The organism is Fodinicola feengrottensis (assembly GCF_010993775.1).
Lineage (GTDB): Bacteria > Actinomycetota > Actinomycetes > Mycobacteriales > HKI-0501 > Fodinicola > Fodinicola feengrottensis.
Map to the genome: position 1 here is coordinate 1 of NZ_WOTO01000004.1, position 54,121 is coordinate 54,121.

The 54,121-nt window shown below is 66.9% G+C and carries 65 protein-coding genes and 6 pseudogenes (1 of these 71 cut by a window edge); 18 read left to right on the forward strand and 53 right to left on the reverse strand.

The window, feature by feature from the left end; genetic code table 11:
- Together GNX96_RS04200 and GNX96_RS04205 are read left to right on the forward strand one after the other, a co-directional pair.
- Nucleotides 1-686 (forward strand): annotated as a pseudogene (locus GNX96_RS04200) (GMC family oxidoreductase); the annotation flags it as partial.
- 128 nt (nucleotides 687-814) lie between these two features.
- On the forward strand, nucleotides 815-985 hold the full coding sequence (locus GNX96_RS04205) for a hypothetical protein (RefSeq protein WP_163567088.1): 171 nt from the start codon (nucleotides 815-817) through the stop codon (nucleotides 983-985).
- Between the two features lie 3 nt (nucleotides 986-988).
- On the opposite strand, the gene GNX96_RS48705 is transcribed toward GNX96_RS04205, so the two are convergent.
- Both GNX96_RS48705 and GNX96_RS48710 read right to left on the reverse strand, forming a co-directional pair.
- Nucleotides 989-1,255 (reverse strand): winged helix-turn-helix transcriptional regulator, encoded by a 267-nt coding sequence (locus tag GNX96_RS48705; protein WP_279579322.1) that lies wholly within the window; start codon nucleotides 1,253-1,255, stop codon nucleotides 989-991.
- 19 nt (nucleotides 1,256-1,274) lie between these two features.
- Nucleotides 1,275-1,448: a winged helix-turn-helix transcriptional regulator gene (locus tag GNX96_RS48710; RefSeq protein WP_279579323.1), complete on the reverse strand. Its 174-nt coding sequence runs from the start codon at nucleotides 1,446-1,448 to the stop codon at nucleotides 1,275-1,277.
- A gap of 58 nt (nucleotides 1,449-1,506) precedes the next feature.
- On the opposite strand from GNX96_RS48710, the gene GNX96_RS04215 reads away from it, so the two are divergent.
- On the forward strand, nucleotides 1,507-3,045 hold the full coding sequence (locus GNX96_RS04215) for an MFS transporter (RefSeq protein ID WP_163567089.1): 1,539 nt from the start codon (nucleotides 1,507-1,509) through the stop codon (nucleotides 3,043-3,045).
- Between the two features lie 16 nt (nucleotides 3,046-3,061).
- Here the strand turns inward: GNX96_RS04215 and GNX96_RS04220 are convergent.
- From GNX96_RS04220 to GNX96_RS67060, 10 genes and pseudogenes are all read right to left on the reverse strand, one after another.
- Nucleotides 3,062-4,699, reverse strand: a pseudogene (locus GNX96_RS04220) (molybdopterin-dependent oxidoreductase); the annotation flags it as partial.
- On the reverse strand, nucleotides 4,663-5,160 hold the full coding sequence (locus GNX96_RS60820; protein ID WP_313885577.1) for a molybdopterin-dependent oxidoreductase: 498 nt from the start codon (nucleotides 5,158-5,160) through the stop codon (nucleotides 4,663-4,665). The gene GNX96_RS60820 and the pseudogene GNX96_RS04220, both read right to left, overlap by 37 nt.
- 34 nt (nucleotides 5,161-5,194) lie before the next feature.
- The gene (locus GNX96_RS04225) at nucleotides 5,195-5,554 is read right to left on the reverse strand and encodes a metal-sulfur cluster assembly factor (RefSeq protein WP_163567090.1); all 360 of its coding nucleotides are present in this window, start codon (nucleotides 5,552-5,554) and stop codon (nucleotides 5,195-5,197) included.
- Nucleotides 5,551-6,027 carry a Fe-S cluster assembly sulfur transfer protein SufU gene (gene sufU, locus GNX96_RS04230; protein ID WP_163567091.1) on the reverse strand — a complete coding sequence of 159 codons (477 nt, stop codon included), beginning with the start codon at nucleotides 6,025-6,027 and terminating at the stop codon, nucleotides 5,551-5,553. The genes GNX96_RS04225 and sufU overlap by 4 nt, the downstream gene beginning before the upstream one ends.
- Complete coding sequence (locus GNX96_RS04235; RefSeq protein WP_279579324.1) at nucleotides 6,024-7,310, reverse strand: cysteine desulfurase; 1,287 nt, start codon at nucleotides 7,308-7,310, stop codon at nucleotides 6,024-6,026. The genes sufU and GNX96_RS04235 overlap by 4 nt, the downstream gene beginning before the upstream one ends.
- A complete protein-coding gene (gene sufC / locus GNX96_RS04240) occupies nucleotides 7,310-8,074 on the reverse strand; it encodes a Fe-S cluster assembly ATPase SufC (RefSeq protein ID WP_163567092.1) in 765 nt (254 codons plus the stop codon). The genes GNX96_RS04235 and sufC overlap by 1 nt, the downstream gene beginning before the upstream one ends.
- Complete coding sequence (locus GNX96_RS48715; RefSeq protein ID WP_390623926.1) at nucleotides 8,071-8,391, reverse strand: non-heme iron oxygenase ferredoxin subunit; 321 nt, start codon at nucleotides 8,389-8,391, stop codon at nucleotides 8,071-8,073. The genes sufC and GNX96_RS48715 overlap by 4 nt, the downstream gene beginning before the upstream one ends.
- A gap of 23 nt (nucleotides 8,392-8,414) precedes the next feature.
- Nucleotides 8,415-9,587: a Fe-S cluster assembly protein SufD gene (gene sufD, locus GNX96_RS04250; RefSeq protein WP_163567093.1), complete on the reverse strand. Its 1,173-nt coding sequence runs from the start codon at nucleotides 9,585-9,587 to the stop codon at nucleotides 8,415-8,417.
- Between the two features lie 46 nt (nucleotides 9,588-9,633).
- Nucleotides 9,634-10,953, reverse strand: a complete 1,320-nt coding sequence (gene sufB, locus GNX96_RS04255; protein WP_452124462.1) for a Fe-S cluster assembly protein SufB — start codon at nucleotides 10,951-10,953, stop codon at nucleotides 9,634-9,636.
- A complete protein-coding gene (locus GNX96_RS67060; protein WP_452124461.1) occupies nucleotides 10,950-11,813 on the reverse strand; it encodes a helix-turn-helix transcriptional regulator in 864 nt (287 codons plus the stop codon). Before GNX96_RS67060 ends, sufB begins: the two co-directional genes overlap by 4 nt.
- Nucleotides 11,814-11,988: 175 nt before the next feature.
- Here GNX96_RS67060 and GNX96_RS04265 point away from each other — a divergent pair.
- The 4 genes and pseudogenes from GNX96_RS04265 to GNX96_RS04280 all read left to right on the forward strand — a co-directional run bounded on the left by GNX96_RS04265 (nucleotide 11,989) and on the right by GNX96_RS04280 (nucleotide 14,964).
- A pseudogene (locus GNX96_RS04265) lies at nucleotides 11,989-12,917 on the forward strand (ABC transporter ATP-binding protein).
- Nucleotides 12,914-13,705, forward strand: a complete 792-nt coding sequence (locus tag GNX96_RS04270) for an ABC transporter permease (RefSeq protein ID WP_279579326.1) — start codon at nucleotides 12,914-12,916, stop codon at nucleotides 13,703-13,705. Before GNX96_RS04265 ends, GNX96_RS04270 begins: the two are co-directional and overlap by 4 nt.
- A gap of 98 nt (nucleotides 13,706-13,803) precedes the next feature.
- A complete protein-coding gene (locus tag GNX96_RS04275; protein WP_163567094.1) occupies nucleotides 13,804-14,373 on the forward strand; it encodes a hypothetical protein in 570 nt (189 codons plus the stop codon).
- Nucleotides 14,374-14,376: 3 nt separating this feature from the next.
- Nucleotides 14,377-14,964 (forward strand): hypothetical protein, encoded by a 588-nt coding sequence (locus GNX96_RS04280; protein WP_163567095.1) that lies wholly within the window; start codon nucleotides 14,377-14,379, stop codon nucleotides 14,962-14,964.
- On the opposite strand, the gene GNX96_RS04285 is transcribed toward GNX96_RS04280, so the two are convergent.
- Entirely contained in the window at nucleotides 14,961-15,545 is a 585-nt protein-coding gene (locus tag GNX96_RS04285) for a hypothetical protein (protein WP_163567096.1), read from the reverse strand. The two genes, GNX96_RS04280 and GNX96_RS04285, sit on opposite strands and share 4 nt — an antisense overlap.
- 310 nt (nucleotides 15,546-15,855) lie before the next feature.
- Complete coding sequence (locus GNX96_RS04290; RefSeq protein ID WP_163567097.1) at nucleotides 15,856-16,212, reverse strand: hypothetical protein; 357 nt, start codon at nucleotides 16,210-16,212, stop codon at nucleotides 15,856-15,858.
- 623 nt (nucleotides 16,213-16,835) lie between these two features.
- On the opposite strand from GNX96_RS04290, the gene GNX96_RS48725 reads away from it, so the two are divergent.
- The 4 genes from GNX96_RS48725 (at nucleotide 16,836) to GNX96_RS04310 (ending at nucleotide 19,140) form a co-directional block, all read left to right on the forward strand.
- Nucleotides 16,836-17,366, forward strand: a complete 531-nt coding sequence (locus GNX96_RS48725) for an HNH endonuclease family protein (protein ID WP_279579327.1) — start codon at nucleotides 16,836-16,838, stop codon at nucleotides 17,364-17,366.
- Nucleotides 17,367-17,631: 265 nt separating this feature from the next.
- A complete protein-coding gene (locus GNX96_RS04300) occupies nucleotides 17,632-17,982 on the forward strand; it encodes a hypothetical protein (RefSeq protein WP_163567099.1) in 351 nt (116 codons plus the stop codon).
- A 440-nt stretch (nucleotides 17,983-18,422) separates the two neighbouring features.
- Nucleotides 18,423-18,599, forward strand: coding sequence for a hypothetical protein (locus GNX96_RS04305; protein ID WP_163567100.1), 177 nt, complete (start codon nucleotides 18,423-18,425; stop codon nucleotides 18,597-18,599).
- Between the two features lie 247 nt (nucleotides 18,600-18,846).
- Nucleotides 18,847-19,140: a hypothetical protein gene (locus GNX96_RS04310; protein ID WP_163567101.1), complete on the forward strand. Its 294-nt coding sequence runs from the start codon at nucleotides 18,847-18,849 to the stop codon at nucleotides 19,138-19,140.
- Nucleotides 19,141-19,359: 219 nt separating this feature from the next.
- On the opposite strand, the gene GNX96_RS04315 is transcribed toward GNX96_RS04310, so the two are convergent.
- Nucleotides 19,360-20,583 (reverse strand): helix-turn-helix domain-containing protein, encoded by a 1,224-nt coding sequence (locus tag GNX96_RS04315; protein ID WP_279579328.1) that lies wholly within the window; start codon nucleotides 20,581-20,583, stop codon nucleotides 19,360-19,362.
- 193 nt (nucleotides 20,584-20,776) lie between these two features.
- Between GNX96_RS04315 and GNX96_RS04320 the strand changes: the two genes are divergently transcribed.
- Nucleotides 20,777-21,217 (forward strand): hypothetical protein, encoded by a 441-nt coding sequence (locus GNX96_RS04320; RefSeq protein ID WP_163567102.1) that lies wholly within the window; start codon nucleotides 20,777-20,779, stop codon nucleotides 21,215-21,217.
- 106 nt (nucleotides 21,218-21,323) lie between these two features.
- Here GNX96_RS04320 and GNX96_RS04325 read toward each other — a convergent pair whose 3' ends face one another.
- From GNX96_RS04325 to GNX96_RS04345, 6 genes are all read right to left on the reverse strand, one after another.
- Nucleotides 21,324-24,218, reverse strand: coding sequence for a hypothetical protein (locus GNX96_RS04325; RefSeq protein WP_163567103.1), 2,895 nt, complete (start codon nucleotides 24,216-24,218; stop codon nucleotides 21,324-21,326).
- Between the two features lie 4 nt (nucleotides 24,219-24,222).
- Nucleotides 24,223-25,350 carry a hypothetical protein gene (locus GNX96_RS04330; RefSeq protein ID WP_163567104.1) on the reverse strand — a complete coding sequence of 376 codons (1,128 nt, stop codon included), beginning with the start codon at nucleotides 25,348-25,350 and terminating at the stop codon, nucleotides 24,223-24,225.
- 1 nt (nucleotide 25,351) lies between these two features.
- On the reverse strand, nucleotides 25,352-25,486 hold the full coding sequence (locus tag GNX96_RS48730) for a hypothetical protein (RefSeq protein ID WP_279579329.1): 135 nt from the start codon (nucleotides 25,484-25,486) through the stop codon (nucleotides 25,352-25,354).
- Nucleotides 25,474-25,764, reverse strand: coding sequence for a hypothetical protein (locus GNX96_RS04335; protein ID WP_163567105.1), 291 nt, complete (start codon nucleotides 25,762-25,764; stop codon nucleotides 25,474-25,476). The genes GNX96_RS48730 and GNX96_RS04335 overlap by 13 nt, the downstream gene beginning before the upstream one ends.
- 1 nt (nucleotide 25,765) lies before the next feature.
- Nucleotides 25,766-26,464, reverse strand: coding sequence for a hypothetical protein (locus tag GNX96_RS04340; protein ID WP_163567106.1), 699 nt, complete (start codon nucleotides 26,462-26,464; stop codon nucleotides 25,766-25,768).
- 622 nt (nucleotides 26,465-27,086) lie between these two features.
- Nucleotides 27,087-27,869, reverse strand: coding sequence for a hypothetical protein (locus GNX96_RS04345; RefSeq protein WP_163567107.1), 783 nt, complete (start codon nucleotides 27,867-27,869; stop codon nucleotides 27,087-27,089).
- Nucleotides 27,870-27,907: 38 nt separating this feature from the next.
- Here GNX96_RS04345 and GNX96_RS04350 point away from each other — a divergent pair, with 38 nt between their 5' ends.
- Nucleotides 27,908-28,315, forward strand: coding sequence for a hypothetical protein (locus GNX96_RS04350; protein WP_279579330.1), 408 nt, complete (start codon nucleotides 27,908-27,910; stop codon nucleotides 28,313-28,315).
- Nucleotides 28,316-28,328: 13 nt separating this feature from the next.
- On the opposite strand, the gene GNX96_RS04355 is transcribed toward GNX96_RS04350, so the two are convergent.
- From GNX96_RS04355 to GNX96_RS04475, 27 genes and pseudogenes are all read right to left on the reverse strand, one after another.
- A complete protein-coding gene (locus tag GNX96_RS04355; RefSeq protein WP_163567109.1) occupies nucleotides 28,329-28,529 on the reverse strand; it encodes a hypothetical protein in 201 nt (66 codons plus the stop codon).
- Complete coding sequence (locus GNX96_RS04360) at nucleotides 28,496-28,963, reverse strand: hypothetical protein (protein ID WP_163567110.1); 468 nt, start codon at nucleotides 28,961-28,963, stop codon at nucleotides 28,496-28,498. The genes GNX96_RS04355 and GNX96_RS04360 overlap by 34 nt, the downstream gene beginning before the upstream one ends.
- Before the next feature lie 6 nt (nucleotides 28,964-28,969).
- Nucleotides 28,970-29,503, reverse strand: a complete 534-nt coding sequence (locus GNX96_RS04365) for a hypothetical protein (protein WP_163567111.1) — start codon at nucleotides 29,501-29,503, stop codon at nucleotides 28,970-28,972.
- A gap of 276 nt (nucleotides 29,504-29,779) precedes the next feature.
- On the reverse strand, nucleotides 29,780-29,965 hold the full coding sequence (locus tag GNX96_RS04370; RefSeq protein ID WP_163567112.1) for a hypothetical protein: 186 nt from the start codon (nucleotides 29,963-29,965) through the stop codon (nucleotides 29,780-29,782).
- A gap of 234 nt (nucleotides 29,966-30,199) precedes the next feature.
- Nucleotides 30,200-30,865, reverse strand: coding sequence for an HK97-gp10 family putative phage morphogenesis protein (locus GNX96_RS04375; RefSeq protein ID WP_163567113.1), 666 nt, complete (start codon nucleotides 30,863-30,865; stop codon nucleotides 30,200-30,202).
- 6 nt (nucleotides 30,866-30,871) lie between these two features.
- A complete protein-coding gene (locus tag GNX96_RS04380) occupies nucleotides 30,872-31,045 on the reverse strand; it encodes a hypothetical protein (RefSeq protein WP_163567114.1) in 174 nt (57 codons plus the stop codon).
- Nucleotides 31,035-31,583 (reverse strand): hypothetical protein, encoded by a 549-nt coding sequence (locus GNX96_RS04385; protein WP_163567115.1) that lies wholly within the window; start codon nucleotides 31,581-31,583, stop codon nucleotides 31,035-31,037. The genes GNX96_RS04380 and GNX96_RS04385 overlap by 11 nt, the downstream gene beginning before the upstream one ends.
- Complete coding sequence (locus GNX96_RS48735; protein WP_279579331.1) at nucleotides 31,580-31,894, reverse strand: hypothetical protein; 315 nt, start codon at nucleotides 31,892-31,894, stop codon at nucleotides 31,580-31,582. Before GNX96_RS48735 ends, GNX96_RS04385 begins: the two co-directional genes overlap by 4 nt.
- Nucleotides 31,895-32,068: 174 nt before the next feature.
- A pseudogene (locus GNX96_RS62480) lies at nucleotides 32,069-32,326 on the reverse strand (hypothetical protein); the annotation flags it as partial.
- 76 nt (nucleotides 32,327-32,402) lie between these two features.
- Nucleotides 32,403-33,203 (reverse strand): annotated as a pseudogene (locus GNX96_RS04395) (phage major capsid protein); the annotation flags it as partial.
- Nucleotides 33,204-33,595: 392 nt separating this feature from the next.
- Complete coding sequence (locus GNX96_RS04400; protein WP_163567118.1) at nucleotides 33,596-33,913, reverse strand: hypothetical protein; 318 nt, start codon at nucleotides 33,911-33,913, stop codon at nucleotides 33,596-33,598.
- Between the two features lies 1 nt (nucleotide 33,914).
- Nucleotides 33,915-35,519, reverse strand: coding sequence for a hypothetical protein (locus GNX96_RS04405; protein WP_163567119.1), 1,605 nt, complete (start codon nucleotides 35,517-35,519; stop codon nucleotides 33,915-33,917).
- An 8-nt stretch (nucleotides 35,520-35,527) separates the two neighbouring features.
- Nucleotides 35,528-36,310, reverse strand: coding sequence for a hypothetical protein (locus GNX96_RS04410; protein WP_163567120.1), 783 nt, complete (start codon nucleotides 36,308-36,310; stop codon nucleotides 35,528-35,530).
- Complete coding sequence (locus GNX96_RS04415) at nucleotides 36,234-38,129, reverse strand: HK97 family phage prohead protease (RefSeq protein ID WP_163567121.1); 1,896 nt, start codon at nucleotides 38,127-38,129, stop codon at nucleotides 36,234-36,236. The genes GNX96_RS04410 and GNX96_RS04415 overlap by 77 nt, the downstream gene beginning before the upstream one ends.
- Entirely contained in the window at nucleotides 38,129-39,418 is a 1,290-nt protein-coding gene (locus tag GNX96_RS04420; protein WP_163567122.1) for a phage portal protein, read from the reverse strand. The genes GNX96_RS04415 and GNX96_RS04420 overlap by 1 nt, the downstream gene beginning before the upstream one ends.
- Nucleotides 39,358-39,918: a phage portal protein gene (locus GNX96_RS04425; RefSeq protein ID WP_163567123.1), complete on the reverse strand. Its 561-nt coding sequence runs from the start codon at nucleotides 39,916-39,918 to the stop codon at nucleotides 39,358-39,360. The genes GNX96_RS04420 and GNX96_RS04425 overlap by 61 nt, the downstream gene beginning before the upstream one ends.
- Entirely contained in the window at nucleotides 39,885-40,262 is a 378-nt protein-coding gene (locus GNX96_RS04430) for a phage portal protein (RefSeq protein WP_163567124.1), read from the reverse strand. Before GNX96_RS04430 ends, GNX96_RS04425 begins: the two co-directional genes overlap by 34 nt.
- Before the next feature lie 13 nt (nucleotides 40,263-40,275).
- Nucleotides 40,276-40,686, reverse strand: coding sequence for a phage terminase large subunit family protein (locus tag GNX96_RS62485; RefSeq protein ID WP_390623927.1), 411 nt, complete (start codon nucleotides 40,684-40,686; stop codon nucleotides 40,276-40,278).
- Between the two features lie 151 nt (nucleotides 40,687-40,837).
- A pseudogene (locus GNX96_RS62490) lies at nucleotides 40,838-41,785 on the reverse strand (terminase large subunit domain-containing protein); the annotation flags it as partial.
- Between the two features lie 194 nt (nucleotides 41,786-41,979).
- Complete coding sequence (locus GNX96_RS48740) at nucleotides 41,980-42,684, reverse strand: Hint domain-containing protein (protein WP_279579332.1); 705 nt, start codon at nucleotides 42,682-42,684, stop codon at nucleotides 41,980-41,982.
- A 271-nt stretch (nucleotides 42,685-42,955) separates the two neighbouring features.
- Entirely contained in the window at nucleotides 42,956-43,093 is a 138-nt protein-coding gene (locus GNX96_RS04445; protein WP_163567127.1) for a hypothetical protein, read from the reverse strand.
- A complete protein-coding gene (locus GNX96_RS04450) occupies nucleotides 43,086-43,490 on the reverse strand; it encodes a helix-turn-helix domain-containing protein (protein WP_163567128.1) in 405 nt (134 codons plus the stop codon). The genes GNX96_RS04445 and GNX96_RS04450 overlap by 8 nt, the downstream gene beginning before the upstream one ends.
- 281 nt (nucleotides 43,491-43,771) lie before the next feature.
- Nucleotides 43,772-44,041: a hypothetical protein gene (locus GNX96_RS04455; RefSeq protein ID WP_163567129.1), complete on the reverse strand. Its 270-nt coding sequence runs from the start codon at nucleotides 44,039-44,041 to the stop codon at nucleotides 43,772-43,774.
- Complete coding sequence (locus GNX96_RS04460) at nucleotides 44,038-44,232, reverse strand: hypothetical protein (RefSeq protein WP_163567130.1); 195 nt, start codon at nucleotides 44,230-44,232, stop codon at nucleotides 44,038-44,040. The genes GNX96_RS04455 and GNX96_RS04460 overlap by 4 nt, the downstream gene beginning before the upstream one ends.
- Nucleotides 44,229-45,194 carry a tyrosine-type recombinase/integrase gene (locus tag GNX96_RS04465; RefSeq protein ID WP_163567131.1) on the reverse strand — a complete coding sequence of 322 codons (966 nt, stop codon included), beginning with the start codon at nucleotides 45,192-45,194 and terminating at the stop codon, nucleotides 44,229-44,231. The genes GNX96_RS04460 and GNX96_RS04465 overlap by 4 nt, the downstream gene beginning before the upstream one ends.
- A gap of 435 nt (nucleotides 45,195-45,629) precedes the next feature.
- Entirely contained in the window at nucleotides 45,630-46,031 is a 402-nt protein-coding gene (locus GNX96_RS04470) for a helix-turn-helix transcriptional regulator (RefSeq protein ID WP_163567132.1), read from the reverse strand.
- Complete coding sequence (locus GNX96_RS04475) at nucleotides 45,994-46,545, reverse strand: TrmB family transcriptional regulator (RefSeq protein ID WP_163567133.1); 552 nt, start codon at nucleotides 46,543-46,545, stop codon at nucleotides 45,994-45,996. Before GNX96_RS04475 ends, GNX96_RS04470 begins: the two co-directional genes overlap by 38 nt.
- 141 nt (nucleotides 46,546-46,686) lie before the next feature.
- On the opposite strand from GNX96_RS04475, the gene GNX96_RS04480 reads away from it, so the two are divergent.
- Both GNX96_RS04480 and GNX96_RS04485 read left to right on the forward strand, forming a co-directional pair.
- Entirely contained in the window at nucleotides 46,687-47,922 is a 1,236-nt protein-coding gene (locus GNX96_RS04480; RefSeq protein WP_279579333.1) for an MFS transporter, read from the forward strand.
- On the forward strand, nucleotides 47,919-48,926 hold the full coding sequence (locus GNX96_RS04485) for a TolB-like translocation protein (RefSeq protein ID WP_279579334.1): 1,008 nt from the start codon (nucleotides 47,919-47,921) through the stop codon (nucleotides 48,924-48,926). The genes GNX96_RS04480 and GNX96_RS04485 overlap by 4 nt, the downstream gene beginning before the upstream one ends.
- Here GNX96_RS04485 and GNX96_RS04490 read toward each other — a convergent pair.
- From GNX96_RS04490 to GNX96_RS04500, 3 genes are all read right to left on the reverse strand, one after another.
- Entirely contained in the window at nucleotides 48,916-49,617 is a 702-nt protein-coding gene (locus GNX96_RS04490) for an alkaline phosphatase family protein (protein WP_279579335.1), read from the reverse strand. The two genes, GNX96_RS04485 and GNX96_RS04490, sit on opposite strands and share 11 nt — an antisense overlap.
- Before the next feature lie 393 nt (nucleotides 49,618-50,010).
- Complete coding sequence (locus tag GNX96_RS04495; protein ID WP_163567135.1) at nucleotides 50,011-50,763, reverse strand: LolA-like protein; 753 nt, start codon at nucleotides 50,761-50,763, stop codon at nucleotides 50,011-50,013.
- A gap of 30 nt (nucleotides 50,764-50,793) precedes the next feature.
- Complete coding sequence (locus tag GNX96_RS04500; protein WP_163567136.1) at nucleotides 50,794-51,492, reverse strand: hypothetical protein; 699 nt, start codon at nucleotides 51,490-51,492, stop codon at nucleotides 50,794-50,796.
- Between the two features lie 285 nt (nucleotides 51,493-51,777).
- On the opposite strand from GNX96_RS04500, the gene GNX96_RS48745 reads away from it, so the two are divergent.
- Genes GNX96_RS48745 through GNX96_RS48755 form a run of 3 tightly spaced genes read left to right on the forward strand, consistent with a single transcriptional unit; the run spans nucleotide 51,778 to nucleotide 53,407 of the window.
- The gene (locus GNX96_RS48745; protein WP_279579336.1) at nucleotides 51,778-52,032 is read left to right on the forward strand and encodes a hypothetical protein; all 255 of its coding nucleotides are present in this window, start codon (nucleotides 51,778-51,780) and stop codon (nucleotides 52,030-52,032) included.
- A complete protein-coding gene (locus tag GNX96_RS48750; protein WP_279579337.1) occupies nucleotides 52,029-52,511 on the forward strand; it encodes a hypothetical protein in 483 nt (160 codons plus the stop codon). The genes GNX96_RS48745 and GNX96_RS48750 overlap by 4 nt, the downstream gene beginning before the upstream one ends.
- A gap of 47 nt (nucleotides 52,512-52,558) precedes the next feature.
- Complete coding sequence (locus GNX96_RS48755; protein ID WP_279579338.1) at nucleotides 52,559-53,407, forward strand: amidohydrolase family protein; 849 nt, start codon at nucleotides 52,559-52,561, stop codon at nucleotides 53,405-53,407.
- Nucleotides 53,408-53,486: 79 nt separating this feature from the next.
- Here GNX96_RS48755 and GNX96_RS04510 read toward each other — a convergent pair whose 3' ends face one another.
- Both GNX96_RS04510 and GNX96_RS04515 read right to left on the reverse strand, forming a co-directional pair.
- Nucleotides 53,487-53,795: a hypothetical protein gene (locus GNX96_RS04510; RefSeq protein WP_163567137.1), complete on the reverse strand. Its 309-nt coding sequence runs from the start codon at nucleotides 53,793-53,795 to the stop codon at nucleotides 53,487-53,489.
- 180 nt (nucleotides 53,796-53,975) lie between these two features.
- Nucleotides 53,976-54,121, reverse strand: the final stretch of a protein-coding gene (locus GNX96_RS04515) for a TIGR03086 family metal-binding protein (RefSeq protein ID WP_163567138.1). The gene runs 424 nt beyond the window's last position; 146 of the gene's 570 nt are visible here — the last part of the coding sequence; its start codon lies off the right edge, out of view; it ends in the stop codon at nucleotides 53,976-53,978.

Here is a 54,121-nt window from a genome sequence, read left to right on the forward strand (position 1 = left end):
GTCACTCCCCAGGCGCGGCTCCACCCCTGCAGTAGATCATCCCGGGGCGTGTGTGCAGTGGAACGCGAAGCGGCCGGGATGGTGACGCGAAATCCACCCAATGGTGGGAAATCGGCATCTTCACCACCACCGAGGAGGGGCTCGACCGGCCGGACCTGATGTTCCACTACGGCTCGGTGCCTTTCGACATGAACACGCTCCGGCACGGATATCCGACCACCGAGAACGGGTTCTGCCTGACCCCGAACGTCACCCGCAGTCGTTCGACCGGGACAGTACGCCTGCGTACGCGTGACTTCCGCGACAAGCCACGGGTGGATCCGCGCTATTTCAGCGATCCACACGACCTGCGGGTGATGACGTACGGGATCCGGCTCGCTCGTGAAATCGTCGCGCAACCGGCAATGGCCGGCTGGGCCGGCGACGAGCTCGCGCCCGGCGCGGACGCCCAGACCGACGACGAGATCGCCGACTACATCAGGAAAACCCACAACACCGTCTATCACCCCTCCGCGACCGTCCCGATGGGTGGCCCGCTGGACAGTCGGCTCCGGGTGAAAGGCGTGACCGGACTGCGGGTGGCGGACGGCTCGGCCATGCCGTTTCTGGTCGCGGTCAACCCGTGCATCACCACGATGATGATTGGCGAGAAATGCGCCGACATGATCAATGAGGACGCTCGCTAGCTGGCCAGGTCAAGACCAATTTTAAGTCGGGAGCATTTCCCGGTTTTTCCCGATGACCGCCCCTTCCGGCCAGGGCGTTCCGGTCTCACTCTGGACGAGATGCCAGCTCGCCCAGCCGGAAGGAAATCATGACAACCGACGAAACCCGCGGCGCTGACGAATTCGATCTCGACATTCGCATCGCGGACCGGATTCCGACGATGAAACTCATCGACGACCCGCGCTTCCCCCCCCCACCACCCACCCGACTCCAGTGCACCTTCTGGGCCAGCTGCGAGGCCTGCGTCTTCCCACACTGAGGGTCACCGGCGACTCGGTGACTTCGGTGAACCGTTCTCGGTGTTCGCCGGGGCGAGCCGCTCACCGCAGCGGTCGCAGCACAGATCGCTGTTCATCCGGCCGCCGCAGTCGACATGCGCGATGACCCTCGGCGGGCCGTCGGCCTGCGGATAGTGCCGGTCACCCCAGTCGAGCAAATGCATGAGGACAGGCCAAAGTTCAAGGCCTTTCGGAGTGGACACGTATTCGTACCGGTCCGGACGGCGTTGGTAGCGGTGGCGCGCGACCACGCCCTCCTCGACCAGGTGCTCAAGCCGGGTGGGACAGCACGCTCCGAGTGATGCCGAGGCTCTTTTGCAGGTCGTCGAATCGGCTGATTCCGAGCAACACGTCACGCAGGATCAACAGCGACCATCGCTCCCCGACCACCTCCAACGACCGTGAGATCGAGCAGCGCTGACCCTCGTACGTACGCCCCAACATAACGCCACCCTATCCCAGTCAGTTGCATCAAGCGACTCACGACCCGTACAGTCGTCGCATGACGCTACTCACTGGCCCACCTGCCACGTCCCGGCGCGGGTGGTTCTCCTTCGCGATCGTCTCCGTCGCCATCTACGCGTCCCTCCTGGACACGTTCATCGTCAATCTCGCGTTCTCGGCGATCCAAAAGGACTTTCCAGGCTCCGGACTTGCCGACTTGTCCTGGATCTTCACCGCGTACGCCATCGTCTTCGCCGCTCTGCTGGTCCCTTCCGGCCGGATTTCCGATGCCATCGGGCGGAAAAGGATGTTCCTGCTCGGCTTGGGACTTTTCGTGGCGGCCTCGGCGGCCTGCGCGATCGCGATCTCGCCCGCGATGCTGATTGCCGCCCGGATCCTCCAAGCCGCTGGCGCGGCCTTGTTCACCCCGGCAGCGCTCGCCGTGGTCCTGCCTGAGTTCCCGCCGCAGCGCCGGGCCGCGGTTTTCGGTGCGTGGGCGGCGGTGGGGGGCGCCGGGGCCGCCAGTGGGCCGCTGCTGGGTGCGGTGCTCGTCCAGTTCGACTGGCGCTGGATCTTCCTGGTCAACCTTCCGCTCGGAATGGCATCGCTGATCCTCGGATCGCTGCGGCTACGGGAAAGCCGCGACCGGCGCGAGTGGCAGCTGCCTGATCTCTGGGGCACCGCCGGGTTGATTGTCGGCGTCACCGCGCTGACCCTCACCATCGACAAGTTCGGTCAGTGGAGCCTTCCGACCACGCTGATCACCGCCGCGATCGCCGCCGCGATCCTGCTCGCGGTGGTCGGCAGGTCGTTACGGCATCGGTCCCCTGCCTTGGAAATCGGCCTGCTCCGCCGGCGCACCTTCCTGTTCGCGGTCAGTTCCGCGCTGCTCTTCTCGGTAAGTTTCGCAGCCGGCATCCTGGCCGGAGCGCAGTTCCTGCCCCTGCACTGGCATCAGTCCATCCTCGCCACCGGCCTCCAGTTGAGCCCCGGCCCGATCATGGCCGCCTGTGTCGCAATCCCGTCCTCTCGCCTGCTCGGACCACGGCTCGGCCCACACCGGGTCGGAGCCATTGGCGGTCTGTTGATGGCCGCCGGGGCCGTCTGGCTGACCGGGCGAATCGGGCCGACACCGGCCTACGTCAGCGAACTGCTGCCGGCTCAACTGCTGACCGGTATGGGCGTCGGGATGACCATCCCGTCGTTCGTCTCGGTGGCCCTCAGCGTCGTCGACCCAGCCAGGATCTCCACCGCGGTGGGCATTTCCTCGATGTTCCAACAGATGGGCAGCGCGTTCGGCGCGGCCGCATTCGTCAGCATCGTCGGCAACCCAGCGGCCGCCGAGCCCATCGCCGCGATCAATGCCTTCCATCGCGGTTGGCTTTTTTCGTCGCGGGCATGGCGATCCTGTCCGCCGTCGTCTTGTTGTCCTCTGGTTTTACGCCCTACGAACGTCGTTCCGCGACGCACCCGGCAAAGGACGGCGGATCGAAGGCGGCGACCGCTGGAAGTTCACCGGTGTAGCGGGAGATTTCGACAAGAGCGTGTTGGCCGGTGCAGCCCTGGGCGAGCGACGACGTGCCGCGGTCGGTGGTGAGAACGTTCGGGTTGCCATGGATGCAGGTGGCGATGTCCGGGCGGGACGGGTCGTACCAGGCTCCGGTGGAAAGCTGCACGACTCCGACGCGTACGTCCACAGTGGACTCGACGGCGGCCAGGCAGCTACCCCGGTCGTTGAAGATGCGTACGACGTCACCGTCGGAGAGTCCGCGAGACGCACAGTCCGTCGGATGCACGCGTACGCGCTCACGCCCGTGAGTCTTACCGGCCATGCTGTGAGCGCCCATGTCCAGCTGACTGTGCAGCTTCCGAGCGGGCTGATTCGCGATGAGATGCAACGGAAAGCGCTGGGCCAGTTCAGAACCGAGCCATTCCTCGGGCTCCAGCCAAGCGGCGTGTCCAGGGCAGTCGGCATAGCCAAACCCAGCGACCGTCTCGGAGAAGATCTCAATCCGGCCGCTCGGCGTGTTCAGCGGATGCTTGTCTGGATCGGCCACAAAATCAGCGAGTGGTGGATCGGGCTCGCGCAGACCCGGCAGCCGAATGTTGCCAGTCTCCCAAAAAACGTCGAAGTCCGGCACCTCGTGACCGCGTCTTCTCCAGGACTGCTGCCAGTTGCCATAAAGCTTTCGCAACCAGGCTGCTGAGTCTCGGCGCTCGGTGAACTCCTGATATACGCCCAAGCGCGAGGCCAGGTCACCAAAGATGTCGTAGTCGTCGCGGGCCTGGCCGACCGGAGGCACGACCTGCTTCATCGCGATCAGGTACGGGTCCCCCCTACCGGCGCCCATGTCGTCTCGTTCGATCGTCAGAGTCGCCGGCAGCACGATGTCCGCATGTTTCGCCATCCCAGTCCAGAACGGCTCATGCACAACGATCGTGTCGGGTTTGGCCAACGCGCGAGTCAGCCGCTGCAAGTCCTGGTGATGGTGAAAGGGATTACCACCAACCCAGTAAATCAACCGAGTGTCCGGATAGGACAGTCGATGCCCGTTGAAGTCGCCCGATTCGCCGGGCCGCTCCAACATGTCGACGATGCGCGCACACGGGATGAAATCGGAAACCTCGTTTCGACCTTGCCGCAGCGTCGGCAGCGGGCCGGACAAAGGCTTGCCGGCGTCACCGATCGAGCCGTACCCGTGCCCGAAACCACGGCCCGGCAGGCCGATCTGCCCCAGGTATGCGGCCAACGTCAGGCCCGCCCACAGGCTCTGCTCGCCGTACTGAATGCGCTGCAACGACCAGCTTGTCGTCACCAACGTCCGACAAGAAGCCATCCGCCGAGCCAAAGTCCGGATCTCATCGGCCGGTACGCCGGACAACTCAGCTGCCCATTCAGGCGTCTTGGCGACCCCGCCGGTGAGGTATTTTTCGACCATGTCAGCGCCAGCCACATACCTGTCCACAAAGGACCGATCGGCCAGCCCCTCAGTCACCAGGACCCAGGTCATCGCGAGCATGATCGCCACATCGGTGCCGGGAATGGTGGGCACCCACCGCGCATTCAGCTCCGAAGCCGCATCGTCAGCCAGCGGACTGATAGACACCACCTCCACGTTATGCAGCGCGGAAAGCTCGGAACCGATCCGGTGCTCGGAAAGTCCGCCGGGCGCGACCGCCAGATTGCTCCGCCGTACGCCACCGAAGGCCACTATCAAGTCGGTGTTGGCGGCGATCGTCTTCCACGACATGCCCTGCCGCCGAAAACCTGATGTCCACCAGCCGGGCCAAGAATCCGCGGCAAGGTGACCTCGGACGCGGCATTGCTGTAGTTGTTGACGGATCGGGTGTAGCCACCGATCGAATTCAGGAACCGGTGCACTTGCGACTGCGCGTGGTGAAACCGGCCGGCGCTCCCCCACCCGTACGAGCCGCCAAAAATCGCGCGATTTCCGTAAGACTCCTTTACCCGAGACAGCTCACCGGCGAGCAGATCCAGAGCTTTGGACCAACTGACGGGAACGTACGAGTCAGATCCTCGCCGAGAATCCGGACCAGGACCGGCGCTAAGCCAGCCGGCGCGAACGTACGGCTGCTTGATCCGCGACCGATGCCGATGCGCGTCGACGACATTGCCGATAAGCGGAGACGGCTCAGGATCGACCGGATGTGGCTCTACGCCAACGATCCGACCGTCCTGAGCCGTTGCCACAAAGGCTCCCCAATGGGAGCTGTGCGGGACTTCTCTAGACGTTGAAGCCAAGAGCGCGGAGCTGGTCGCGGCCGTCGTCGGTGATCTTGTCCGGGCCCCACGGCGGCATCCAGACCCAGTTGATCCGGAAGTCGTTCACCAGCCCGGTTGGCCCGGAAACCAGCGCCTCGCGGACCTGGTCCTCAATCACGTCGGTCAGCGGGCAGGCTGCCGAGGTCAGCGTCATGTCAACCGTGGCGATGTTCTCATCATCGACGTGGATCCCGTAGATCAGGCCAAGATCGACGACGTTGATGCCAAGTTCTGGGTCGACGACGTCTTTAAGCGCCTCTTCTACGTCGTCAAGTTCCGCCTTGGTCCGCTCGGCGGTCGGCGTTGTGGTCTCGTCGCTCATCGTGTTGCCTCCGTCGAAGTCGACGCGTCGGCGCCCGCCACAGCCCGCGCGGTCGCGTCCTTGAATGCCATCCACCCCAGCAGCGCGCATTTCACCCGAGCCGGATATTTCGCGACGCCGGCAAAAGCGACGCCGTCGCCAAGCACTTCCTCATCCGGCTCGACCGTGCCGCGGCCACCGATCATCCGCTGGAACTCGTCACCGACTGCCATCGCGTCCATCACCGGCTGGCCGGCGACCAGGTCGTGCAGCACCGATGCCGAGGCCTGGCTGATCGAACAACCCTGTCCCTCGTACGAAAGTTCCTCGACCACCGAGCCATCCGCGGACAGCTGCACCCGCACGGTCAGCTCGTCGCCGCAGGTCGGGTTGACGTGGTGCGCCTCGCCCGAATACGGGTCTTTGAGCCCCCGCCCGTGCGGGTGCTTGTAGTGGTCCAGGATGATTTCCTGGTAGAGCGATTCCATCTTCATGGCTTGAAGAACCTCTGGGCGCGTTCTATTCCCGCCACCAGCGCGTCGATGTCCTCTGTCGAGTTGTAGAGGTAGAACGTCGCGCGGGTGGTCGCTGGAATGTTGAAGCGGCGGACAATGGGCCAAGCGCAATGGTGCCCAACCCGGACCTCAACGCCCTGGTCGTCCAGCACCTGCCCAACATCGTGCGGGTGGATGCCGTCCACTACCACTACGAAGGAAACCGCGCCGCCGCGGGCCACATTCGTGGGAGGGCCGATGACACGTACGCCGGGCAGCGACTCCACCGCGTCCAGTGCGTACGCGGTGAGCTGCTTCTCGTGTTCGGCGACATTGGCCATGCCGACCTCGGTCAGGTAGTCGACCGCGGCACCGAGCCCGATCACCTGGGCGATGTTCGGCACACCGGCCTCAAAACGCTGCGGTGGCGCGGCAAAAGTCGTGCCCTCCATGCGTACGACCTCGATCATCGAGCCGCCGGTCAGGAACGGCGGCATCGCGGCGAGTAGGTCGTATCGGCCCCAGAGCACACCAACACCGGTCGGGCCGAGCATTTTGTGGCCGGAGAAGGCGACAAAGTCCGCGCCGGACTCGACCACATCAAACGGCATGTGCGGCACCGACTGGCAAGCGTCCAGCACTACCAGGGCGCCGACTTTGTGGGCCTTCGCAGCGATTTCGGCGACCGGATTGACCGTACCGAGCACATTGGACTGATGCACCAGCGCGACCAGCTTGGTCCGCTCGGTGATCACACTGTCCACATCGGACAGATCCAGCCGACCCTCGTCGGTCAGCCCAAACCAGCGCAGGGTGGCGCCGGTCCGCTGACAGAGTTGCTGCCAGGGCACCAGATTCGCGTGGTGCTCCATCTCGGTGACGACGATCTCGTCGCCGGGACCCACCACAAACCGAGCCGCCTCCGGCCCGGACGTGGCCGCGTTGCTCATCGAGTACGCGACCAGGTTCAGGCCCTCGGTCGCGTTCTTGGTGAACACCACCTCGTTGTCCCGCGCGCCGATGAAGGCGGCGATTTTCGCCCGCGCACCCTCGTAAAGATCGGTCGCTTCCTCGGCGAGCTGGTGGGCTCCGCGATGCACGGCCGCGTTGTGCCGCAGATAGTACGAGCGCTCAGCGTCCAGCACCTGCACGGGTTTCTGCGACGTGGCACCCGAATCCAGATAGACCAGCTGGTGGCCGTCCCGGACAGTGCGCTGCAGAATGGGAAAATCGGCTCGGATCCGCTCTACGTCCAGCGTCAGTTCCGGAGCCGGCGCGCCCATCAGACCGCCGCCTTGGTGTATCGCACGTACCCCTCGGACTCCAGCCGGTCGGCCAGCTCCGAGCCGCCTTCTTCGACGATTTTGCCACCGACGAAGACATGCACGAAGTCCGGCTTCACATACCGCAGAATGCGCGTGTAGTGGGTGATCAACAGCACGCCGACTTCGCCGGTCTCGGAGACCCGGTTGACGCCGTCGCTGACCACTCGCAGCGCGTCGATGTCCAGGCCCGAGTCGGTTTCGTCGAGGATCGCGATCTTCGGCTTGAGCAGCTCAAGCTGAAGGATCTCGTGGCGCTTCTTCTCGCCACCGGAGAAGCCCTCGTTCACGTTGCGCTCAGCGAAAGCGGAGTCGACCTCAAGCCGCTCCATCGCTTCCTTGACTTCCTTGATCCAGGTACGCAGCTTCGGCGCCTCGCCGCGAACGGCGGTCGCGGCCGTACGCAGGAAGTTCGAGACGCTGACCCCTGGAACCTCGACGGGATACTGCATCGCGAGGAACATGCCGGCGCGAGCGCGCTCGTCGACGGTCATCGACAGCAGGTCTTCGCCGTCGAGAGTGACCGAGCCGGACGTGATCCGGTATTTCGGGTGGCCAGCGATGGAATACGCCAGTGTCGACTTGCCGGAGCCGTTCGGCCCCATGATCGCGTGGGTTTCGCCCGCTTTCACCGTCAGGTCGACGCCGCCGCGCAGGATCTGTTTCTCCTCGCCGTCGGCGATGGCGACGCTGACGTGCAGATCACGGATTTCCAGAGTGCTCACTTCACGGGCTCCTGAGTTGCTGTCTGTACGGCAACGTAAACGTCGCCGTCCGAAATGCGGGTTTCATAGGTGGGTACGGCTTCGGTGGCCGGCGGGCCGGTCGGTTTTCCGGTCCGCAGGTCGAACTGCGAGCCATGCAGCCAGCACTCGATGGTGCAGCCTTCGACATCGCCTTCGGACAACGGAACTTCGGCGTGCGAACACACATCGCGGATCGCGAAAAAAACTGATCGTCCTCGGTGTGCACGACCGCCACCGGCTCGCCGTTGACCTGAACGCCGATGGCCTCGCCGGCCGGCACTTCGCCGACCGCGCAGGCACGTACGAAATCATTGGCCATTTAGGCGCCCGCCTCTGCGAGCCGCGCTTCCACCGTGGCGGTGATCCGATCGCGAAGCTCTTCCACCGGAATGCGGCCAATCAGCTCGGCGAAGAATCCCCGCACGACCAGGCGGCGGGCGTTCTCAGCGGTAATGCCGCGAGACATCAGATAGAAAAGCTGTTCGTCGTCAAATCGACCGGTCGCGCTCGCATGACCGGCGCCGACGACCTCACCGGTCTGGATTTCCAGGTTGGGCACCGAATCCGCGCGGGCGCCCTCGGTCAGCACCAGGTTCCGGTTGATCTCGTACGTGTCCGTGCCGGTCGCCTCGGGCCGGATCAGGACATCACCGATCCACACCGTGTGCGCGTCTTTTCCTTGCAGGGCACCGCGGTAGACCACGTTGGACCGGCAGTCCGGCACCGAGTGGTCGACCAGTTGGCGGTGTTCCAGGTGCTGGCCGCCGTCGGCGAAGTAGATGCCCAGAGCCTGCGCGTCGCCGCCGCGACCGGTGTAGTCGACAGTGGTGAACTGTCGTACCACATCGCCGCCGAGGCTGACCGAGATGTGCGTGATGCGGGCGTCCCGGCCGAGCTTGAGCCGCTGGTGCTGCAGGTGCACCGAACCGGAGTCGAAGTCCTGCACGCTGACCAGGATCAGTTTCGCGTTGTCCCCGACCAGCACCTCGACGTTGTCGGCCAGCACGGCCGGACCGGTGTGGTCAAGGACCACGGTGACCTCGGAGCCGGCGCCGATGTCGACGACGGTGTGCGCGAACGACGCTCCGTCAAGATCGCCGCCACCCACGTCGACCACCACTGGTGTCTCGACCTGGATGTCTTTGTCCACCGACAGAACAAAAGCCTCGGTGAAGGAGGTGTACGCCTGAGCGCTGATCCGGTCGAACGGCACCAAAGCGGTGCCGATGCGCTTGTCGTCGCGGCCGACGTTCTCGATGCGTACGCCCGAAGGCAGCTCCGCGACCGACCGCTTGACCGGCGTCCCGCTGGCCACGAACGAGCCGTCATGCAGGCCGGCGAGGCGGCTCAGCGGAGTGAACCGCCAGTCCTCGTCGCGCATGGTCGGCACCGAAAAATCCGCCACGTCATACGACGTGAGGGCCGCGGACCGGGTGGCCGGTGGGGCGCCGGCGCCCGGCTGAGAGCGCGCATCGGCGGTGGTCGTCGTCATGTGTTTCCGGTTCTCCTCTTTGAAAACTAGATCAGCAAGCCAGCGGTCAGCCGACTGCGCCTTCCATCTGCAGCTCGATCAGCCGGTTGAGCTCCAGCGCGTATTCCATCGGCAGCTCGCGGGCGATCGGCTCGACGAAACCGCGGACGATCATCGCCATCGCCTCGTCCTCGTTCATGCCGCGGGACATCAGGTAGAAAAGCTGGTCCTCGCTGACCTTGGAAACGGTCGCCTCGTGGCCCATCGACACGTCGTCTTCGCGAATGTCGTTGTACGGGTAAGTGTCTGAGCGGCTGATCGCATCGACCAGAAGCGCGTCACATTTGACCGTGCTCTTGGACTGCGAAGCGCCTTCCAGCACCTGGATCAGCCCGCGGTACGACGTACGCCCGCCGCCACGCGCCACCGATTTCGAGACGATCGTGGAAGAAGAAGTGTGCGGCGCCGCGTGCACCATCTTGGCACCGGCATCCTGATGCTGGCCCTCGCCTGCAAAAGCGACCGACAGAACCTCACCCTTGGCGTGCTCGCCGACCATGTAGACGGACGGGTATTTCATCGTCACCTTGGAACCGATGTTGCCGTCGATCCATTCCATGGTCGCACCCTCGTGCGCCACGGCCCGCTTGGTGACCAGGTTGTAAACGTTGTTAGACCAGTTCTGGATGGTCGTGTAACGGCAGCGCGCACCCTTTTTCACGACGATCTCAACCACCGCGGAGTGCAGCGAGTCGGACTTGTAGATCGGCGCGGTGCAACCCTCGACGTAGTGGATGTAGGCATCCTCGTCGACGATGATCAGGGTCCGCTCGAACTGGCCCATGTTTTCGGTGTTGATCCGGAAATACGCCTGCAGCGGGATGTCGACGTGCACACCCTTGGGCACGTAGATGAACGAGCCGCCGGACCACACCGCGGTGTTCAGCGCGGAGAACTTGTTGTCACCGCTGGGAATCACCGAGCCGAAATACTCCTCGAACAGCTCTGGGTGCTCGCGCAGGCCGCTGTCGGTGTCGAGGAAAATGACGCCCATCGCCTCAAGATCCTCACGAATCTTGTGGTAGACGACCTCGGACTCGTACTGCGCGGCGACACCCGAGACCAGCCGCTGCTTCTCCGCCTCCGGGATGCCCAGCCGGTCGTACGTGTTCTTGATGTCGTCCGGCAGCTCGTCCCAGGTGGTCGCCTGCTTTTCGGTCGAGCGTACGAAATATTTGATGTTGTCGAAGTCGATGCCGGTCAGCGACGCGCCCCAGTGCGGCATCGGCTTGCGCTCGAACAGCTTCAGCGCCTTGAGCCGGCGCTTGAGCATCCACTCGGGCTCGCTCTTCTTGGCCGAGATGTCACGTACGACATCCTCGTTCAGGCCGCGTCGGGCGACGGACCCCGCCGTGTCGCTGTCGGCCCACCGTAGCCATAACGGCTGAGCGCCTCGATGTGCTCGTCCTGGCTGATCGGCCTAACTTCGGGCGTGGTGGTCATGCGTGCGTCCTCCCGGAACGGGTGGTTGTTGTGTGCGATTTCGATATTCTTGGGCTGGGACGGGATGTGCGTGGTGCAGACCCCGTCACCGTGTGCGATGGTGGCCAGCCGCTGCACGTGGCTGCCGATCAGCCGGCTGATGACGGCGGTCTCGGCCTCGCACAGCTGCGGGAACTCGGCGGCGACATGAGCCACCGGGCAGTGGTGCTGGCAGATCATCCCGCCGGACGCGATCATCGAGGCCGTCGCAGCGTAACCCTCCGCGGTCAACGCGCTGGCCAGGGCCTCCGTACGAGCGGCCGGATCGTCGCCGGCGGCGTCCACCACCTCGCGGCAGCGGCGCTCCAGCCCAGCCACCCGCTCGGCGGCGAGCGCCTGGATGGCCTCGGAGCCCGCATACGTCGACAGATGCCGCAGCGCGACGGCGGCAAGGTCGTCGTACGCGTGCGGGAACGGCGCCCGGCCGGTCTCGGTGAGTTCGAACAGCTGGGCCGGCCGGCCGCGACCGCGCTGGCCCACCATCGGCTTCTCCGAGCGGCGGATCCGGTCCTCGGCCAGCAGCGTCTCCAAGTGCCGGCGGATCGCCGCCGGAACCACGCTGAGCTGCTGCGCGAGCTGGGCGGCGGTCTGCGGGCCGTGCTCCAACAGCAATTGCACGACCCGGTCGCGAGTCCGCTGTTCGGCCATCCCGCCCGCGACCAGTTCGTCGAGGACCTTACTGTTGACAGCAGTCGTCGCGGGCACGCTCAGGCGCCCCGACTCGTCGCTGTCGTTTTTTCACAACACCTATGTTACGTAATTCGCTCGATGTGAGCCAACCCTAAGAAGGCCCGGTCGTACGGTGGCACGCATCACTCCTTGCCCAGGAGGCTCCCGATGCCGGTCACGCATCTAGTTCTACAGCGCGTAGAGTAAAGCTGTGCGAGCCGACGAACCCGCGGTAGTGCTGCAGGACTTGTTCGTGCGTTATGGGCCAGTCACGGCGGTGGACGGTCTCTCCTTTACGGTCCGAAGCGGCTCCGTGCATGCCCTGCTGGGGCCCAACGGAGCAGGCAAAACGTCCACGATCGAGGTCTGCGAGGGCTACCGGCGGGCCAGCGGTGGCTCGGCCCGCGTCCTCGGCCTGGACCCGGTCGGCGAACACGACCAGCTGATGCCCCGGATCGGCGTGATGCTGCAGGCCGGCGGGGTCTACCCGGGCGCCCGGGCAGCAGAGATGTTGCGCTTGATCGCCGCGTACGCGGCGCGTCCACTGGACACCGCGATGCTCACCGAGCGGCTCGGCCTGGCGAAGGTCGCGAACACTCCGTACCGGCGGCTGTCTGGCGGCGAGAAGCAGCGCCTCAGCCTCGCGATGGCTGTCGTCGGCCGCCCTGACCTGGTGTTCCTCGACGAGCCGACGGCCGGCATGGACCCGCAGGCCCCGGCACGCACGCGACCTGGGACCTCGTCGACGAACTGCGTAAGGACGGCGTCACGGTCGTCCTCACGACCCACCTGATGGACGAGGCCGAGCGGCTGGCGGACCGGGTGACGATCATCGACAGCGGCAAGGTCCTCGCCGACGACACGCCTGGCCACCTGACCAGCAGCTGCGAGCGGTTGTCCTTCACCGCCCGAGCGCACCTCCCGCTGGCTCCCCTGCAGGCTGTCTTACCGGAAGGCCTGGCCGCTCTGGAGCCGCGCCCTGGCGAGTACGTCGTGTCCGGCGACCTGACGCCGCAGGTGCTGGCCGCTGTCACCGCCTGGGGCGCCGGGAATGACGTTCTGCTGGGCGACCTTCGCACAGCCAAACGTACGCTCGAAGACGTTTTCCTTGAGCTCACCGGACGGGAGCTGCGGACGTGAGCACTTTCGCGCCGGCGCCGGGACGCGCGCCGATGTCCCGAATTTTGCTGGCCCAGTCGGCGATGGAGCTCAAGCTCACGCTCCGCCGCGGCGAGTCTCTGTTGCTGACACTGGTCATTCCGATTCTGGTGCTGCTTGGCATCGGGCTGACATCTGTCGTACGCCTGCCGACCGCCGATCGCATGGGCTTTGTGGTGCCCGGTGTGATGGGCCTCGCGGTGATGTCGACCGCTTTTACCGGCCAGGCGATCGCCACTGGTTTTGAGCGTTCTTATGGCGTACTCAAACGGCTCGGCGCCTCCGCATTGCCGCGCTGGGGCCTGATGGTCGCCAAAACCGTGGGAGTCATCGCCGTCATTGTTTTGCAAGTCGCCGTACTGGCCGTCGTCGGTTTGTTGGCCGGCTGGCATCCATCAGCTGCCGGAATTTTGCCGGCGCTCGGGCTCGCTGTCGTGGGTACGGCCGCGTTTTCCGGACTTGGCCTGTGGATGGCCGGCACCCTCCGCGCCGAGGCAACTCTCGCCGCCGCCCAACCTCGTCTATTTGTTGATGCTGGCCGTCGGCGGCGTCGTGACCGCCGTACCGTCTTTCGCGGCTGGCATTCTTGGACTGCTCCCCCTGGACGCGCTGACTACCGGGATGCGGGCGGCTTTGACCGGTGGCACGGTGCCATTGCAGTCGTGGCTAGTGTTGCTTTTTTGGGCCGTGGTCTCGATCTCCGCCGCCGCCCGTTTTTTCAAGTGGGAATGAGAGGGCCGGTACTGAGCTGGGCTGATGCACCCGCCTGACGTCAGTTCGTCTCCAGCATAGCCGCCCGCGAGCCACGGTGGGAGGCGTACGTTCGGCTCATTCAGCGGCGGTCCGAGAGGCTCTACGCTCCGCTGGCATGAACTGGTGGGACAGCTTCGTCGCAGTACTCGACAAGACGCCGCCGATCGTCGGGACCCTGACGGGCGTGGTGCTCAACGGGCTGATCGCGACCTGCGTCGCGTTGTATGTCTCGAAGAGGGGGCAGGAGCACGCCGAGGAGCTGGCCCGCAAGCAGGCTGCCCTCGCTGCCGCAGAGTCCGTCCATGAGTCGCTGGCCGGTCTGCTCGACTACCTGGCCAACACGGTCGAGAGCGACCCGATCGATGCGGGAGCCCCGGCGACCATCGGGTCGATGCTCGACGAATTCGAGCGCGTCCAGTTCCTCAAGCTCCCAGCGATCGCCGACCAGAACCTCGTCAATCGCGTACGGGCCACGACGAAGGCATGTCAGGCGGCCATACCCGTCATCAAGCGGTCGACCCCTGCTGCCAAGAGGACGAGGGTCGAGACCGTACAGCGGGTCATGCTGAGGCTCGGCAGCTCGATCTACGACTGGCGCCAGGACGGCACCTGCGAGGCGGCGGACGTAGACCTGATCGCGACGGAGATCTCGGCGGCCATCAGCCCGAATCAGGAGGTGAGCTGACCCGTGGACTGGAGCGTCGTCATCCCGCCGCTTATAGGGGCAGGAGCCGGTGCGCTCCTCAATGGACTCATTTCCACCGGCGTCGCGCTCTACGTTTCCCGCAAAGGACGCCAGCACGCCGAGCGGCTGGCCGAGACCGGCCGTGGGCACACCGAGCTACTGGCTCGCAAACAGGCAGCACTCGCGGCGGCTGAGGCGATCGGCCAGGCACTGGCAGCTCTAGACGTGTCTCTGCGGTCGTGGCTCAACTGGAGCCGTGGCCGGTCCTTAGAAACTGAGCCAGACACCACGCAAGCATGGACTCACCTGAGGGAGATCGTCATGATCAAGCCGCCCGCGATCGACGAGCCGATCCTGATCCATCACGTCATAGCGGGCTACGACCAAGCAGCTGCCGCGTTCGATAAAGCGTGGGGCACGCCTCAGATCGATACAGTCGTGGACGAGATCATGAAGCTACTGGCCAAGCTTGGCGGCGAGCTAGCCGACTACCGCCGCTCGGGCAGCGTCCCGGAGCTGGGCGACCCCCACGACATCAGCTACCTCCAGATGATCGCGTCCAACGTCCCGCCCGCGAACCAAGAGAGCTAGGCGGCTGACGCCTGCAGCGCGGCCAGCTCCTCCTCCAGCTCCCGCTTGGTCTCGGGGTCGCGGGCCATCAGGATCCCCCTCAGGAGGGCCAGGTCCCGAGACTGGGTGACTGGTGACTCGGTGGCTGGCGCCGCCTCTGAGGCCGTCGTGGGCAGCACCAGGTCTAAGTCCTCGACCGAGACGACCGGAGTCGGGACTGGAGCGTCCTGGTGGCTCTCAGCGGCCTCTCGCCGCTCCTGGGCGCGCTCCGACCGGTACCTGATGATGAAGGTGGCGTACGCCTTAGGGCTGCCGTGGGCATTGAGCCTCGGCAGGACCTCTCGGTCATGGGCGTCAACCAGCTCCCAGGCCACGTCCAGGTATGTACGGCCCCTCCCCGGCGCCTCAAGCTCCTTGGCGATGACCGACCAGATCCCCAGTTGGTCTCGCTCGGAGATCTTCTTTCCGCGCTCGTCCAGGCCCTGGACGTAGTGGGCCAGGACGGCGTTTGCTGCCAGGACGGGGTTGTCGTACGGGTCCAGGTGCTCCAGCTCCCCTCGCCAGTCGATCTTTTGATCCCGACCAGGAGTGGTGGGGGCCACCGGGGAGTCCTGGCCGACCCGGTCGGGGTCGTCGCTGGCGGTTGCTCGCGTCGCAAGCGAGCGACAGTCTTCCTCGACAGTCTTCTCACAGTCTTCGGGATTGGTTTTCGCTTTTAACGCCCCATTCGCCGACGCCCGGTCCGCCGACGCCCCGTTAACCGACGCCCCATTTTCGGTCGTCGGTGCGACCTGGGGAAACACCTGCTGGGCCGGTATAGCTGCAGGTGCGGCCGACGACCGGATCTCGGGCGTCGGTTCCAGATCATCATTTGATGATTCATCCTCCAGCTGCAGCGGAGGCCAGTGCCACTCACGGCTGGAGGTCCACTGCCCACCCACCCCGCCCGGCCGTTCGGATCTTCCTTGTGTAGCCAAACTGCTCCAGCTGCGCGACCGCTTTCCGTACGGCGTTGCGGCCCTCCGTGCGGTGCCGGGCGATCTGGTCGGCCGACCACGTCCAGGTTGCCGGATGCGACAACACAAAAGCCATGACGGCGATGCTGAGTCCCGAGATCCGGCTGTCGCGCAGCAGTTCATTGGGGATCTTGGCCCAGCCGGACTCCGGCGGCGCGAAATGGACGCTGATCTTTTGATCTCCGACTGGGATCTTGATCTCCGCTGAGGATGGTGCGGAAGCGGGCGCGCTGGGTACACTTATCGAAGACATCCGGTGGTCCTTCGCTAGGGAATGGCCTACTGGTGAGCGGCTTAGGGCGTGGTGGCCCGGGCCGCTCAGTCATTTTTTTAGTCTTTTCTGAGGTCGACTCTACGCCGCAGCCATTGCCCGAGCTATAGATCGAGCGCGAGTTTCCCTTGCACCACAGCATCCGATTGGTACCATACATATGGTACCAATGGAACCTAACTAGAAGCAGATCAAAAGATTTGAGCCCAGGACGCAGAAAAGCCCGGCCCCGGATGAGGGGGATCCGGGCCGGGCTTTTTTTTTAGCGGCGGCTTCGCGTCGCGGCGTGCGCCTCAATGTACGATTGCAGCGCGAGCCGTACCACATCGCTCACGCTGCGCTGCTGCTCGCTCGCGACGCGCATTAACGCGGCTTTCGTCGCCTCGTCCAGCAGTACGGACTGTTTTGACATAAATCTTTGCGGCCCTCTTGTCACAACCCCTCCACGTCTCCAAGTTTCCTTGGTGTCTAACAACTTTAGCTGAGAATCCGGCCTAGATGCTCTTGACGCAGCCGGATCTTTGCAGTCTACTTGAAATCAGGTGATTGGATCACCGGGTCGGACCGCCAGCTGACCTTCTGTAGCGATTAGCACGGAGGAAGTTATGGCGGCGCGGGACCAAAGAATATCGCCGGCACCCACCATGCGCGACGCGGTGCGGCTTTGGGGATTTTGCGATCGCTCGGGCGGTGACGACGCCCATTGGCGCTGGCTGGGGGCTCGCACCTCGACCGGCTATGGAATCACGCAGATCGGCGGAATCAACACGTCAGCGCATCGGGCCATTTTCCGAGCGTTCGTCGGAGAACTTTCTAATGACGACGATGTCGATCATCGGTTCAATTGCGGCCCGATTGGCTGCGTCAACCCGCGCCACCTGCGCCCCTTGTCCCGGCGAGAAAATGTGATGCGCGGCAACGGCGCGTGCGCCATTCGAGGTCGCTCAGCTACCTGCCCGAGCGGCCATTTCTACGACGGCGAGATGGCCGTCGGCACCGACGGCATCTGGCGGCGGCGGTGTGTGCGGTGCGTGGAAGACCGCCGCTCGCGCCGGCACGGCCCGCGTCCAGAGTTCGCCGCTGGCCTCATCGGTGACCTCCACGAGCTGACCGGCGGGAGGGCCCGGCGGGTATAAGCCGCCTAGCCGGGGGCGTCGGCTCGTGCCGCGCCCGCCCGGAGGAGACCACCGGCCGGCGCCCCATTCCAAGCGAAAATTGCAGACATTTGCCCACCTGAAGGGACCCTGATGGACGACGAGAGGTCCAGGCGGCCAGCGACACGCTCCGCCGCCACCGCGCTGGCGAGGAAATGCCAGCGACCGAGCTAAAAGCAGCGCTCCAGGTCATGGAAGCGTGGTGGCGCCGGGAGGTCACGCGGATGACCCGCAAAGAAAGGGAAGTATGAACAACAACCTTGAGAGTTTGTATAAGGATGCCGCAGCACTCGATGAGCTGTACTTTTGGCTTGCTGATGAGAGTTTCGGCCTAGACTGGGTGCCTGACGAGCGGCCGATATGGCTGGATATGTACCGTCTGGCGCAGGCGTACGCGCACAGCGCCGAGGGGACGCTGGCCGAGGACTGGGTTGCCGTCATCCAGCTCGAGACTGGCTGGGAGATCGGCAACGCCTATCTGGAGGATGACCCAGGCGACCAGGACGATCTCCGCGTCGCCCCGCTAGCGGCGCGAGACCACCGAGACGACGAGGCGCACGCGAGCGAGACCCGCGACATCTCGCCGCGGGTCTCGTGATGACGGTCGCGCGCAGCTCAGGACGCACTCTCGCGCGAGACGACGAGCGAGACGGTGTCGCGACGAGACCACCGAGACACCGAGACACCGAGACGAGACCGGCGACGAGAGCGAGAGCGGAGGCCGCCTCTCGGACGAGTTCGCGCGTCTCGGTGTCTCGGTGTCTCGGTGTCTCGGTGTCTCGGTGTCTCGGTGTCTCGGTGTCTCGGTGTCTCGGTGTCTCGGTGTCTCGGTGTCTCGGTGTCTCGGTGTCTCGGTGCGGTCTCGCGAGAACGAGACCGCACCGAGAACGAGCGAGACATCGAAACGCCGGCCGCGAACAGCCGCCCCAGTAAAGGAGCTATAAAATTGATTCTCGCCATGCTCGGCGCAGTCCTCGGGATCCTCGCTGCCGTCTCGCTGGACGGCGTCGCCACCTACGTACGTACGCGGAGTGTCCGATGAAGGCCGGCGCGGGCCGACCGACTGCCAAAGCCGGTGGCAGGTTCAAGGGGGCCGGCCTGCTCGGCACGATCCCCGTCGCGATTGTTGTTTGGGTCGCCGCCACCCACCCGGACTCGATCGCCGGCCAGCTGCTGATCGGCATCGCCAACGTCGTACTTAGCTTCGTCCACTGACCAAAACAAACCCGCCAGCAGGGCCTCGTCCGATATGGACGGGGCCTTGTCGTCACCGAGGGTAAGTACACGGCCGAGTACACGCCCCGAGTACACGCCCTCAAGATCACCCCAACGCCCAGCCGCGCGCCCGCGCGCGCGAGGCTACATGACGCTCTGTGTATATGCCAGGGCGGCGCAGACTATGGCGCTGGCGCTGCGCGGGTGGGAGCATCCCAGATTCATAGGATCGGCTCGGGAGGTCCCGATGGTCGCGAAAAGGTATGAGGTCGAGCTGAAGAGCGCCGGCAGCGGCTCGCGTCTGGGCGTGCTGGAGACAAACATCGACCCTCAGGACGGGGCCGCCGTCAGGTCGCTCCTCGAGGAGATGGTCCTGGAGGCCAAGGGCACGCTCAACCTGGACCTCAGCCGTTTCATCATGAGAGTGCATACCTCGTCATGGGGCCGGTTCGTCGACGTGCGGGTCAGCAGCAGCGGCGAGACGACGATCGACGGCAAGGTCGCCCCCGGCTCCCGAACCTCAGGGATGCGGCGCTGGTAGACCGGTGGCAAACTACCTGGTCGGCTACAGCGCGACACGGCGGCTAGAGAGCAACGCGGTCGGCGGCGGCCGTCTTTACCGACGAGACTCGCCTAAGACGCCTGCTGGGTTCGCCCACCGCGTCGTAGAGGGCGAGACCGCCGCCATCTGCGGGGCAGCCATCGTGCTCGTCACAGGGCCGTGGCCTCCCGGGTTCGCGCGATCATGCCGGAAGTGCGCTCAGATCGCGGCGTCCTTGTAGGTCAGACGGCCACACCCAGCCGGGTGGCGAGGCTCCTGGCGTCCTTCTCGATGACACGGCCGCCAGAGGTCACCAGCTCGCCGGCCAAGCCCCGGGCCAGCGGGTGGCAGCGCATCGCGCATCGCCTCCAGGGACACATCGGCCGCCTTGGCGAGCAGGTTGAGCGCGCCCATCTTGTCCTTGCGGAGCTGGTAGGAGCGGGCCATCTCCAGCCACAGCCGGGCGCGGCGCTCGTTAGACGGGACAGAGTCCGGGTCCACCCGCTCGGCCTCGCTCAACGCGCGGCCGCCCTTGCGGAGGTCGGCGTTCACCGACACGGCGGTCACGTCAGTGTTGGCCTGCCCGAACACCGTCCACGAGTGGTGGTAGCCGGCCGGCAGTGATCGGGCCGCCTCGCCGCCGAGGTCGAGGTACCGCAGAGCGTCGCCCTCGCGACCCATCCGGGCGGAGGTGATGGAGTTATGCAGCTGGAGGGCGCCCCACATCGCGCGGGACTCCTGGCGTGAGTCCAGCTCCGGCTCGATCAGCTCGGCTGCCTGGTCCACCAGGTGGACGGACTCCTCCTCGCGACCGGCGGACCGCTGGACGTTGCCCAGGACCCAGGCCGCACCAGCCAGGGCCAGCGGGTCGTCCGCCTGCTGGGCAGCGTGGATACCTCGGTCAGCGACCAGCCAGAGCAAGGCGGGCTCCGCGACCCAGGCCAGGATCTGCTCGCACAGCCCGTAGACCTCGCTCAGGGCGCGGTAGGCCTTCCGGCGGTCGTTTCCCTCCAGGACGCGCACGGCACGTTGACACTCCCGTATGAGCCCGGGAAGAGGCATCCCCACGTCACTGCGGGGAGCGACAGAGACGTGCCACTGACGCCAGGCTGCGGAGGCTCGGCGCTGCAGGTCGTCGGCGTCGGGCCAGGGCTCGGAGGCGACCGTCAGCATGGTCTCCTCGATGGCCTCCCGGATGGCCGGGACGGCCTCATGAGAGGCCCGCTGAGCCAGGCCCATTGGAATGTTCGAGGTACCGGTCAGGAGCGACAGATCGTCGACCTGCAGTGCCTCGGCGAGGTTCACCAACATGGCGAACCGGGGGGTCTGTAGGCGGCCCTTCTCGATCTTTTTGAGCCACTCTTCAGAGCGCCCGACGAGACCGGCGACAACGGCCCTGGTCTTGCCTTTACGCTCTCGTACGGTCTGGATGCGCTGGCCCACTGTGAGGCCTTCTAGGTCGTCCATTGCTGCTGCCCCTCTGGCTAGGCGCGCTGCGACATCTCACAAGCGTACGCGACAGTAGCGGCCCGGTGATCTAAACGATCTTGGGCAAGGGGGGCAAAACCGTACCCCCTCCTGGCCGGGATCTTTATGGACCGGCCGGTGACCCGAGGCGCCCATACGGTCACTGCCCATGCAGCGCCACTACCTGGGAGGCCCGTTGTCCCCTCGCGGCGTCCGGAACGCGTTCCTCGACAGTCACAAGCACCGGGACGCTAACGAATCCGAACGCGCTTTGTCCGGCTGGTACGCGAACCTCACCCGGGAAGCCAAGGCCCGGCACGAGATCCAATGGCTGAGCGCGACGGGCATCGCGTACACGCCACACGAGATGGATACGGCCCGTGTCCAGCGGTCTGCTACAGGACCTGATGAACGGCCTTCGGTCAATATGACCGGCCAACACGAGCAGCCTGGCTCAGAGCCGTCCCGGGAGGTGCCTTCGGGTGAGGTCCGTGCCGACTACCTCGCCCGAGCCCTCGACGCCGAGCGTCGAGGGCTCCACTACGTCGCGTACCTGTGGCGCACGCTGGCCGATGGCCGGAAACCGAACTACGGCTACTGGCGCGGCTAACGAGCCGCTGGCTCCCTACTGCCGCAGCGTCGCGAGGCGGGGAGCCGGCAACCACCCCTCCCAGCGCCACCTCGCTCGACGGCTGCCGCGAGCGCGGTCATCGACCTCACACCGTCCAGGCGCCGACGGCCAGCGCCCCGGTGGTGGTATAGGCGGTCGCGCGGTACTGGTAGCTCACGCCCGACGACACGGCCGCGTCGTAGTACGTCCCGCCGACGCCCAGGCTGCTGGTGAGGATGACGATCGTCGTGTCGTCCGTGCCGATCCGGCGCTCGACGGTGTTCGAGGACGCCGCCGGTGAGCCGGCGGGGTTGGTGACGGCCGCGCCGACGACGTACGCGTACAGCACATTCATGGCGGGGAAGGTGATCGTCGGCGTCGGGGGCGGGGTGAAGGCCGCCGTGAACGTCGACGTGGCAGCAGTCGACTGCAGGCCCTCGTTGTTCCGCGTGGTCAAGGTGATTCGGTAAGCCGCGCCGTTGGTCAGGCCCGTGACCACGCGGCTGGTGGCCGTGGTGCCGGTGTCGTCGAAGATCGAGGTGTATACGCCCGAGACGTTCAGCTCCACGAGGAGGTGGTACGCCGTCTGCTCTGTCGCCGTCCAGGTCACCGTCACGCTCGCTGCGGTCACCGTGCCGCTGCTGGTGGGCGCCGTGATCGTCGGGTTCACCAGGACGCTGGGGGTGACCACCAGCCCGGACGAGTACGGACTCGCCGTCGAGCTCTGGTCCCACACCTTGACACGAAATGTGTAGTTCGCGTCCGACCCCGAGGCCCAGGACGCCAGGGTGAGCTGGTCGACGGCTGACGTGTTCTGCACCTCGGCCGGTTGCCACGTCGAGTCGCTGGCCCGCCAGTACGCCAGCGAACCCGCCCCGATCTGCCGGGACAGCGCGTACGCGGACTGCGCGTCGGCCACGTCCGGGTCGCTGAACACCCAGTCGAGTAGCAAGGATGCCGAGACGTTCTGCGCGCTGTTGTTAGTGGGCGCGTTCCAGGTGGGCGCGAACGGCGCCCCGGTGAGCACGATCTGCTGGCTAGCCAGCGTGAGGGTGCTCGACCCAGTCTGGGTCATCGAGTCGAGCCGGGAGCCCAGGGTGCCTCGCCGGACGCCCCAGCTCGCGGCATTGGACAAGACGGTCGCGTTCACCACCGACCACGCGGTCCAGGTGCCGGACGACCGGGCGTAGGTGCAGAACTCAAGCGTGTTGTCGGCGGTTCCGACCGCGAACAGGTAGATGTTGCCGTTTGTGTCGTACGTGACCGAGGCGGAGGTGACGGTGCCCTTCGGGTGCGCTGGCGCGTATCGGCTCGTGCGGGTCGTGTACGAGGCGTCGTACTCGACGATCGCGATCGTGTCGTTGCCGGTGAGCTGCGGGATAAGCAGCCGCCCCTGGGCGTCTATGCGGGCCTGCCGGCGCACCTGGCCGGACGGGTTGGTCGGGTAGCCGCCCCCGGCACTGATCCAGTCGAACGAGCTGGTGAATCCGTTCCCGTTCCAGATCCAGCGGTTCTTACCGTAGAAGTTGCCGTCACCTGCCAGCTCGACGACGGTGATGTCCAGTTGGCCTGCGGTGTTCTTGCCGTCCCCCGTGCTCTTGAAGTCGACGGGGGGGGCGCACACGGCGGCGCCGCCGCTCACACCGAGGTTCCGGTAGTCGCCGCCAAGGTTGAAGTACGTGTCCGACTTGTTACTGTACGTACCGCCTGACATCGCGACCGCCCACACTACGCAGCCGTCCACAGCGCCGCCGGAGGCGTAGTCGGTGCCAGCCCCGGCGACCGCGAACAGCAGCACGGCCCCTCCGGAGCCCGGGTTCTGGACCGTGACGTGGTCGAGTCCCTGCCAGGAGCCGCCGGCCGTGCCGGTGGCGCCAGAGACCGCTGCCGAGGTGATCGGCGAGCCGCCGTACCAGAGGAAGCCATTCACCGATGTGTTCATCGCGCCGTACTTGATGTTGAACGTGTCCTTGCCGCTGACGTAGGTGCGGTAGCAGACGGACGGGTTCCCGTTGCGGTCCAAGAAGAACGAGAACTCCAGCGCCGACGTGCCGGTGGCCACGTCGTTGGCCGTTCCCGTGTCCGTCCAGGTGGTGCCGTTGTCGGTCGAGTACCAGAACCCGAGGTTCGAGTTGGCCCGCCGTACGGCCGCGAACAGCCGTCCTGTGCCGATGTGCCGGTCGATCATCGGCCTGTGCGACGAGGTGAGGGTCTGGGTCGTCGTGGTCGTGATGGCGCCCATTACCGGACCCTCCTGAAGTTGACGAACGTGCCGTGGGGTAGCGGCGTTGCTCGCGCCCTGGATTGCACCCTGCGCGAAGATGGTGTTACTCGCCGTGGTCGTGTCGAAGGTGACGGCGAAGAGGTAGACCAGGCCGATGTCGAAGCCCGGCGACACCCCGTACAGGCACTGGTCGTCGGTGGTCAGGTGCCCGTGCGTGCGGGGCGACGTGAGCCTGGTGACGGTCGCCAGGTCGCCGGTCAGCCAGTCGACGATGATCGAGCGCATGGTCGTGCTGCTGGACCCGGCAGTGGACCTCCACCGCATCCCCACCTCGACGACCCAGGTGCCGTGCAGCGGGCCCGGGGGCTGGATGTAGTACGAGGAGTTGATCGACCAGCCGGGGTCGCTGACGGTGGTGTCGATCGCCCACGGGCCGAGGAAGAAGCCGTTGCCGGTTGAGTTGACCGTGTTGTCACCGGTCAAGTACGCGGTCGCGAACCCGCCGTTGAGGCTGGGGCGCGTCTGGCCGCCGACCGGGACGATCTTGCCGACCAGCACCCAGTCGTCGCCGACCTTGAGTACGTACACCCGATCGCCCGATGACGGGACGTACTCGTCGTCGGTCATCGTCACGATCGGCTGCGAGGACCCGTCGACCAGGACGGTGACGCCGCTGCCGCCGGAGCCCTGGACGGTGCCCCGGAGCGTCGTCTGCGGCGTCGAGGCGGCGATCTGCTGTCGGATCGTGCTCAGAAACTCGTCGGAGAGCGCCATCATGCCCTCACACGCTCGACCACACGTGGGCCATCGCGGAGCCGTCTAGGGGCAGCGACCAGGCCGTCTCCTGAAGCTCCACGGCGGCGCCGAACTCCGGGTCGGCCAGGGTCACCCGGTCGAAGTGCCAGTGCAGCGGGTTGGGGCCGGTGGTCACGGCGAACTGCTGGTCGATGCGCAGATCGGCGTCGATGGTGATGTTCGCGGTCGTGATCAGCGCGTCCTGGTCGGCCGCCTCGACCGGCAGGACCTTGGTGATCACCCTGCCCCGCGCAGCCACCGATGTAGTGCCGGCGTTCTGGTTGACGTAGGTGAAAACGCCGTCGCCCTCGACCGGGATCTGGCCGCTGGCGAGGTTCGACCTCACCGCCACCCAGCGGTTCGGCGCGTTGAAGTAGTCCTGGTAGCGGGTGCGGTCCAGCAGGATCGTCGTGCTGATGTCGGTGTCGTAGAACCACTCCGACGCCCGAGCCGACGGCGGCGCGTACGGCTCGGCCCGCAGCCGGCCGTCCCAGTCGGCCCAGAGTCCGCGATACCCGACGGCCGCCAGAAGGTCGTTGACCACCTTGAGCCAGGTGGTGTTCTGGTCCAGCGGCCAGGACCGGGGCTGGCTCAGCAGCGTGCCGGCGCGGCTCTGATCGATGACGAACTGGGTGAATCCCTGCGCCGTCAGTATCGAAGCCACCGCTCCCAGGTAGCTTGCGCCCGTCCCGACCACATACGAGTCTCCTACCGGGCTCGTGAGGGCCTCCAGCTGGTCATAGCCCTGCAGGTCGAACTGGCGGGGCCTGGCGTCGGCGACGTACGACGGGGTCGAGGTGAAGTAGGCGCCCTCGTTGAACCGTGCCGATAGCCCGCCGGGGCCTGGCACGGACACGGTCACGTACGGGCGGATGATCGCGGTGCCCCAGTCCAGCTCCTGCTCCAAGGACACGTCGCAGGAACCGTGGATGGTGGCGGTGTTCGCCCGCTTGACGGTGCCGCCGAGGAACCCGTCGGAGATGTCGGCGAGCACGTTGAGGGACCTGTCCAGCAGCTCGCAGCCGGCCGATACCTGGATGTTGGAGGCGGTGAGCAGGTCGAACACCTGGGGCGCGGTGATCCCGGGCCTGATGGGGTCTGTACGCGGCTGCACGTCAGCTCTCCGCCGTCAGCTCGGAGATCGACAGCGCTATGTCGTACAGGTGCGGCGCCTTCCGGTCAACGACACCGGCGGTGAAGTACACGCCCTCGAAGTAGCGGCCCCGGTGGTCCCTGATCACGATCCGCACGCCCAGCCACGCGCCTCCTGGAGTAGCTGCAGTGGGACGACGGTTCCGGTGCCCGGCGCCGGCAGGGTGACGGGAAGGTCCGACACGTCCCGCAGCGTCATGACGAACTGGTGCGTGGTCCCCACATGCGACACAGAGCGCTGCCGGCCGGCGGCGTAGGTGACGACCTTCCCGCTGATGCCCGAGGTCTCCGAGCGGCTGGACGATCGGGCGACCACTGGCGTTAGCGGGTCGCTGGCGGCGGTGATCACCACAGCGTTGAAGGTCGGCGTCGGCACGTCAGATCCCCCGCCCTGCCTGCGCGAGCGACCTGCCCGCGCCGTTGACGGCGACCCCCACCTGGGGGCCGACCTCCCTGGTCGCGGCGATGAGCTGCCGCAGCAGGTCGGCGACGGTCGAGCTGGAGCCGGCCGTCGCAGAGAACCCGCCACCAGGTCCGGACGCCGACGGGGAGCCCGCGAAGCTCGGGCTGATGTACGCGGCGTTGGTGACGCTCAGCGCAGCATCGCGTACGGTCCCGAGCTGGCTGAGCATGCCGTCCGCCAGCGCGCTCGTGATCGACTGGCCGGAGTACAGCGTCCAGCCTTTGCCCGAGAACGGCCCCTCCTTGGCGGGGCTGAACGGCAGCAGGTTCCGGGCCGCCGAGAGCACGTTGCTGACCGCGTTGGTCACGTCGCCCACGGCGCTCTGGATGCCGTTGACCAGGCCGTTGATGATCGACCGGCCGGCGTTGAACAGCATGTTGCCCAGGTTCCCTAAGGCCGCCAGGATCCGGCCGGGGATGGAGGCCACGAAGGCCACCGCCGAGTTGAACGCGCTGACGATCCCGCTCAGCACGCCCTGGAACCACGAGCTGACGCGGCCGGGGACCTGGGCGAGGTAATTGATGGCCGCCAGGACTCGGTTGATCGCGCCGGAGACGAACGACACGATGCCGTCCCAGATGCCCGTGAAGAAGCTCGACACGTTCGCCCACACCCTGACCCAGAACGCGCCCACAGAGGCCAGCGTGTGCTGGTGAACCAGGCGACCACGTTGTTCCAGAGGCCGGTGAAGAAGCTCGCGATGTTGTTCCACACGCCGACGAAGAACTGGCCCACGGCCGCCCACGCGGCGTTCCAGTTGGCGACCAGCCAGATGACCCCGGCTATCAAGAGCCCGATCGGGACCAGCGGGAGCACTAGGGCTGCCGCGAGGACACCGAGGATGGTGATGAACGCGGCCAGCACAACCAGCACGACCCCGGCGATGATCGGCGCGAAAGGCATCAGCTGCTCGATTAGCTGGCCGATGAACTTGACCACCGGCTCGAGCTTGGCGGCCCAGTCCGCGAACGTCGGCGCCATGGCCACGACGAACACCCATACCTTGCCAAGGATGTCCCCGAGGGAGCCGAGCAGGGGCGCGATCTTCTGGAATGCCTCTTGGGCGTTCTGGAACATCTGCTTGAGCGCCGCCTGGCCGGCCGGGGAGGCCAGTTGCTGCGCCCAGTGGGTGAACATGTCCAGCAGCGGCTTGAAAGACGCCCCCTCCGGCGTCGGCGCCCTGGACGATCGACCAGATCATCGAGCCGACCTGCTCCAGGATCTGCCACAGCTCACTAAACCGCTGCATGGCCGAGCTGATCATCTTCTCCAGCGACCCGTCGCTGGACGCTCGTGACAGGCTGGCCGTGAAGTCCGACAGCCCCCGACCGATCGCCTGGAGCGCGATAGACAGCGGCCCCGACGCGACACGCGGCGATGCGGACGAAGATCACGACCAGGTTCCCGGCGTCGCCCGCGATAGCCCGAAAGCCTCGGGTGATGTTGGTGATCGCGGTGCTCAGGTCGTCCTTGGTGGCCGGCAGCGACAGCGCCGACAGGATCGTCGTGCCGGCGAGGTTCGCCACCCCGGCCATGTCCACCAGGCCCCGGCGGACTGTCGGGAGCAGGTTTTGTGCGGCGTCTTTCAGCCAGTCGCTGAAGCCCTGGAAGAGCTGCTGCTGGACGGCCTGCTGCTGGAGGCTCTGCAGCTGCGGCGGCCAGAGCGCCTTGACCTCCAGCATGAACGCGCGCGCCGACGGGGCCAGGTTCTTGAGAGCCTGGTCGAAGGCCTTCATGTCGCCCTTGGCGAGCGCCCCGAACGCCTGGTCGATGCCTTGGGTGCCGATCTGGACGGCCACCATCACTCCGACCAGGCCCAGCATGGCCGGCGCCATGGCCAGCAGGCCGGGTAGCGCCGACGCGGTAGCTCCAGCGAGGCTGGTTATCACCGCCGCCAGCAGCGAGACGCTGGCGATCACGACGGGCACCAGGCCCATCCAGTAGGCCAACTGCGCCGCGATCGTCTGGATGTTCCCCAGCGCCCCGACTGACCCGACCGCGCCAGCTCCCCCCTCCACCCGGCGGGGGCGTTCCCAGGGACCCAAGCAGGCCCTGGATGATCAGTAGCTGGCTGATCACCGCGCCGAGGTTCAGGCCGGACAGGTCGAACCGGATCGGGATGTTGTCGAACAGCGAGCGCAGGTACTCCCGGAGGATGAACGCCTGCGCGCGTACGTCGGCGACCGAGGTGTTGTCGACCTCGAACTTGACCCCCACCTTGATGTCGCTGAGGGTCGCGGACTCGGCTCGGACCTTGTCGCGCAGCCTCGTCAGGTCGCCGTCGACGTTGACCGTGACGGTCTCGGTGAAGGCGCGCACCTGGTCCCGGAGCCGGGTGAGGTCGCCGCCCACGTTGACGGTGAGGTCGCGGATGCCGGCGACCGCCAGGCGGGCTTGGTCGGCCAGCTTGGATGTGTCGAAGTTAAGCCCGATGAACGCGTCGGCGATCGTGTTGCTCACCTAGCCCACCTCCTCTCTCACGCGACCTCGCCGAACTGCGCGGCAAACTGCCGTCGGGCGTCCGCGCCAGACACCCTGAACAGGTCGTCGTCGAACTCCGCTCGCTTGTCCTCGTCCATGTCCTCGGTGGCGATCACGTAGACGAAGTCCAGGAGAAGCTCCAGGCCGACGGCGTCGAAGAGGGCTAGCCGGCCTCCTCCGACACGAAGGTCTGCCACGCACCGGTCGTCGGCACCGTCCCCGAGGCCGCCGGGAGCACCTCGCTCAGCGGGACCTCCCGGACGGTGCCCTGAGAGAACGAGACGACCCGCGACGACCTCTTGGTGCTGATCGAGGACGAGGAGGAGGCTGCTGGCGCAGTGCCGTCCTTTGGGCGGCCTGCCAGGGCTTGGACTACCTCGCCCATCTGGCCGACCAACTGCTCCAGGTCCGCCATGTCCGCCTCGTCCAGCCACGCGTCGAACCGCTCGCGCTGCTCGGGCTGCACTAGCAGGTTCGCGAACTCGGTGAACTGGTCGATCATTTCCGACAGCTGGTCGATGGTCATCGACTCGCTGACCGAGGTGAACGACTTGACGAACCGCATCAGGCGTACGACCGGAACCTTGTCCCGGCAGGCGAACTCCTGGTCCCCGAGCCTCAGTGTTGTCATCCGGGCTCAGCTCCCGAAGATAGCTTTGAAGGGCAGGGCGCCGTCGACCACTTCCAGCATGAAGCTCATGGGGATGGTTGCCTTGTTCGGCGACTTCTGCCGCGCGACCTTGACCTTGCCGGTCTGCAGGCACTTGCGGAAGATCCACCGCTCCTTGTGGTCGGCGGCCTCCCAGCCGATCATCACGCGGGTAGCGGCCACGCCAGCCACCGGCGGCTCGAAGGAGACCGTGTCGCCGACCTCGGTGACCGAGACGGTGGAGCCGTCGCTGGTCAGCGACAGGGCCGACCCGCCGAGGGTCGTCGACAGCGTGAACGCGGTGCCTGAGGGCACCGTCCTCACGTAGTAAGTAGTGCCGGCGGTGACACCGGTGGTCGTGGTGATGGCGCCCAGGACCACCGGGTTGCCGACCACCAGAAGGTGCGGTGCGGTCGTGGTGAACACACCGGTGCTGGCAACGATGGTGGCGCTGCCGATCAGCCGGTTGTTGATCGTGATCGTGCCGCCGTTGAACGCCTTGCTGACGTTCTGGGCTGTCATCTCGCCAGGTCGAAGTCGACCGACATCTCCCGGGTCGACTCCTCATACCGGATCGGATCGGGGTGACCTCCTCCGCGACCTCGATGGCGTCGAACTTCGGGTTGTCGTTGAAGCTGTGGCCGGCGTCCGTGTATCCCATCTGTACCCAGGCGACATCCCAGGCCGTAGTCAGGTCCGTCGGCTCTGTGCTGGCCAGCGGCGCGAAGTACAGCGTGCCGGGCCCTACCTTGACGTTTGCGGCGGTTCCGTTGCTCATTACGCCCTCTTCCTCCCGGCCTAAGCAGCCGTCTGCTTGGCCATGACCGTGACGGTGAAGTCCACGACGTACCGAGGCGTATCCGACGGGATGTCTGGGGACCAGAGCACCGAGTCGACCTTCGCCCCATAGCCGACCGTGGAGTCGTCCAGCGGCTCCATGGCCATCTCCTGAATGGCGAACATGACGGCCTGGACCACGTCCACGGCCGTCTTCTTGCTTCCCTCCCCAGCAGCTCAGGGAGATGCGTGCGTCCTCCAGCGGTGTGTCCCCCGCCTGGGGGCCTCCGCCGATCCGGGTGACGGTGATGAAGGGCGGCTTGAGGCCCGCCGGGATACCGAAATGGACCTGCCCGTTGACCAGCGGCCGTACGGCGGAGTGAGCCCGTAGCCAGGTGCGCACGGCGCCCTCGACATCGGCGAACGGGTTGGAGGCAGCCATCACGAGGCCCCCGCGTCCAGCGCCGGGCGCAGGAACGGGTGGGGCTCCTCGTACCGAGTCCCCAGCTCCACGTACAGCGCGTACGGGGCCGTGGCTCCCACCTCCAGGCCGCCGTCGAGGCTGGCGCGGACCTCGATGGACGCCTTGAGCCTCCCCGTCCTGACGTGCGCCAGCAGCCGCGCGCGGTCGGCGATCGCGTCGGCACGGCGGCGCAGGTCCGCCTCGCACCCTGCGGAGTGCCTCAGCTCCTCGATAGCGGCTGGGTCGAGCCGGATGGTGCTCACGCGAGCCCCTTGACCGAGCGCAACGCCGGCCTGCACATGGGCCATGCCCAGCCCTCGCCGCTGCACCACCCAGGAGACGAGGTAGCGGGAGCCGTCGGCCTCGTCCAGCACCTGGTCGTCGTGGGTCACGTCGGTGGTCTGCAGGGCCAGCAGGAACGTGACGTTCTCCTGGGAGCCGCCCACGTCCCGCTCGCTGCCTCCGGGGCTGCCCAGGTGGCCGCGAACTCCCGTGGAGACGGTCGCGTAGAGCGCCGCCGCCTGGGCGTGGGGTGGGCTCGTGTCCAGGTCGTAGCCCTCGCCGTACGGGTCCAGCCCAGCGCTCATCGACGCCAGCACCTGGGGGCGCTGGACGGTGTAGGTCGACGTGGACAGCGGCAGCACGGGGGGCTACTCCTCGCCGCTCGTGGGCTTGGTAGCCTGCCTCGGCTTGGCCGGCTGCTTGGGCGCGTCCGGGTACTCGACTTCGGTGTGGCTGCCGATGACGGTTCGCATGGAGACCGCGCCGGCCGGCACCTCGGCTGGGCCGAAGCCATCCGGGTGCTCGATCCGCTCAGTAGGCATAGGACCAGGCCCCTCTCACCGGGATCAGCTCCCGATACGCGTACTTCTTGATGGAGGCCCAGACTCCCGGCGGCAGGTCGATCTCGGTGGGGCCGTCGTATGTGACGCTGGCATCCCCGACGGCGGCACTGCGCAGCCCAGCGGGTGTCTCGGAGGCGTCCAGCAGGTGCCTCGCGGTCAGGCAGACGGCCCTCGACAGCCGCGACGGCAGCGTCTGCTGGGTCCAGCCGCCCGTGTAGGTCACTGTCGCCCTGGACGGCCGGTCGTAGTAGTAGCCGCCGTTAAGGAAGGCGTCATCGAAGATGTTGATCCCCGAGACGCTGTACGGCTGCGTCATGTCCACGGGGGTGGCCCGCGGGAACACCTGGCCGCCCTCGTACACGAAAACCTGTTCCATCCGGGCCAGGTACTCCAGCGGGCGCCCCAGGCGGTCCTCGATGGCTCCCTGCGCCTCGGTGAGGGCGTCCAGCACGTCCGCCTGAGACGTGGTCAGGTCCCGGGTGGTGCGCCGGTAGCGCGCCTCGGTGACGACGCTCATCCGCGCCTCTTGGCGCCCGGGGTACGCGACCTCGCCTGCTTAACCGGCTCCTTGTGCTCGTCCGCCGGCTGGTCGACCGCCGTGGTGACCCGCTCGCCCTCCAGGCCGAGCCTGTCAGCCACCTCAAGCGGGACCTTGTCGCCGACGGTGTACGCGAGGGAGCCGCCGTCGAACACCCGGTCGGTGGCCAGCACGTACTCGGTCGGCTCTGGCATGACACTCCTCAGCGGGAACGGCGTCTGGACGTTGGGGATGTGCGTGCAGTCGTGCTCGCCGCACGCCAGGCACGGCGCCTGTGAGGTCTGCAGCACGGTCGCTCCCTCGGGTGGTCGATGCGGGCAGCCGGAAGGACGAGTCCAGCTCCCCGCCCTCAGTCCTGGTGGACGAGGCCTGGGGTCACGGGTGGATATCGGTGAAGTCGACCTCACGAAGTAGTCCGGCCGGCTCACGGCCAGCCCGACGTTCTCCTCGGCGAGGACCACGACCTTGTTCCCGATGAAGTAGTCGGAGTGCTGGTCTCCGACGCGGATCGTGATCCCCTCGTTCTCCAGCAGGGTCGCGCCGAGCTTGTACGAGCCGACCAGGGCCTTGGTGACCTCCATCGACGGCGTACGGACGGTGGGGATGCCCCAGATGTTGGCCGGGCCTGCGGTGAACGGGTTGCCGGCCGGGAAGTTCCCGTCGAACGAGCCGGTGCCGCTGTTGCGCTTGGTGACCATCGTCCAGTAGTCGGACGCGTTCATCGCGATGCCGTCGCGCGACGCCGCCGACCGCCTCGACCTTGCCGATCGCGAGACCCAGCATGGCGATCATGTCCACGCCGACGGCCCCGGTCGACGGGTCGGTCAGCGTCTGCAGGCCGGTGGTCTGCCGGATGCCACGGATGGCCGGCGCGGTGCCGGACCCGTTGAGCACCTGCTTCTCTTCGGCCAGTTGGACCATGTAGCCCAGCCGCGAGTCGATGTATCCACTGACCGTAGGCGCGTTCGCCAGAAGCTGTCGGGTCACCGGGATCCAGCCGGCGATGGTGCGGATCGGCGCGTCCTGAGCCGTGAAGGTCATCGCGACTTCGGGCTTGTTGGAGCCCTCAGCGGTCGGGCCGGTGATCAGCGCGTCGTCCGAGGCGTTGTTGCTCTCTCGGATGTACGGGACGCTCAGCAGGTTGGTCGGGATCACGCTCAGGAGGTCGCGGACGAACAGCCGCTGCCTGTTCGGGACCGGCGGCAGCGGGGTGCCTCGCGGCACGAACAGGCCGCCCCCGGCGGTGCCGTCGCCCTGCGTGAGCAAGGTGCGTACCTCGCCCTCGTATTGGCCCTGCGCGCCACGCTGGGCGTAGTCGCGGAAGCCGTCGGAGTCGACGAACTGCTGGCCTGCCGACCGGGCCTCGGACCCGAAGGCGCTAGTACCCACTTGAGGGGCGCTCTGGGTCCGACGCTCGCCCTCGGCGGAGCGCTCGGCGACGCACAGCAGCGCGTCCTGCGAGCGGATGTCCTCGATCGTCTGCTTGATCTCGGCGCGGACCTCGGCGGTCTGCTCGGACTTGCTGCGGAGGTCGTTGAGCTTCTCGCCCAGGCCCTCCAGGCCTGTGCGCAGCTCCACCGGGTTGAGTACGGCGGTCATCAGTAGCAGTCCTCCTCAGGACACAGATCTTTTGATCTCGGGTCCCGGGGTGGTCGCTGCTATCTGCCGTCTCCTACTCCGGTATTTCTAGTCCCCAGGATACCCCTGGTGGGTTAACAGGAACAGGGCTCACATCTGTTGCTCCGCAAGGCAAGAACGTCTCCAAGAATGTTTAGAGAATGCGGTATGATTAATTCACTCAATTGTTTAGGGAGGTGATGAAAGGTGCTAATTTGCAGACACTGCCGCCGGCAGCTAAGACGCATGCCGCAGGGCGGCTATGTCCACGTTGGAGGAGGCGAGAAATGCCCAGACCGGTTGAAGTACGGCGAACCGATGAAGTAGGGCATAGCGAGGGGTGGGACCAAAAGGTCGCACCCCTCTTGTATTCGTCAGCTGACCTCGACCACGAAGCCGTTGCCACAGTTGGGGAAGGACTCGTGCTGTCCGGATCCGTAGGTGACCCGCCAGCGCCCGAAGTAGAGTCCGCCGTCGGTCGGCAGGCCGTCGTCGGCCCACTCGTAGCGCACCGCCCCCGGGTCGCCGGTCTTCTCCGCCGTGAAGGACGACTCGTCGTACGCGACGGTGGCGCCTCGCAGGTACAGGGCCACGGTGGCGCCGTCGAGGTCGACCGGTGTGTTCGTCTCGTCCGTGAGCGTGGCGCTCAGCTCAGGTAGGTCGTCCCCGAGCCGGATGGCGGCGTCTGGCATGTCAGTGCCTCTCGATGATCACGTGGTTGCCGGAGCCCGAGGTCTGGTGCGTCCGGGTGGGGCCGGTCAGTGCCCTGCTAGCGGCCGTGGGCGGCCCGGCGGTAGCCGTAGGCCTGACGATGCTGTGGTTCGGGCTCCGATGGTGCCTCGGCGCCGTGATGTCCCTGATCGACCACAGCAGCCTGAGGTCAGCCCTGACCAGCGCGCGGTCGATCCACTCGACCGCAGCCGCCTCGCCCACCGCCCGGCGGACCGTCCAGCGGAGGTCGCTGGAGGCCGCGACGAGACGGTGGTCCGCCCACCGCAGCACCGCCAGCTGGCCGGCCAGTTGGCGGTCTCCCCAGGCCAGCTCCAGCTGGCCGCCAACGTGGGCGAGGTCGTCCCACGAGACCCCGCCGTCGACGCCCACCAGCGAGCGCAGCGCCCAGGACAGCTCCGCAGGGGCGCCGATGACGACGCGGTCTCCCCAGGCCAGCGCACGGCCCGCGCCCACCGTCACATGGTCGTCCCAGAGCAGGTCGGCGGTCGCGCCGACGTTGGACCTGGTGTTCCAAACGAGGGTCATGGACGCCTCCACCTGGACCAGCGACAGGACTCCCCAGTCGACCTCAACCGCAGCCGCTACCGCAGCCCTGTCGATCCACACCAGCGTGGTCGTTCGTGCGGCAGTCGCCGCGACCCTCCATCGAGCCGCGACCGTCGCACCGGCGACCGCGCGTACGGCCCACCGGACCGCGACGGCCTGGCCGACGGGTGTACTCACGTCCCACTGCAAGGCCACGGAGGAGCCCGCTGGTGCCCGGACGGACCAGGGGACCTCTACGGATACCCCCGCCGCCGACCGCGCCCCCCAGGGCAAGCTGACGGGCGAGCCGACGGCCTGCCGCGCGGCCCAGGACAGGTCGGCGGCCGACCCGACGCCGGTCAGCACACTCCAGGGCAGTGCCGACGCGTTGCCTGCCGTACCTCGGTCACCCCAGGCGAGCGACGACGACGCGCCAGCGGCCTGCCTGACGCTCCAACCGAGCGAGCACGATCGCCCCATTACCTGCCTGGTCGCCCAGCCCAGCTCAGCGGCGAGCCCGGCGGTCGCGCGTACCTTCCACGGCAGGCTCGTCGAGCCGCCGGTAGTGACTCTGCCGGCCCAGAGCAGCGCCGTAGCGCCTCCCACGGCCTGGCGGTCGCTCCATCGCAGCAGGCGGCTCGACCCGGCTGTCTGCCTGGCGTCCCATCTCAGGGCCGTGGCTTGGCCGGCGGTCTGGCGAGCTGCCCACTGAAGCGCGCTGGAGCTGCCGGCGACGTGCCGGACCTTCCAAGGCAGCGCCAACGCCAGTCCGGCCGGCGCGCGCGTACTCCAGGTCAGCGCCGATGCCTGCCCAGTGGTGTGGCGCGCGTTCCACTTGGCGACGACGGTCGCGCCAGCTGTCGCGCGGTCCCTCCAGTCCAGCTCCATTGCGGCGCCGGTCGCCTGACGGACCCTCCACTGCACGGCCGAGGAGGCGCTGGCAGTGGTCCGCACCTTCCACTGCAGCGCGAGGTCCAGGCCGACCGGGACGGTGACGGCGGTAAGGATCCGGGTTGGGATCAGGTTCGGGATGGTAGGCATGGCGGCGCCTACGTGTAGTACTTCAGGACGCCTGAGATGGACGCCGTCGCGGTCACGGCCGCCGTGCTGGCCACGCTCTTGATGAGCAGGGTCTGCGCGCCGGTCGGCGGCGAGGCCAGGAAGCACGCCTTCGAGACACCGTATGTGCTGCCGTCGGGCAGGCTCACCCAGCGCGAGTTGTCGCCGGACATCGCCGTCCCGCCGAGCGAGATGTTGAACGCGGTTCTCTGGTTCGTCCCGGTGTACGTCAGCTCGAATACGGCCTCGGCCAGCTGGCACCCGGACGGGACTGTCGCAGAGAAGGAGACCACCGTCGTCACGGTCGCGCCTGTGACCACCGACGCGGAGCCGGAGAACGCCTGCGACGTGACCAGGTTGGTCATCGTGTTGCTGCTGCCGTTGATGGTCTTGTTGGTCAGCGCTTGGGTGTCCGTGGTGCCCACCACCGAGCCGGTGACGCCGTGCACGTGCACGCCCGAGGAGGCGTTGACGTGGTTGTTGGCCTCCTGGTAGTCCAGCGACGCCGCCTGGTGGCTGATGATCGCTCCGCTGGCGTGGATCGCCCCCGTGGTGCCGTCGTAGCCACGGCCGCTGGTCGCGACGGTGCACGTCGTCCCGGACCGGGAGCTGACCAGGATCAGCTCGGAGTCCACCAGGACCGTGAAGTTCGCCGTCGGCCAGTTCGTCGCTGCGGCGATGGTGAAGGTGCCGGCGTTACCCGGGACGGTGGCCGTCATGCTGCTGGTAGTAGTGGTGACCACCGCGTTGTTGGTGAATGTCCTCGCCGCCATCGACTACCGCCTCCTCCCGAATATCCTGTCTATACAAGCGATTCCGCACTCGAATGAGGGAGCAGGGAGTCGCGGGGCCAGCACCGGGCTCCCTGCTCGTTAGGCGCTGGTGTCGCCCTCGACGCGTACGGTGACGCTGTCGTTGTCCAGGGCTGCCTGGTTGCTGGCTGTCCGGCGCACCCAGATAGCGGCGACGCTGCCCGCCGGGATGTCGGCGATCGAAAGGCCACCGGACTTGGTCGTGGGGCCGGAGAAAGTGACACCGGACGGGGCGGTGTTCTTGTTGGCGATCGTGGCCGCCTGAGCGCTCGACGAGCCCTTGGCGGTCACCCCGGCGGGGTCGAGGCCGATGGCGCAGTCGACGCCCCCGGAGGTCTCCGCGCTTTGCCACGCCTTGGGGCTCGTGAGCGTCAAGGTCGCGTGGTTGTTGTGGATGAACATGCACTGGTAGTCCACGTTGGACGCCGAGTTCTCGTCGCCGGTCACGTCCGGGAACAGGTTGTTCAGGGTCGCGGTGGTGATGGACGAGGTGCTCACGTACTTGCCGAGCGAGCTGCCGGCGACGGTCTGGGTGTTGGTGTTGCCTGCAGACCCGGCCGTGGTTGAAGTCTTGTACAGCAGGTCCGATGAGCTGATCGCCATGTCGGGTCTCCTTAGATCCGGTCGAGGATGTCGAGCGCGTCTTCCAGGTCCGGACCAGCTGGTCCTCCAGTGCGTCCAGCGCGTCGGTACCCGTGAGAGGGATGTCGTGCACGTCCGGGCCATATACGACTCGGACCTTGTCGAAGGTGAGCTGCTGGCCGTACGGGACCTGCGGGAGGTCGCCCGCGTCCGAGATGGTCACGTGCGGCACGAAGTTCGGGTGGTGGCTGGCCGGCGGCGCCATGTCGCCTACGTCCAGGCAGGCGCTGACGAGATCGTCCGACTCGACTAGCACCACCCGGCTGCTCTGCGGCCCTAGGTAGGCGCTGCCCGCGACATCAGTCACCATCGGCGCCTCGGTGCTGGCCCAGTCGGTGATGGCGGCCAGGATCGCGGCCTTCGTCTGCTCGTCGATCGACGCGTCCTCACCGAGGTAGCTGATCGTCAGGTGCAGGCCGTCCGCTGGGTGGTCGCCGCCGAGACGGGCGAGCCAGTCCAGCGACGCCTGGTCCGGCACGAGCGCCACCATCGCGCCAGAGGGCTCGTCGGGCGCTCCAGCTGGTCCGTCGGATGGTGCCTCGGCGCGGTCCTCGGCGTCCAGGGCCCTCAGGGCCTCGACGAGGGGCATCGCCCCTGCCGCCACCCTGGTCAGCAGGTCGGCGGCGCTCTCGCGGCTCATCCGGGCCTCCGAGCGGGTGCTGAGCAGGCGGGTGCCGGGCACCGCGCCCTTGAGCACGAGGGAGATCTCGTCCATCCGGGCCTCGGTCATCAGCTCGCGCGCGTCCGGGCCGTACAGCTCCAGGTCGTCGCGCTTCTCGCTCCACTGCTGCCGAGCGAACCCGAAGGAGAACTCGTCCATCGACCCGCTCTTGAGCTGGGCCCAGGCCTGCCGGGCCTTCGGGACTGCGTCGAAGTCGTCCAGCTGGACCGTCATGTCCAGGCCGTCGGGGTGCTCCTCGTACGAGATGCCCCGGCCGATCACCTCGGTCCAGTCGTGTCCCCAGGCGCATTTCGGGAGCTTCTGCTGGGAGCCGCGGGTGAACACGCCAGGGGCCCAGACCGACCCGTAGGAGTCGGCGACGCCGTAGCTGCAGACCCTCGCGGTGAACTGCCGCTTCTCCTCGTCGAGTGCCCGCAGCTCCACGCCGGGGAGCGACCTCTGCTCGTGCTTCGTCATCACGCCGCCTTACCGTTCAAGGCCGCGAGGGCCTGGTCGAGGTCGATCTCGTTGGCGGCCATCTGGGTCAGCAGCTGGCCGACAGTGGAGGCGTCCACGCCTGACACCAGCTCGGCCGCGCCGTCGTACGCCAGGACGGCCTCCATCTGGGCCAGCTCCTCCGACCGCTGGATGACCAGCGTCGACATCGACGAGTTGATCCGCTCGACGACGCGCTCGTGATCCTCGTCCGCGTCCAGGCCCGCCTGGAACTGCGTGGACACGGCTCGGTGGATCTCCTCGGTCAGGGTGGCCGCCAACGCGTCCGACCGAGCCTCGATGAACTGGTCGACCGAGCCGGGGTCTACCTGGTCCGCGCCGGCCGCCAGGGCCAGAGCCATCTCGTACATAGCCGACGCCCACTGCCGGACCTCCTCGACCCAGAAGATCGGGTCGTAGATGCCGGTGCCGGTGGTGTCCCGCTTCTCAACCAGGAGCCTCCCGCGCTTGCCCTCCAGGCGGCCCCGCACGGAGCGGGCCTGGCGGTCGAGCATGTGGTGTGCCTGCTTGGTCATGGCCCGGGTCAGTGACGCGACGTGCGCGTCGCGGATGACGCCACGCTTCTTCGCCTCCAGGTAGGCGGCTGACATCCCCTTCGTGAGGTGCCCGGTGGGGACTGGGGCATGGTCCGGGCCGGCGTGGCGCTGCTCCCCGGCGTCGTCGCTCGCCTGCACCTGTCCCGTCGGGATAGCTACGGGTGCGGGCGACGAGGTGAAGGGCGGACCTACCCAGGCCATCGGCGGCAAACCCACCGCGTCAAGGGCGGCCGCCGGGTCGTAGCCAGCGTCCACCAGGGCGACGGCGGCCTGGGCGAGGTTCAGCGTCGAGACGACGCTCGGCTGCTCGTCCTTGGCCGGGTCCATGCCCGCCGGCAGCCCGATGTAGTCCCGGGCCTCGTCGTCGGTGATCAGGTTGGCCTGCTTCAGCTCCGTCACCGAGACCGCCGTGATGTTCCGCTTCGGCTGCAGCTCGACGACGCCGCTGGTGTCGAACCATCCGGCCTCCGAGCCCACCAGCGGTGCCAGCCGGAGGTTGATGTGGTCCTGCAGCTCCGAGACCAGCGGCAAGATGGTGTCGAACCAGAAGTTCTGGTGCTCCTGGCCCGCGTTGCTATACGTGCGCTCGCTGGCGTCGCCCAGCTTGGACACCGGCACGCCGAACGCGATGGAGATGGAGTGCTGCGCCTGGATCATCTGCTGGATAAACTGGCTGTCCCGCTGGGTGCTCCCCAGCGTCTTGATGTCCAGCATCCCGCCAACGCCGCCGTCCCCGTCGCCGTTGACCTCAAGAAACGCAGTCCTCCCGGCGTTGGCGGGGGGCCCCGGTAGTTCGATTGGAACTGGGCCTGGAAGGCCGCCTTCTGCTCGGAGTTCTCGAACGCCTGGGTCACCACGGCGGCGGCCGGCATGGCGTTGTTGCGGAGGAAGCCGACGCTGTACTCGGAGAGCATGATCGCGGTGGACACGTCCAGCCTGGCGGCCTGCAGCACGCTCTCGGGCTGCCGAGGGTCGAGCTGGCTGGGCCGCCAGGCGTAGAAGACCTGGTCGAGGCTGAGGTGCCTGAGCTGGCCGCGATCGACGAACTTGTAGGCGTCGAAGTAGCGGCTGCCGCCGTCTGTTGGGACCGGGCGAATGAGGTTCGCTGGGATCGGCCACGCGTACTGGGGCGCAGGCTGCCTTGGAGAGCCGAAGTCCAGCTCCCAGGCCCAGACGCCCGTCACCAGGTAGCTGGCGATGGCCTGCTGCCACATCTGCCGGGAGGTGAACTGCGGGTTGGGGGCCGGCCGGCGGGGCCGAGCATCCGCGCCAGCGGGGCCTTGGTGCTGTAGTCGTTCGGCCGCTCGATATCGCCGCCGGCACGGAATGGCAACGCGCTGATGGCCTGGGCGATGATCTGGACGCACCGGTAGACCCAGATGTTGTTGTAGTAGGCCAGCTCCAGTGCTTGCTGCGCGTTCCAGTCCGAGATCTGCCCCTGGCTCGGGGAGATGAACCGCACGGACCGGGTGGCCATCGTCGGGTCACGGCGCTCCAGCGGCTCCGGCGACGGCGGGCCGATCGGCGTCCGCCGGTCTGTCACCTTGAAGTCAGGCATCTTTTGATCCCCCCTATGCCGTGCCGGCGAAGCTGAGCGTCCGTGCCTGCTTGAAGGCCAGCGCCGAGACGCCCCAGACGAGCGCGTCGAGCCGGTCCGGTGAGCCGTTGGTGCCCGGCACCCAGGTGGTCATCTGGCTCTCCAGCTCGGCCAGGTGCCCGACGTGGTGCACGCGGCGCTGCTCGTAGAGGGCCTGCACGGGCTCGGCCCGCAGGACCTTGCCCCTGGTGGCGGTGACCTTCCGGTACGGCACGTTGCGGCCGGTCCTGCCGTCGGGCAGCCGCACCTGGCGGACCACAGTCTCGACCATGTCGCCCCCCTGGTTGGTCTCCGCGACGATCCGGTCGGCGTTGGAGTCGTAGTACGCCTGCACCGCGACCGTCGCCCACTCGGATGGCGTGTAGGTGCCCGAGAGGTCCGCCAGGACGTAGAGCTGGTCGCGCGTGCTGGCCGACCACCACCACGCCCGTCTCGTCGCTCTGCGCGGTGCTGGTGGTCGCCGGGTCCACCGCCACGACGATCCGGTCCATCTCCGGGCAGCCGGACTCCAGGATCCGCGCCCGCTCGATCAGGTCGAGGGTGAACAGCGCGCCCTCGATGTCGTCCAGCACCTCGGCGTGCAGCTCCTGCCGGCCGATCGTGGTTCCCTCGTACTTGGCTCGCAGCCGCTCCAGGATCACCGCCGGTAGGTTCGCGGCGTTGTCGTACGTCGAGCCGCGAGTGACGTGCACCTGCGGGTCGACGACCAGCTCCTTGATTAGCTTCGTCGGCTTCGGCGTCGTGGAGACGCACACGCGCGGGTCGCTCCCGAGCCGCAGGGCCATCATGCCCAGGTCCCAGGCGACTGGGCCGTACCGCTGGTTGGCCAGCTCCTCGTACCAGAGCGAGTGGAACTGCGGGCCCCGAAGCGTCTCCGCCGACTTCTCGGTGTCAGCGGCGTAGATGCGCGCGATCGAGCCGTTGGCGAGCTTCAGCTCGCCGAGCGACCGGTTCCAGTCCTTGACGCGGTCGTCAGGCAGCACCGACAGCAGGCCGCTCTCGCCCTCGACGCATACGTCGCGCCCGTCAGCGAACCGGGGCACGACGATGCCCAGGCGATGCTTCGGCTCGCCCAGCATCCGGGTCTTGGACCACTCGGCGGCGGACCGGGTGTTGTGGGTGGGGATCATCGTCCGACCCGCCAGGAACAGATGCGATGGGGAGTCCACCGCGATGCACCTCACTGGCACGGACGGCACTTGCTCGCAGGCGACGATGTACCGGTGGGCAGTGCGGTTGGCCTGTGTGGTCGTCATACGAACCGCCGTGGCCTTCCGGGCCAGTCGGAAGACCTGGTGTCGTGGCGACCAGGTGACACGCCAGCGCGGTCCTACGTCCCTGCCCTCGATTCGGGCGCGTTCCGCACGCTTGACTGGCTTGTGGCCCAGCGAGACGGCTAACTCGAAGACACCGTCGGCCAGAGCCTGCCGGGTGGTGCAGAACTCAACGTGACCACCGACAATGACGCTGCCGTCGGTGTCCATCAGCCCCTGCAGCACGGCCAAGCGCTGCGACTGTGACGCTCGTAGGTACCTCTCCGGCACGTGCCTGTTCTTGAGCAGGCCGAGCGCTCGCAGCCGCGCCGTCAGGCTTGTGCTACGGGGCTGTGCGCGGTTACGCGCCCCTCCAAGTGGGTAGGTGGCGCACCGTGCGCCCTCCTTCCTCCGAGCAGGACCGGTCACCGGCTCGCCTGCAGCGGCGAGGGCCGGAGTAGCTCGTCCGCGTCCTCGTCCGACACGGTGATCTCCGCACAGGCGCTTGAACCATCGCCCAGCCACGCACCTAGCACGTAAGGGTCAATCGGCAAGGACCTGTCCGGCAGTTCGAGCGGTCCGGTGTTCACGACGGAGTGGTTACGTTCGCGGCCGTTCTGCACAATCACGGTCGACGCGATCTCGATGGTCGTACGGATCTGCGGACCATACTGAGGTTGGATTGATCGACCGTGCGCCTTCCGGGCTCTTTTGTCCCATGTCAGCCACATGTGCTCGGCATCAGCCACGATCACCGAACCGTCATCGAATACGACCCTGTAGCACTCCCGATCACACTGCGTCTCCGTGGCGAACACGACCTGGCACGGGCGGCCCTGATCGTCGAGAACCCGGTCTCCTATCGCCAAGCCGCCCATGGTGGTCCAGCCGGTCGGCGTCGGGATGGGTGTATCGAGGGCCAACGCCTTCCCGAAGCCGCGACCGGCCAATAGCAGCCAGATCAGGGCATCCGGGTCATTTGTGGGACGCTGGTTCCTCCTGGAATGTGCGTGCGGGAAACCGGGGTGACTCGTCCCATTACAGTCCTGCTTGTCACATATCCACTGGTATGCCTTGAGTGCGTAGATCCGCTGGAGGATCTCCAGACGCCTCTCCGGAGCGGCCGTCACTCGGTGCCCCGCACGATGGTGTCGCCGTCGTCGTCCTGGGGGTCAGTGCCCATGCCCGCCCCCGTGCTCGCCGGGCCACGTGCCCAGTGCCGAGTGATAGATGTTCGCCGCCAGACCCTTGGCCTGTCCGGGCGGCACGCCCTCGGACGCCAGGGCCGCCAGCAGCGCGCGATACGGCGTCGGGGAGGCAGCCCAGCGAGCCAGCCCCCTTCCCACGCGTCCAGTAGCTGTAGAGCTGCGGGGCGACCAGCTGGAGCTTCGAGGCCACCGCTCAGCCCACCAGGCGCAGGGCGAGCAGCAGCGGGACCAGCAGGGCGCCCGCCGCCAGCCCGATCGCGAGGGAGGCGCACCGGTCCACCAGCCCGAGAAGGGCGCTGCGGCCTGCGTGCCTGGCGCCGTAGTCAGCCACTGGCGACCTCGTGGGCGTCGTTGAGGGCCAGCTCGGCCTCGAGCCTGGCGATCTCGTCCTCGACCGTGCCGGGGAACGTGTGCTGGACGCTCAGCTCCAGGGCCGCGTCCAGGCCGAGGTACCTCGCCCGGCGCTCCTGGATCCGCAGCGCGGTCGTGATCGCCTTGTCGTCGCCCCGCTCGATGGCGGGCTGCAGGGCCAGCAGGTAGCCGTCCAGCCGCTCCAGCTCTACCTTGCGCATCTCGGTGGCGGCGGGGATCACGATCTGGGCGATGCCGGCGGTTACCCGGCGGCTGACCGTCTCGTGGGAGATCCCGAGCCGCCGGCCGATCGCGCGGTACGAGTGGCCGGCGAGGTTCAGCTTGACGACCTCGTCGATCTCGGCGGCGATCGCCATGCGGCTCTTGTGGGCTTCCCGGCCACTGGTGCATCTCCCTGTCACGTCCGGCGGTAGACGCTTGAGACTTCAAGCACTTACCGTGAGCCTGAGGCATGGAGTGTGGTTTCGCTAGCCCATCTGACCTGCGGGTGGGGGGGTGTGCGGGTGTCGTCACCTGGATCCGTTTGCTACCAACGATCCTTGGTGACATCGTCGTCGGATCCCAGCAGTACTAGCAAGATACTTAGAGACAGGAGGGGAGCCAGTCGCGGCGACCGGCTCCCCAAGTGCGTGGTCGGCTACGCGTCCGCGACCGCCCTGCCGGCCGTCTGGAGCAGCAGGACGCGAGTGGCCAGCGCCCGCCGGGCCGTCCTCCCACCGCCGAGCAGGACGGCGCTGCGGTGCTGCTCCACGCAGTCGTACGCCAGCGTCCACACCTCCTCCGGGTACCGCTCCCCGATGTCGAGCATCGCCACGTCGACAGCCGTGCGCCAGAACGTGCAGTCCTCTCGCCGCCGGCCGACGGCGGCAAGCTCCTGGTCCAGGGCGGCGAGCAGGTCCGCGATCACGACTCGTCGTCCTCGTCGCCCAGGTCGACCACCGGCGTGACCTGCATGGCGATCAGGAGCGTCTCTGCGGCCACCACCGCCCGCCCGATGTCCCCGCCCCGGACCTGCGGCCGGAGGCCCTCAGCGGCCAGCATGTTGACGACCCGCGTCACCAGCAGGTGCGGGTCGTACGTGCCCCGACCGGCGGTCACTGCGCGGCCCTCAGCTGCACGACATTGTCTGCGTCGGCGGCCGGCACCATCGCGGTCAGGAAGTCGCGACCGCGCATCACCCGGTCGAGCTTGCGCTCCTCCGAGGAGGTGCCGAGGTACAGCTCGGTCGTGCCGGCCTGCTTGTGACCAAGTAGGGCCGAGACGACCCGGATGGCGTGGTCGTACCCGCCCTCTTCCTGGAGCTGGTCGAACAGCGCCCGGGCCACGCCCCGGCGGATGGTGTGGATCCCGATCCCCTTGATGTCACCGCCCACCACCGCCGTATAGGCGCGCTGGATGACCTCCTCCATCTTCGCCATCGGCTTGTGCGGCAGGTACTCGATAGCCGTCCGGAGGCACTCGCGGCTGCCGTCCTCGTGGGTCACCCAGTAGAACCGGCCGTTGTTGCGGGCCGGGACGAGGAAGTCGGTGGACCGCAGCGGCCGGCCCAGGTTCTCCGCGTAGGTCGTCAGCCACTTGCGCATCTCCCGGTCCAGGTCGGCCGTGACGGGGAGCACCTTCTCGTCCTTGGTCTTGACCAGCTCGACGCGGAAGCCGCCTTCGATCAGGTTCAGATCGCCGACCCTCGCCGCCTTGATCGTGCTCGCCCGGACGGCCGTGTTGAGCGCTACAGCCATCAGCGCCCGATCTCGCGGCTCCTCGCAGCTGTCTAGCATCGCCAGCATCACGTCGGGCGCCGGGCGCACCTGCAATTTCTTCGGGGCTTTCAGCGACATGATGTCGCCCGTGAGGTCCCGCCGGGTCAGGCCTTTTCGCTGGCAGTAGTGGAAGAAACGCCCCATGCGCGCCAGGGCGGCATTCGCCGACGACGCGCTGATCGGGGGCCGAGTATGTCCTCGGTAGTCGAGGTGCTCGGCCCGCAACCCGCCTGGGCCAAAGAGGAACTCCTCGACGTGGTGCTCCTCCAGCGAGGACACCAGCAGGTCGCCGGTCAGCTTCACGAACCTCGTGAGGACCGACTTGTCATTCGCGCGAGTGGCGACCGCCATCCCCCGCTGCGTGCACCAGATCTGGTACTGCTCGATCGCCTCGGACAGTCGCGTCCGGTCCTTGCGTACACCCATTCCAGAGACATCCTTTCAATCGGTCTCTGGCGGGAGATCAGCTCCCTCAGTCTACGACAAATTTCCTCTAAAGATTCCCGATAGTGTCCTTCAAGTGGGAATAACTCCCCCCCGGCAGTCACGTTGAGTCGCCCTAGGTGTTGATCTTGGTTAGTTGGTCTACACATAACGGGCATCGGTCCGGAATATCCTTTTCGTACGGGCTAACTAACCAAGATCAACATCGCACTTGAACAGCAGCTTCTCAGAGCCATCCGTGTCGACTGGCGTGCAGGGCTAGCTGAAAGCGGCTGGTGGTGCCGGCGAGCGACATCAGTTTTTTTCCATTCGGCGTACCAGCGTACGGCGGCTGATGCCCAGCAGTTCGGCGATTTTCTCGTCGGTCATGCCGGCGGAGAGCAGGGCCACCAGCCGACGCTCCCCAGGGCTCAGCGAAGAGGGGACGCGACCGCCGAGATGGACCGGAAACGACGCCCGCCAGGCCAAGTCGAAAAGCCCTTCCAGTGCGAGCAGAAGACTCGACGGATGGACGACCATGACCGCACTGTTGACCGCGGCTTCGGTCGCGGGCAACGAAACGAGCGCTAGCCGCCGGTCGACGATGGTCATTTTCGCCGGCACCGTCGGCAGCACTCGGGCCAGCTCGCCGGCGGCGATGGACGGCTTGATGTTTCCCTCATAATATTCTCGCCGTTCCCACCGAGACCCGCGCATAAACCACCCGGTATTCCACCCCGCGGGCGAGGTTTTCCAGTTCCTGCGGGTTCGCGATCGTGTTCGGCCGATGGTACGGCGGAGTGTCGAAGCGACGGATCTGGTGACTGGCCGAGCTTTCGGCCAAGTCACTCCGAGCCAGGATGCTGGACCGCCCGGTGACAACCTCCACCACGTTGTCCGCAGGCTGCGTCCACACGCTGCGGCGGAAGAGGTCGTACGCGTTGAGGGCGGCGGCCTGGGCGGCACGTACCTCCGCCTGCCGCTCCAGACCGAGCAGGTCGACTCCACCGCCAGGCTGCACCGGCACCGTGGTGCCGTCGGCGAGCTCCCGCACCAGGCCAAGCTCTCCCAGTCGCCCGAGCGCCAGCCGGATGGCCGGCTCGGTGCGACCGGTCGCGGTGGCCAGCTCGGCCGGCACGACAGGTCCGCAGGTCAGCAGCCGCGCGTACGCGACCGTCGTCTCGGTGCTGTCGAGGCCGAGCCGGCTGAGGTGCTCGGTCAGGTCAGACATGGGCATCCTCCTTGTCGGGCCCAGCTGCATCATGCCGGTCGGTTGGCACCGATGGTCCGGTCTTGATGGATCTTGGGTGCTTCGAGGCGGAGATGGCGCTTGTGTGACATTGGCGTGATCTCGCCACCGCCGCGCCTGGTCGTGCGATACGAATCCGTCGTGTATCTGTCGTCGGTCCGACCCGGTGCCCGCTCGGGGGTCGTCGGTGCGATCGGCGCGAACGTCGTCGCGCTCGGCCTGGTCAGCCTGGTCACCGACGTGTCATCGGAGATGGTGACCGCGGTCCTGCCCGCGTACCTGGTCTTTGGCCTGAGCCTGTCGATTGCCCAGTACGGACTTATGGACGGCCTCTACACCGGCGTCACCGCGGTCACCAGACTGCTCGGCGGCTACACGGCCGACCGGTGGCGGGCCCGCAAGACGGTGGCCGGCGCCGGCTATGCGCTGTCGGCGGTCGCGAAGATCGGCCTGCTCGCGGCCGGCGGGTCCGCACTGGGCGTCGGTGCGGCGATCGCCGCCGACCGGATGGGCAAAGGTGTCCGTACGGCGCCCAGAGACGCCATGATCACGCTGTCCGCCGAGCCGGCCGCGCTCGGCCGGGCGTTCGGCGTCCATCGGACCCTGGACAGCGTTGGTGCGTTCCTCGGACCGCTGGTCGCGCTCGCAGTCCTGGCCGGCACAGCGCAGGCGTACGACGCGATTTTCGTGGTGAGTCTTTGCGTGGCCGTGCTCGGCGTTCTGCTGCTGATCCTGTTCGTACGCAACAGCCACGATGACGTGCCGGCACAGCGGCCGCTCCTGAAGGAGGCGCTAGGACTTCTCAGCGACCCGCGGATCCGCCGGCTCGCGTACGCCGCCATCCTCCTCGGACTCGTCACCGTCGGCGACGGTTTCGTCTATCTGCTGATCCAGCGCTGGCAGGGTCTGCCGGTGCTGTGGTTTCCGCTGCTGGCGGTCGGTACGAACGTGTCGTCGTACCTGCTGCTGGCCACGCCCTTGGGGGCGATCGCCGACCGGTTCGGCCGCTGGCGGGTCGTCGTCGGCGGCCACGTCGCTCTGCTGGCCGTCTACCTGCTGCTGGCTGGTCACCGCGGCAGCTGGCCCGCGGCGATCCTCGCGCTGGCTCTCTACGGCGCGTTCTACGCTGCCGTAGACGGCGTCCTTATGGCCACCGCCAGTCCTCTCCTGCCCAAGCGCGTTAGGACGAGCGGCCTCGCGTTGCTGCAAACCTGCCAGGCGTTGGCGTATCTGCTCTCGTCTGTCATTTTCGGCTTGGCTTGGCAGGCTTTCGGCCCCGACCGAGCCGGCTTCGTCGCGGCCGCCGGAGTCCTGGTCGCGTTGCCGTTGGCCGTGTGGTGGTTGCGGAGCGCGAAATGAGAACGCTGTCCACCCGCGCGCGAATGGCCGTGGTGGGCGTGGCTGTGGTGGTGCTGGCCGGCGCCGGCGGTTGGTACGCCGTACGGGCCGCCGACCGCTCTGGGGCGACCGGAAGCGGGTCGGGAGCGGTGACCCTGGCGGCCGGTCAGTGGCTCGTCTTTCGGTCCACTGTGGACGGTCCCAGCTACGGCCACCTGGCCGAGGTTCCGGAATCCTCCCCGCGCTCGGGCCGCGCGTTCACCGCGGACCGCTGCGCGCGGGCGTACGCCGCTGCTGGCAGCGGCGTGTGTTTGCGGCCCAGCACCGAAAATCCGGGTGGGTACGAGATCGCCCTGCTCGGGCCGGACGCGGCTGCCCGCCGGGCGATCCCAATGAACGGGATCCCGAGCCGCGCCCGGGTGTCGGCGAGCGGCCGGATGGTGTCGTGGACGACGTTCGTCGCCGGCGACTCGTACACCGGGACCAGCCAGTTCTCCACTCGGTCCGGCATTCTGGACACCACCGCGGATGTCCTCGCCGGCACTTTGGAGACCTTCACGCTGACCATGAATGGCCGCCCGTACGAGGCAACGGACCTCAACTACTGGGGCGTCACGTTCACCCGCGACGACAACCATTTCTACGCCACGGCCGGCACCGGCGGGAAGCGCTATCTGGTTGAGGGTGACTTCGCCCGACGTACTTTTCGTACGCTGCGAGAAAATGTCGAGTGCCCGTCATTGTCGCCGGATGGCACCAGGATCGCGTACAAGAAACGCGTGTCCAGCGACCCGACGCAACCGTGGCGATTCGCCGTACTCGATCTCGCCACGATGCGCGAAACACTGCTCGCTGAGCCGCGGAGCGTGGACGACCAACCGGCCTGGCTGGACAGTCACACCGTGATGTACGGGGTGCGGCGAGACGCCCGACACGCCGACGTGTGGGCGGTCCCCGCCGACGGCACCGGGCGACCCGGACTGCTGATCCCCGACGCCGAATCGCCCGCCGCGCTCAGCCCGTGAAGATGTCGGTGATCGCGGTCCGGCTCGCCGCATTGCCGAGCGCGGGCAACCCGTACATGTCCTCGAGGGTACGCAGGACGCGATAGTGATCGATTTGCTCGGAATACTTCCCGGCGCTGATATTCGAACCGACGAACGATGTGTAGATCTGGTTAACAGAGGTGAAATTGTCCTCGTCGAAGCTGGTGATCAGCATGCTGTTGTGAGTTTTGGACCATTGCGCGTACGCGTCCAGGTGCTTCTTCTGCCAGGTGTCGCCGGTGCTGATCGAGCAGTCATGCATGTCGTCGCACATGTTCGGAATCACGAACGAGACGGTGGGCAGTGTCGAATAGTCGCTGGGAAAAGAGGAGAACGGCCACTGCTTGGTCTTGTCGACATTGTCGAAATTCACCCAGGGCGCGTGCTTGCGCATGTACTTGCTGGAGGAACAGCCGGTGTAGCCCGTGCTGGGCAGATCCTCCGCGTACGAGCCGTAGCTGATCCCCGCGGCGCCGAGTTGCTGGAACAGGTTTCCCTTGCCCTTGAACGTGTTCGGACAGCCGTCTCCAGTAAGACCCTGCGTGGTGCCGGAGAACAGCGCGACGTAGTTCGGCTGGCTCGGGATGGGTGATCCCGAACGACTGGCTGGAAAGCGCGCCCTGGGCGGCCAACTGCTGGAGGTAAGGTGCGTTGGTTCCGGACGCCACATCTGGATAGTTCTTGTTCTCGTGCAACACGATCACGACGTGGTCGTACCGGTGCAGCGACGGGGTGGCGATGGCTTGGGCCGCGCCAACCAGGGCTACCGCGACGGCTACTCCCAGGATCGCGGCGGCTCGGAACGCGGAGGAGCGACGAACACGCATCGGGACTCCCGAACGGTCGGCGACTGTATCCGCATTTGTCTACCCTGTTCGGGCCCACCCCGGTGGCACATTCGCGCCATGACGACATCTGGCATCGGGTCAATCAGCCGAAAGCACCGCGGACGTATGTGCCGGAGTTGCGCATCGCGTCCGCGGCTTCGGGCAGGAATCGCCAGAACAGATGGAGACTGTGCATACCAGCAAGACGGGGTCGCCGGTGTCGGCTCCCGGGAGAGTTAGATCGGCGCGACGATGTGTACGGGAGTGCCGTAGTCGAACATCGTCATCGTCATGTCGATGTCGAGCTGGTGACCCTGAATCGTGGTCGGAACCGTCAGGTGGAACTCGACGACCCGCCCCTGGCCGTCCAGCCAGACCTGCACCGGCAAGGTGTCCTTTCCCAGGCCCTTCTTCATCGCCTCCAGAGCCGTCTTCTCATCGCCCTTGGCCGCGGCGATCGCCTTGTTGAGGTCGATAGTCGCCGTATAGCCGGTAGCGGAGGCTCCATGGACTGTCTTCGCCCCGAGCGGAGTGACATTGCCCGCGCGTTCCAGGTAGCGCAGGGTGTCGGCCTGGTTGCCCGAGCCCAGGCTGCTGCCGCCACTGCCCTGGGTCTTCGTCCACTTACCGCCATTCACCTGCTCGTAGACGGTCGAGCCGACGGTGATCGAGTGCACCTTGGTCGGACCGGACAACACGATGTCAGCGGCCGGCGGCTGGCACTGCCCGGAGCCGTCACCGGACAGCGTGATCTTTCGTCCCTGGATCGTGACCACCATCGTCAACGAGACCTTGAACGTGTTCGCCTTGGAGGTCTGGGTGAACGCGGCCTGCACCATTTGCAGCGGTGACAGCGGCGGAGCGCTGGTCACCTTGGGCTGCGGCCGGCTCGCGGTGGAGGTCTTGGGAAGCGAGCAGGCGCCCGCCCCGAAGGTGAGCCCCACCGCCACCAGGGCCGCCATGGCGGCCGTCGTCATCTTGCGATACATCCCCGTTTTCCTTTCTCTACAACGAAAGTCCTACACCTTCGGTGCGGCGATCTGCGCTGGGGCACCGAAGTCGTACAGCGTGAGCGTGGTGTCGGTGGTGACCTTCACACCCTGGTACGTGAGCGGCAGCGCCATCTCGAAGTGCACGATCCGGCCCTGTTCGTCCAGCCACACCTGCACCGGGAGCTCGGGCTTGCCGAGCGACTTGCGGATGTTCTCCATGTTGGGCTTGTCCGCCGGATCGGCGCCGGCCACCGCGGTGTCCAGGTTGACCGACGCGGTGTAACCGGTCACCGCGATGCCCTTGATCGTGGTCTTCCCGGTGGTCTTGACCTGGTCTGAAGCAATCTGCAGGAAATGCAGCATGTCCAGCTGGTCGCCCTGCCCGGCACCTACATCGTCGGGGCTCAGCTTTTTCCAGGCTCTGCCGCTCTTCTGCTCGTAGCTGTCCGAGCCCACGCTGATCTCATGCCGCTTCGGTGCGGTCAGCGTCAGATCCGACGCCGGCGTACCGAATTCCACGACCCCGCTGCCCGCGGTCTTCTCCTTGGTCCCGGGCGCCCCGACGGTGATCAGCACGTCGATCTTCGAAGTCTTCGCGGCAATCGTCTTGTCGAGCGAGCCCTGCACCAGCTCAACTGGCGTTTGGGGTGCCGCGGTGGACTGTTGTGCGGCCGGCGTCGCATTCGTACCCGCCGCCTTGGGCTGCGCCGGTCCGCACGCGGTCATCCCGACCGCGAGCCCCCAGCATGAGGGCAGCCGTCATTGCCTTGCGATGCATCCCCGTTTCCTCTCCCCGTCATAAGCCTCATCGAGGCATGAGGGAAAATAGCCCGCAAGCCAAGGGACCGTCATGTGAATTCCAGGAATTCATCTTTTCAGTCAGTCTTGGTCGCTTCGCGAATGTGACGATACGGCTCATAAAACAGACAAAACCTCGCCGTTTCGTCACATTCACGGGTTCCGGTGCGAAGATCAAGAACGGACCACGTTTCGTACCAGGAAAGGAAGTCGATGAGCGAGCAGCTGCTGATTGGTGCCCAGCTGGCGGACGGCACCGGGGCGCCGCTGCGGGCCGCCGAAGTGCTGGTTTCCGGCGACCGGATCCAGGCCGTCGAGGCGCCGGGCGCGGTGAGCGGCTCGTACGACGGGCCCGTGGTCGACCTTTCCGGGCTGGTGCTCGCGCCCGGCTTTATCGACACGCATTCGCATGCCGACAACGCGCCGCTGCTGGCAGCTGACGCACCACCAAGATCTTCCAGGGCGTGACGACCGAGGTGGTCGGCAACTGCGGCTTCAGCCTGGCACCTCGCCGTTCCCGGCACGCCGACACTTTCACCGCGTTCACCGGCCGACTCTTCCCGCCGATCGACTGGGCGTGGTCCGGGTTCGACGAGTTCTTCCGTACGACTGACCAGAACGGGTATGTCACCAACTACTGCCAGCTGGTCGGGCACGGCACGCTGCGGATCGCGGCGATGGGGATGGCCGACGCGGCGGCGGCGGACGATGACGCGATCGCCGTCATGCGTACTGAGCTGGAGTCGGCGATGGCGGCCGGCGCTTTTGGCCTGTCCAGCGGCCTGATCTATCCGCCGGCGGTCTATTCCGGCACGTCGGAGCTGGTCCGACTGGCCGAGGTGCTGGGTGGCGATGGCCTTTACGCGACGCACATGCGCAACGAGGGCGCCGGGTTATTGGAGGCCATCGCCGAGGCGCTGGAAATCGCGCGCCGCCGCCGGGCGTAACGCACATTTCGCATCTGAAATCGGCTGGCCGCCCGAACTGGGGCCGGATGCCGGCCGCGATCACCGCCCTCGACCAGGCGAAGGCGGCCGGCCAGCGGGTCAGCCATGACATCTATCCGTACGACGCCTCGTCCACGATGCTCGCGACCGTGCTGCCGCCGAGCTACCTGGCCGACGGCGAGGCCGCGATCCTGAAGCGGCTGGCCGACCCACCCGGCGGCCGCCGGGAACTGGCCCGGCTCATCGCCGAAGGTCTGCCCGGCTGGGAAAGTACGATCCGTGGCGCCGGCTGGGACGGCATCCTGGTCGCCACCACCGGCAGCCACCGCGACGAGGGTCGTACGCTCGCGGAGATCGCCGCCGACCGGCAGGTCGAGCCGGTGGACGCGCTGATCGACGTGCTACTCGCCGAGGAGCTCAAGGCCTCGATGGTCAGCTTCAGCATGAACGAGACCGACATCGAGACGGCGTTGTCGTACGAGCACACCATGATCGGCAGCGACGGCCTGCCGCCCGGCGCCGGCGGTAAGCCGCACCCGCGCCTCTACGGCACTTTCCCGCGGGTGCTGGGCCGCTATCGCCGCGAGCGGGCGCTGCTGACCCTGCCCGAGGCGGTCCGTCGGATGACCTCGCTGCCGGCGGACACCTTCCGCATCCCGGACCGCGGCCGAGTCGCCGCCGGCACGATCGCCGACCTGGTGGCTTTCGACCCGGACACCGTCGCCGACATCTGCGACTACCGCGACCCCGTACACCAGCCACTGGGCATCCCGTGGGTCATGCAGGCGGGCCACCCGGTCGTCGTCGACGGCACCTACGTCGGCCCCCCCGCCGCGGCCGCCGCCTGTCCCCCGCCTGAACCCCAAAACAACTGCGGCCTCGTCATCGGTGGATGACGAGGCCGCGGTTGTCGACGCATTGCGCGCCGCGGTCGTACCGACTTGCGCGCCGCAAGAGTGGAGCGGGACTAGAGGCTTACTTGGGGAGTGCTGGGAGTGGGAGGCCACCCGGGAGGAGGGAGGTGATGGTCTTGAGCAGACCCATGACCACGCCCAGCACGGTGCCGACCAGGCTGCCGATGTCCGGCAGGCCGGGCACCGGAAGGGCCGGCACCGGAAGGCCGGCGGGGCCGTCGAGGTGGACGGACGTCGTGGCGACGGCAACCTGAGCCACCGCGGCACTGTGGACGGTGGCGGCCGTAGCCGGCGCTGCGGTTGCTCCGATGAGCAACACAGATAGCAGGAGTGCCAGTGCGAGAGCGGTGCGTGCACGCAAGATACGCATGGAACGGGTCCTTTCCGTGAGTCCGTTAATCGGACACGACCCGTGAAAGCTAGCAATCCGGACATTGACTGTCAAAAGATGCCACACGCCACATCCGCCCCAGTAGGCGGGGGCCACGCTCAGCAGATATAACGAAATGGCATCATTTTTCCCGTACGGCGTGTCCGCTCCGCTCCGGTTTCAGGGCCGCCGGCCGAGATGCCCCGCTAGCTGCGCGTACGGTCCGGCGTCCGGCTCGACCTCGACCACCGGACCGAACGGGATCGGGCCGCCACGAGCGTCCGCGGGCACGAATTGCCGGGCGATCGGCAGCACCGCTTCGGCGA

Bases quoted from the DNA above. Each gene is read 5' to 3' on its own strand.
- GNX96_RS04360 (WP_163567110.1), bottom strand. From the start codon at position 28,963: ATGACAACACTGAGGCTCGGGGACCAGGAGTTCGCCTGCCGGGACAAG.
- GNX96_RS04500 (WP_163567136.1), bottom strand. From the start codon at position 51,492: ATGACCGCGTGCGGACCGGCGCAGCCCAAGGCGGCGGGTACGAATGCG.
- GNX96_RS04300 (WP_163567099.1), top strand. From the start codon at position 17,632: ATGAACAACAACCTTGAGAGTTTGTATAAGGATGCCGCAGCACTCGAT.
- GNX96_RS04325 (WP_163567103.1), bottom strand. From the start codon at position 24,218: ATGATGGCGCTCTCCGACGAGTTTCTGAGCACGATCCGACAGCAGATC.
- GNX96_RS04400 (WP_163567118.1), bottom strand. From the start codon at position 33,913: ATGCCAGACGCCGCCATCCGGCTCGGGGACGACCTACCTGAGCTGAGC.
- GNX96_RS48725 (WP_279579327.1), top strand. From the start codon at position 16,836: ATGGCGGCGCGGGACCAAAGAATATCGCCGGCACCCACCATGCGCGAC.
- GNX96_RS04350 (WP_279579330.1), top strand. From the start codon at position 27,908: ATGATCAGTAGCTGGCTGATCACCGCGCCGAGGTTCAGGCCGGACAGG.
- GNX96_RS48710 (WP_279579323.1), bottom strand. From the start codon at position 1,448: ATGTTGGGGCGTACGTACGAGGGTCAGCGCTGCTCGATCTCACGGTCG.
- GNX96_RS04385 (WP_163567115.1), bottom strand. From the start codon at position 31,583: ATGAGCGTCGTCACCGAGGCGCGCTACCGGCGCACCACCCGGGACCTG.
- GNX96_RS04450 (WP_163567128.1), bottom strand. From the start codon at position 43,490: ATGGCGATCGCCGCCGAGATCGACGAGGTCGTCAAGCTGAACCTCGCC.
- GNX96_RS04310 (WP_163567101.1), top strand. From the start codon at position 18,847: ATGGTCGCGAAAAGGTATGAGGTCGAGCTGAAGAGCGCCGGCAGCGGC.
- GNX96_RS04470 (WP_163567132.1), bottom strand. From the start codon at position 46,031: ATGCGCGGGTCTCGGTGGGAACGGCGAGAATATTATGAGGGAAACATC.
- GNX96_RS04380 (WP_163567114.1), bottom strand. From the start codon at position 31,045: ATGCCTACTGAGCGGATCGAGCACCCGGATGGCTTCGGCCCAGCCGAG.
- GNX96_RS04290 (WP_163567097.1), bottom strand. From the start codon at position 16,212: ATGTCTTCGATAAGTGTACCCAGCGCGCCCGCTTCCGCACCATCCTCA.
- GNX96_RS04235 (WP_279579324.1), bottom strand. From the start codon at position 7,310: ATGGGCGCGCCGGCTCCGGAACTGACGCTGGACGTAGAGCGGATCCGA.
- GNX96_RS04420 (WP_163567122.1), bottom strand. From the start codon at position 39,418: ATGCTGGACATCAAGACGCTGGGGAGCACCCAGCGGGACAGCCAGTTT.
- GNX96_RS04320 (WP_163567102.1), top strand. From the start codon at position 20,777: ATGCAGCGCCACTACCTGGGAGGCCCGTTGTCCCCTCGCGGCGTCCGG.
- sufD (WP_163567093.1), bottom strand. From the start codon at position 9,587: ATGACGACGACCACCGCCGATGCGCGCTCTCAGCCGGGCGCCGGCGCC.
- GNX96_RS04415 (WP_163567121.1), bottom strand. From the start codon at position 38,129: ATGACGAAGCACGAGCAGAGGTCGCTCCCCGGCGTGGAGCTGCGGGCA.
- GNX96_RS48745 (WP_279579336.1), top strand. From the start codon at position 51,778: ATGAGCGAGCAGCTGCTGATTGGTGCCCAGCTGGCGGACGGCACCGGG.
- GNX96_RS04510 (WP_163567137.1), bottom strand. From the start codon at position 53,795: ATGCGTATCTTGCGTGCACGCACCGCTCTCGCACTGGCACTCCTGCTA.
- GNX96_RS04410 (WP_163567120.1), bottom strand. From the start codon at position 36,310: ATGGCGGCGAGGACATTCACCAACAACGCGGTGGTCACCACTACTACC.
- GNX96_RS04365 (WP_163567111.1), bottom strand. From the start codon at position 29,503: ATGACAGCCCAGAACGTCAGCAAGGCGTTCAACGGCGGCACGATCACG.
- GNX96_RS04495 (WP_163567135.1), bottom strand. From the start codon at position 50,763: ATGTATCGCAAGATGACGACGGCCGCCATGGCGGCCCTGGTGGCGGTG.
- GNX96_RS04490 (WP_279579335.1), bottom strand. From the start codon at position 49,617: ATGTGGCGTCCGGAACCAACGCACCTTACCTCCAGCAGTTGGCCGCCC.
- GNX96_RS04225 (WP_163567090.1), bottom strand. From the start codon at position 5,554: ATGAGCGACGAGACCACAACGCCGACCGCCGAGCGGACCAAGGCGGAA.
- GNX96_RS04215 (WP_163567089.1), top strand. From the start codon at position 1,507: ATGACGCTACTCACTGGCCCACCTGCCACGTCCCGGCGCGGGTGGTTC.
- GNX96_RS48755 (WP_279579338.1), top strand. From the start codon at position 52,559: ATGCCGGCCGCGATCACCGCCCTCGACCAGGCGAAGGCGGCCGGCCAG.
- sufU (WP_163567091.1), bottom strand. From the start codon at position 6,027: ATGAAGATGGAATCGCTCTACCAGGAAATCATCCTGGACCACTACAAG.
- GNX96_RS04425 (WP_163567123.1), bottom strand. From the start codon at position 39,918: ATGTGGCAGCAGGCCATCGCCAGCTACCTGGTGACGGGCGTCTGGGCC.
- GNX96_RS04405 (WP_163567119.1), bottom strand. From the start codon at position 35,519: ATGCCTACCATCCCGAACCTGATCCCAACCCGGATCCTTACCGCCGTC.
- GNX96_RS04485 (WP_279579334.1), top strand. From the start codon at position 47,919: ATGAGAACGCTGTCCACCCGCGCGCGAATGGCCGTGGTGGGCGTGGCT.
- GNX96_RS04430 (WP_163567124.1), bottom strand. From the start codon at position 40,262: ATGCCTGACTTCAAGGTGACAGACCGGCGGACGCCGATCGGCCCGCCG.
- GNX96_RS04275 (WP_163567094.1), top strand. From the start codon at position 13,804: ATGAACTGGTGGGACAGCTTCGTCGCAGTACTCGACAAGACGCCGCCG.
- GNX96_RS04205 (WP_163567088.1), top strand. From the start codon at position 815: ATGACAACCGACGAAACCCGCGGCGCTGACGAATTCGATCTCGACATT.
- GNX96_RS04475 (WP_163567133.1), bottom strand. From the start codon at position 46,545: ATGTCTGACCTGACCGAGCACCTCAGCCGGCTCGGCCTCGACAGCACC.
- GNX96_RS04305 (WP_163567100.1), top strand. From the start codon at position 18,423: ATGAAGGCCGGCGCGGGCCGACCGACTGCCAAAGCCGGTGGCAGGTTC.